Consider the following 41,522-nt stretch of genomic DNA (forward strand, 5'->3'; position numbering starts at 1 on the left):
AGTCGGCGACGAGAATCGTCGGCGTGCCGTCCTCGCTTTCGAGGTACTGGGGGTTGTGTTGCTCGTAGAGGGTGTCGTGGTCGCCGTCCTCGCCGAGTCGCAGGTCGATTTCCTTCGTGGAGCGGTTCACCGCGATTACCTGGTCGAGGTTGCGAACCGACACGAGAAACTCGCCGTCGCGGATTCGGTCGACGTCGTTGACGTGCGTCCAGTCCTTGGCTCGGACGCCTGGCCCGGCGTCGTCGGGGTAGTGGTCCGCGAAGTGCCACTCCCAAGTCGTCTCCCCGCGAGTGCGGTTGTAGACGACCACGCGGTCCCGGCTGACGCGGTCCTCGTCGTATGCGATGCCCGCGACCAGCAGTTCGTCGCCGTTCATCAGGTCCACGTCGTGGACGTCCGGCAGGTCGAGCCGCTCTGTCCAGACGCGCTCGCCCCGCTCGGGGTCGAACTCGTAGACGACCGTCGCGCCCCGGACCGGGTTCACGACCAGCAAGTTGCCGTTCGGGAGCGGGTCGACGTCGTAGAACCAGCTCTGTTGGTCCTCGGGGCCGGCGTGGGTCCAGTCGACGCGCCCGTCCGCTCCGAGCGCGGCGAGTCGCGCGGGGCGACCCGGCAGCGACTCGCCGCTCGCGTGCCACCCCTGACTCGTGACGACCGTCGTGCCGTTCGCGGGCGACTCGACGGTGCCGGCTCCGAGTCGCGGCGGGTCGTACGAGAGGGTCAGCGCACCGCTCGACGCGACGAGCGCGAGGACGAGCGCGCCGAGCAGGCCCCGAGCCAGTCGGCGGCGGGCGAGTCGGGCGACCATGGCGAACAGACCATAAATAGTCGGTTAACGGTTTCGGGGGGCGCTGTCGAGACCGTATCGCTTTTGCCACCCCGTTGCGAACGGCTACCCGTGCTATCGGTCGAGCTTCACGCCCACTCGTCGCTCTCGTACGACGGCCGCGACCCAGTGGAGCTGTTGCTGGAGCAGGCGGCCGCCGTCGGCCTCGACGCGCTGGCGGTCACCGACCACGACGAGATCGACGCCAGCCTCGCGGCGGCCGAGCAGGCCGACGAGTACGGACTGGTCGGCATTCCCGGCATGGAGGTGAGTTCGGCCGCGGGCCACGTCCTCGCGCTGGGCGTCCGCGAGCGCGTGCCGGCCGGACTCCCCTTCCACGAGACGCTCGACCGCATCCGCGAACAGGGCGGCGTGGCGGTGGTTCCCCACCCGTTCCAGAAGTCCAGAAGCGGCGTGATGGCGAAGATAGGCGAGTCCGACCTCGCGGCCGCCGACGCCATCGAGGTGTACAACTCCCGGCTGCTGACCGGCCGGGGCAACCGGAAGGCCAGACGGTTCGCCGAGCGCCACGACCTGCCCCGGACCGCCGGCAGCGACGCCCACATCAGCGAGATGGTCGGGCAGGCGGTCACCTGCATCGACGCCGACGAGCCGACGGTCGACGCCGTCCTCGCCGCCATCGTCGACGGTCGTACCAGCGTCGAGGGCAAGCGCACCCCGTGGCGCATCAGCTTCCAGCAGGCGGCCGGCGGGGCCAAGCGCCGCGTGAAGAACCGCATCGCCGACCTGCTGGAATGACCGACCCCGAGCGGTCCGACGACGGTGCGACCGAGTGCGCGACGATTCGAGGCGTCCCGGCCGACCTCGCCGCGCGGGCCGTCGCGGACGCCGACCCGTTTCCGGGCGCGGAAACCGACGACGTTTCTGACGCACGACCCGACGACGCGCCGGCGGTTCGGGGCTTCGCCGGCCGGCTTCCCGACGGCCGACTCGTGCGGGACCCGCTGGGCCGCCAGCCGGTCTTCGCGGACGCCGCGCGGCCGGGCGCGTGGTCGTTCTCGCCCGGCGACCTCGACGAACCGGAATCGCTCGCCGCCGGCCACGTCCGGGACCTCGACGAGGGAGCGTCCGAGCGGGCCGTTTCGCTCCCCGACCCGGAACCGACCGGCGACGACCGCGCCGCGGTGCGAGCAGTCCGGGACGCCGTCGGCGCGAGCCTCGATTCGGTCGCCGACGACGGGCTCGCGGTCGCGTTCTCCGGGGGCGTCGACTCGGCGCTGGTGGCGAGCGCGCTCGACGCGCCCCTCTACGTCGTCGGCTTCCCCGGCAGTCACGACGTGGAAGCGGCCCGGACTGCGGCCCGACTGCTCGACCGCGAGGCCGACCTCCGGGTCGTGGAACTCGACCCCGCCGACGTCGAGCGCGCGGTGCCAGCGGTCGCGGGCGCGACGGGCCGGACGAACGCGATGGACGTCCAGATAGCGATACCGCTCTTTCTCGCGGCCGAGCGCGCGGCCGAGGACGGGTACGACCGGCTCGCGGTCGGTCAGGGCGCGGACGAACTGTTCGGCGGCTACGCCAAGGTGGCCCGAGCGCCCGACGACCCCCGCGTCGAGGCCGACACGGTTCGCGGGGCCGCCCGCGAGCTGGTCCGAACGCTGCCCGACCAACTGGAGCGGGACGTGCTGGCGCTGCGCGAGGCCGGGGGCGAACCGGTCGCGCCGCTGCTCGACGACCGGGTGGTCGACGCCGCGCTCCGACTGCCGGGCGAGTTGCTGGTCGACGCGCGGGGCGAGCGCAAGAAGGCGCTCCGGCTCGCGGCCCGCGAGTTCGTGCCCGACGCGGTGGCGTTCCGCGAGAAGAAGGCGGTCCAGTACGGGAGTCTGGTCGCGCGCGAGCTCGACCGGCTGGCCCGGCAGGCCGGCTTCAAGCGTCGGATGGACGACCACGTATCGCAGTACGTCGGGTCGCGGCTGGCGTGAGGAGACCCTACCCCGACGCAGGTGCGTCGTCCAGTCACTACGAGTCGTCGCCGACGTTCGGACACCGTTCCTCCCTGTCGGCGGCGCGGTCGCACCCGGCCCGGACATAGAACGCCAGTTCGCCGGAGTCGAGGTCGTCGTAGACGGCCCGAGCGGTCGCGCAGTCGGGCGTGCCGTCGAGGGCGGCGTCGACCGACCGCTCGACCCACTGCCCGCCGTCGATTCGGCCCATGAGGTGGTAGGAGCCGTCGCCCTCGTCCCAGGTGCATTCGATTCCCTCACCGGGGGCGACGGTCTCGGTTCCCCCGCGGATTCGGCGCGTCGAGTCGTGGACGAGGTCGCCGTCGCGCCGGACCTGAATACGGAACCGATGGGGGTCCGAGTCGTAGTTGGTGACGCCGAGCCAGCCGAGCCGGACCGAGTGGAGTGCGTCCCGGACAGTCCCCAGACAGCCGCCGCTCAGCGCGGCCATCGAGGCTCCGGCGGACGCGAGGAACGCGCGGCGTCGCACGACCGGGCCTTCGGACGCCCCGTAAAACGGTCTTCCGGTCTCGCTCACCGCGAGGCGACCGCGTCGATGGCCTCGGTACTCAGTGACACGACCACCGACTCCAGTTCGTCGCTGGCCCGCAGGTCTGCCGGAGCGAACCACTCCCACGCGTCGGAATCGGCCTCGTCGTCGCCCGCCGGCGAAATATCGCGGCTCTCGACCGCGCCGAAGTAGACGAAGTCGACGTGCTGGTGGCCCACCTCGCCGTCCGGGTGGACGTTCACGTCGAACAGCATCACGTGCTCGGCGGGCGGGAGTTCCCGGCCCGCCTCGGCGACGACCGTGGTCTCGGGTTCGAGCAGGTCCACCGCGAGACCGGTCTCCTCGCGGACCTCCCGGCGGGCCGCTTCCCGGGGGAGTTCGTCGCGGTCGACGTGCCCGCCGGGCGCGACCCACTTGCCGAGGCGGTCGTGGTGGTGCAGCGCGACCGCGCCCTCGTGGACGGCGTAGACGGTGGCGGTGAAGTGACGGGTAGTCTCCATGCGCGTCCGGAGACGGCCCCGTCTCTTGGGCGTTACGAGAGCACACGTCCGCCAGCAAAAGACGGTCAGGGTGCGATAGCGTCCTCCTCGGCTTCGAGGAGTTCGTGGTAGCGGTTGCGGATGGTGACCTCGCTGATGTCCGAGACGTCGCTGACCTCGCTCTGGGTCACCTTCTCGTTGCTGAGCAGGGCGGCGGCGTAGACGGCGGCGGCCGCCAGCCCCACGGGCGACTTGCCGCTGTGGATGCCCTTCTCGGTCGCGGTGTCGAGCAGGTCGCGGGCGCGGCGCTCGACCTCCTCGCTCACGCCGAGGTCCGAGACGAATCGAGGGACGTAGCTCTTGGGGTCGGCGGGCCGGATTTCGAGGTTGAGCTCGCGGACCACGTAGCGGTAGGTCCGGGCGATCTCGTCCTTCTCCACCCGGGAGACGTTGGTGAGTTCGTCGAGACTCCGGGGCGTGCCGGCCTGTCGGGCGGCGGCGTACAGCGCGCTGGTGGCGACGCCCTCGATGGAGCGTCCGGGGAGGAGGTCCTCGTCGAGGGCGCGGCGGTAGATGACGCTGGCGGTCTCCCGAACGTTGTCGGGGAGGCCGAGCGCGGAGGCCATGCGGTCGATTTCACCGAGCGCCTGCTTGAGGTTGCGCTCCTTGGAGTCGCGGGTGCGGAACCGCTCGTTCCACTTGCGCAGGCGCTGCATCTTCTCGCGCTGGCGGCTTCCGAGGGAGTTGCCGTACGCGTCCTTGTCCTGCCAGCCGATGTTGGTCGACAGCCCCTTGTCGTGCATCGTGTTCGTGGTCGGCGCGCCCACGCGGGACTTCTGGTCTTTCTCCGTGGCGTCGAACGCCCGCCACTCCGGGCCGGGGTCGATCTGGTCCTCGTCGACGACGAGGCCACACTCCGCACAGACGGTCTCGCCCCGCTCGTCGTCGGTGACGAGGTTCCCACCGCACTCCGGACAGCGCTCGCGCTCGTCGGCGCGCTCGCGTTCCTCGGGTCGGTCGTGCTCGCGCTCCGTTTCCTCGGTGGCTCGGTCGTCGGTCCTGTTTCGGGTGCGTGTGTCGGTCATGGTGGGCGTTCGTCGGGTTAGAGAGACGGTTCACCGCAGGGTCGGAACCGGGGTCAGAAGACGTTGCGTTCTAGCGGCCGAGTCAACTTAAAGACTGTGGCGACGTCGGCCGGGCGGCTCCCGTCGTTCGGCGCGGTCGGCGTCTCTCGCCGCCGATACACTCCGAATCGTGACATCCGGTACGGGCCGCGATTCGCCAATCTTTAATACGAGCGTTCGAGGGGTCGGTAATCGAAACCCTTACCGCCGGTCCACGGGTTATGGCGCGTATGAGCGACACGTCACCCGGACCCGACGAGGTCCGCCGCGTCGCCGACCTCGCGCGGGTCGGGCTCGACGACGACGAGGTCGAGCGGTTCACCGACCAGTTCGCGGACATCCTCGACTACTTCGAGACCCTAGACGAGGTGCCGGCGGTCGACCGCGAGGCCGACCTCGCGAACGTGATGCGGGCCGACGAGGTCCGCGAGTCGCTGGACCAGTCGGAGGCGCTGGCCAACGCGCCCGAGACCGAGGACGGTTACTTCAAGGGACCGAACGTCTCGTAACTTCAGACCGACCACTACCAATCTATGAGCGCAGACTACAACATCTTCGTGACCGAGGAGACCGTCGAGGGTGCCGACGACGGCCCGCTCGCGGGCCGCACCGTCGCGGTCAAGGACAACATCAGCACCGAGGGCGTGCGGACGACCTGCGGCTCCGAGATGCTCGACGACTACGTCCCGCCCTACGACGCCACGGTGGTCGAGCGACTCAAAGACGCCGGGGCGACCATCGTCGGCAAGGCCAACATGGACGAGTTCGGGATGGGGTCGACCACCGAGACCTCGGCGTTCGGCCCGGTCGAGAACCCCGCCGCGCCGGGTCGCGTTCCCGGCGGGTCGTCAGGCGGGTCGGCGGCCGCGGTCGCCGCCGGCGAGGCCGACCTCGCGCTCGGGAGCGACACCGGCGGGTCGGTCCGCAACCCCGCGGCGTTCTGCGGCGTCGTCGGCATCAAGCCGACCTACGGGCTGGTCTCGCGGTACGGACTCGTCGCGTACGCCAACAGCCTCGAACAGATCGGCCCGCTCGCACCCACCGTCGCGGAGGCCGCCGAACTGCTGGACGTCATCAGCGGCCCGGACGAGCGCGACGCGACCACGAGAGACGAGGCCGCCGACAGCGACTACGCCAGCGCCGCGACCGGCGAGGTGGACGGCCTCACCGTGGGCGTCCCGACCGAACTCGTCGAGGGCGCACACGAGGGCGTCCGCGAGCGCTTCGAGGCGACGCTGGACGACCTGCGCGCGCAGGGCGCGACCGTCGAGGAAGTCTCGCTGCCCTCGGTCGAACACGCCGTGGAGGCCTACTACGTGATTGCGATGTCCGAAGCCTCCTCGAACCTCGCGCGCTTCGACGGCGTGCGCTACGGCCAGTCGGGCGGCTTCGAGGGCAACTGGAACGAGGCGTTCAGCGAGTCCCGCGAGGCGTTCGGCGAGGAGGTCAAGCGCCGCATCCTGCTTGGCACCTACGCGCTCTCGGCGGGCTACCACGACAAGTACTACAAGCAGGCCCAGGACGCCCGGGCGTGGGTCAAGCAGGACTTCGACGAGGCGTTCGCGTCGGTCGACGTGCTGGCGAGTCCCACGATGCCCACCCCGCCGTTCGAGGTCGGCGAGAGCCTCGACGACCCGCTCCAGATGTACCTCGCGGACGCCAACACCGTGCCGGTGAACCTCGCGGACCTGCCCGCGATCTCGGTGCCTGCGGGCGAGGTCGAGGGCGGGCTTCCGGTGGGCATCCAGTTCGTCGGTCCCGCCTTCGGGGAAGCCGAGATTATTCGGGTCGGGAGCGCGGTGGAGAACTGAGTCGTTGCTTTCCCCTCGTTTCGACCACTGACAGCGGCCACCGCAACAAGTAAAACCCCGTCAGTCCAGGGAAGCCGGTCATCTCGCGGCGTTTCGCTCCCCTGGGTCGACTCACTCGTCCCGACGAACGACGACCACTGGCCCGACCGTTTCGGCGGCGACCCGTTCGGTCTCCTCGCCGAACACCAGCGAGCGGAGCGACGGTGCCTGCTCGCCCATGACCACCGCATCGTGGCCCGCCACGGCTTCGACGAGTGCGTCGAACGGGGCGGTCTCGACCGCGAGTTCGGTGCTGACGTCGATTCCGTCCTCGGAGAGAACGGCGGCGGCCTGGTCGAGACGGTCCCGTCCCTCCTGCTCCGAGTCGTTGGCGAGAAACAGCGTGACGCCGATGTCCTGGTCGCCGACGAGTTCGGCGACGAACGAGAGGATTTCGTCGACAGCGACGCCGCCAGTGAGTGGCACGAGCAGTCGCTCGACCGGGCCGGTCATTCCGGTGATGGCGTACGCCCGCGAGTCGGTCTCGTCGGCGACCCGGACGACGGTCTGCTCCCGGTCGTGGGTGAACACGAGTCGGTGGTCGGCGCGACTGCCGGCCTGCTGGAACTCCGCGACGAGGTCGTCGAGCGCCTCGTTGGCGCGGTCCTCGTACTGGAGGCGCGCCTGGTCCGGCGGCGTCTGCTCGGGGAGGACGTGGTAGCCGAGTACCGTCACGTCCATCGGAGCGAGCAGCTGGGTCAGTCCGGTCGAGACCGACTCGCCTTCGAGTACCGCCACGGGAACGAGTACGCGAGTCATCACAGGGCTCCTTTCAGTGTTACGTCCCGAGCGTAATAGTAGTACCACCCGGCGGTCGTGAGCAGGATGGCCGTTCCGACGATTTGAGACGCGGGTTGCATGAACCCGACGAGCCCGAAACTGGCGACCGCGCCGAGTATCGGGACGACGGGGTAGCCCGGCACCCGGAAGTCCGGGTCGTACCACTCGGGTTCGTCCCGGCGGAGCGCGACGAGGGCGACACAGATGAGTCCGTACATCAGGAGGTGGAGGAACGACGCGACCTCAGCGAGAATCTCGACGCGCCCCGTCGCAACCAACACGAGTATCGGCCCACCGGCGAGCCCCAGCGCGACGTGTGGCGTCCCGTATTTGAGGTTGATGCGGCTCGCCCACTGCGGCAGGAGGGCGTCCTTCGAGACGGCGTAGATGGCCCGGGAGGTACTGAGGACCGACGCGTTGGCGCTCGACATCGTGGCGAGCAGTCCGCCGACGACGATGGCGAGCGCACCGCCCGCCCCGAGGAAGTGGCGGCCGACCTCGACCATCGCGGTCTCGCCGAGCGCCTCGAGCCGGGCGCTCCCGAACGCGCTGGTCGCAACGAAGATGGTGAGGACGTACATGACGCTGACCACGAGGACGGAGCCGACCATCGCCAGCGGGAGGTTCCGACCCGGGCGTTTCATCTCCCCGGCGACGGTTGCCACCTGCGCGAAGCCGAGATAGGAGGTGAACACGAGCGCCGCCGTCGTCAGGATGGGGACCGAGCCGAACGGCGCGAACGTCTCGGGTGCGCTCGGTTGGCCGACGATGCCGAGCGCGTCGAGACCGCCGTAGACCAGAAAGACGCTCAGAATCGACAGCAGAAGCGCGACGATTCCGTTCTGTAGCTTCGCCGCGTTCTCGGTCCCCGTGACGTTCAGCACGGTGAAGCCAGCACCGAACAACAGCGCGAGCGGGATGGCGAGTCCATCGCCGACGGCGACACCGAGCTCCGCGAGCGTGTCCACGGCGTAGAAGCCGAACCCGACGAGGTAGAAGGCGGTCGCGAACACGAGTCCGAACCAGAGCGAGAGACCGACGACAGCACCCGCGAGCGCGCCGAGACCGCGCGAGATGAAGTAGTAGCCACCGCCGCTTTTGGGCATCGCCGTGGCGAGTTCGGACGCCGGCAGGGCGACCAACAGCGCGACGACGCCCCCGATGGCGAACGACGCCGCGGCCGCCGGGCCGGCCCGACCGGCCGCCAGTCCCGGAAAGACGAAGATGCCCGCACCTATCATCGTCCCGATTCCGATGGCGAGTCCGCCCGAGAGGCCCAGCGTCCGTTCGAGTTCGGCGTCGTCGGTGATGGTTGCCTCGTCGGTCTCGACGGTGGATTCACCCTCGGGCGCGTCCCCTGCGATGTTGGTCCCGCTTCCGGATGGTGGCAACTCGTTTTCCATGCCAACCCGTTTTCACGGGAGACGTATAGTTCTCCTGTCGAAAATCCGTTATGAGACGGCAAGAGAACTAGTCACAATCGCCGGTGGCGACCCGGTCGATACCCGATAAATACCCGGAAATCGACCGAATCCGTGCTACTCTTCGTCGTAAAAGCCGCCGTCCGCCAAAAAATAATATAGTCTACCATTGTCAAGGTTCAAGACCCCCGAATGAATAGGAATTAGTAGATGTCAACGAAAACCGGAGACAGCGCTCTGATTCGAATCTACTCCGAGCGATTCGGAGAGCCACTGACGAGCGACGAAGTGTACGGATACTGGCTGTTCGTGGTCAGCGTACTGGCCGGCGGGCTGGGAGTGCTCGCACTCCTGGCGACCGACGGCATCAGCACGATGCGCCAGACCGCCATCATGCTCACCGCGCTGGGACTGACAGGCGCAGTGACCGGTCTCGTCGTCGGCCAGTCGTTCGACCGCCGCGCGAAGTGGCTGGTCTACGTCGGTGCCGCACTGTCGGTGCTGGCGGTCGCGTGGTTCACCACGGTCTACCCGAGCCAGTGGGAACTCGGGCGCTCGGCGACGACGAACGTCGTCGGACTGTACATCCTCGGAATCGGCATCGTCGCGCTGTCCGGCGTCATCGCACCGGTCATCGTGGGACAGAGCCGCGCACGCGAGGCCGCCGAGGAAGCACTCGTCACCGCCCAGGAGCAGGCGTCCGACCGGAGCGAGGAGGCCTCGGAACTGCGCGACCGACTCGCCGAGCGCGAGGACGAGATAGCCGACCTCGAAGCCGAACTCGACGACCTGCGTGGGGCCCGCGACGACGCCGAGGCCGAAGCCCGGACGAGCACCGAATCGGCCGCCGCGGAGCGAGCGCGAGCAGACGACGCCGAAGCCCACCTCGACCGGCTCCACGACAGCAGCGCGACGTTCGAGATGTACAAGGACAAGGCCGACGAGTGGCGGTGGCGACTGGTCCACCAGAACGGCAACATCGTGGCCACCGGCGGCGAGGGCTACGCCAGCGACCGCAACGCCCGGCGCGGGATGCGCAGCGTCAAGCGCAACGCGCTGGGGGCCGAGGTCATCTGGCACCGCGAGGCGGAGGACCCCGACCCCGAGCCCGACCCGGTGCTCGAGGACCCGCAGGCGACCTTCGAGCTGTACCGTGACGACGCCGACGAGTACCGCTGGCGGCTCCGCCACGACAACGGCGAGATCATCGCGGCGGCCGCGCGCGGGTTCTCCTCGAAGTCGGCGGCCCGCGACGGACTCGACGCGGTCCGCACGTACGTCGGCCCGGCCGACTACCTCGAGTTCGACCCGACGGCGTTCGAGGTGTACGAGGACGCGGCGGGCGAGTACCGCTGGCGGTTGGTCCACCGCAACGGCCGGATTCTGGCCGACTCGGGCGAGGGCTACGCCTCGCGCTCGAACGCTCGGCGCGCGGTCGAGACCGTCACCGCGACCGCCGACTCGGCCGCGGTCGGAGCCGACGACGGCGCTCGCTTCGAGGTGTACGAGGACGCGGCCGACGAGCACCGCTGGCGGCTCGTGAGCGCCAACGACGAGATCATCGCGGACTCGGGACAGGGGTACGGCGACCGGTCGAGCGCGACCGACGCGGTCGAGCGCGTGCGAGACTACGTCCCCGACGCCGACACCCTCACGGTCGGCGAGGCCGCCGTCGAGGTGTACGAGGACGCGGCGGGCGAGTTCCGCTGGCGGCTCCGCCACCGGAACGGCACCATCCTCGCGACCGGCGGCGAGGGGTACAGCGACCGCTCGGGCGCGGTCGACGGCGTCAACAGCGTCAAGCGCAACGCGCCCAACACGCCGGTCGTCGAGGACGGCGAGCAAAACGAGGCCTGAAACGTCCGCGCGGTCCGAACCGCTCTTTCTCTACTCGCTGTACGCCAGGTTCATTATCCACTGCGAGAAGGCGTCGCTCTCGGCGTCGACCTCCTCCTCGCCGATAAAGGGCGAGAGCATGTCGCCGGCCATCAGCAGCGAGAAATCGAGGTCGCGGGCCGCCGGCGTGATGAGGTAGGTGTTGTGGCCGTCGTAGACGGTCTCCTCGCGCTGGACCAGTCCCTTCTCGTCGAGCGAGTCCACGATGCGACTTCCCTTCCGGGAGTCGACGCCGAGTTCCTTCCAGAAGTCGCTCTGGTGGATGCCGCCGCTCTCGCGCACCAGTTCGAGGCCAGCGCGTTCGTCCTCGCTGAGGTCCGCCTCGGATGCTGACATACTCGACACAGGGGCCCCGAGCGGTTTAAAGGTGACCGTCCGACCCGTCGCTGGGGCCGTGCTCGGAGTTCGCGGGTTCGCCGGCCCCCTCGACGAGTTCGTAGTCGGTCTCGCAGGGCCTACCGTCGGCGAACCAGTAGCGCGCGTCCCCGTCGGCGTCGAGGCCGACCAGCGACGACGACCGCGTGCCGAACGTTCGGCCGTGGACGCAGACGCCGAGGTCGTGGTCGGCCATCACCTCGCCGGCGCGGTCGAACCACGCCCCGGCGGTCGTCTCCGGGGCGGGCGCGAGTCGCGTCCGCACGCCGCCGGCCTTCGGGGCGCTCGCGTCGGAGCCGGCCTCGACCACGACGTGGACGCCCGGCTCGAAGTGGGTGGTCCGGAGCACGCCGTCCCACTCGAACAGCGCGGCCTCCGAGGCGTCGGCGACCACGAGGTTGAACCCCGCGTAGCTCCGGTCGCCGAGTTCGTTCCGGACGAACGAACCCGCCTCGGCCGCGCTCGCGCGGTCGAGTGCGTCCCGGACCAACAGTCCCCGCGAGCGCTCCCCGTCGAGACTCGTCGGGCGGTTCGTGACCGCGACGAACAGCCCGGCGTCGTTGTAGCCGAGCCACGTCCCGCCCGCCGCCTCGTCGCGGGGCGCGACGACCGTCGGGTCGCCGTCGAACACGCGGGGCGGCCGCGACGGCCGGTCGCGGGCCTCGTCGCGGTTCGCCGCGACGGCTATCGGCGTCTCGTCGAACACCCGCCACGCGAGCGCCAGCGTGCACACGACTCACGGTAGGCGTTCGGTGCGCTAAAAAGTTCGCGGCCCCGCGTCGCCGCCCGGTCGTCCACACTGCCGCCTCGGCCTACTCCAGCAGGCTCTCGCCGGTCATCGCGGCCGGCCGGTCGAGTCCGACCAGCGAGAGGAGAGTGGGCGCGACGTCGCACAGCGACCCGCCTTCGCGGACGCGTCTTCCCCCGTCGTCGCCCGCCGGCGAGCGGTAGACGACGGGCACGGGGTTGGTGGTGTGGGCGGTGTGTGGGTCGTCGGGCGTCCCCATGTCGTCGGCGTTGCCGTGGTCGGCCGTGACGAGGACGTGGCCGCCGGCCGACTCGACCGCCGCGACGAGCCTGCCGAGTTGTTCGTCCACGGCCTCGACCGCCGCGACGGCGGCGTCGAAGTCGCCCGTGTGACCCACCATGTCGGGGTTGGCGTAGTTGAGGACCAGCACGTCCGGGTCCTCGGACTCGATGCGGCGGATGGCGGCGTCGGTGACCCCGCGGGCGCTCATCTCGGGCCGCAGGTCGTAGGTCGGCACGTCGGGCGACTCGACTATCTCGCGGCGCTCGCCCTCGAACTCGACCTCCCGGCCGCCGTTGAGGAAGTAGGTGACGTGGGCGTACTTCTCGGACTCGGCGATGCGGAGCTGGGTCAGCCCGTGGTCGGCCAGGACCTCGCCCAGCACGTCCTCGGGGCGGTCGGGCGGGAACGCCACGGGGAGGTCGAACGTCTCGTCGTACTGGGTCATCGTGACCAGTCGGACCTCGGGCGGGGCGGTGTCGATTCCCGCCGACTCCCACTCGCCGGGCCGAACGTCCGCGAGCATCCGGGTCAGTTGGCGGGCGCGGTCGGCCCGGAAGTTGAAGAAGACGGCCGAATCGTCATCGGTCAGGGCAGCGCCGTCCGCCACCAGCGTCGGCTCCACGAACTCGTCGGTGTCGCCGCGCTCGTAGCTCGCCGCCACGGCGTCGACCGCCGACCCGGCCTCGTGGTCGGCCTCGCGGTTCACGATGGCGTCGTAGGCCCGCTTGGTGCGCTCCCAGTTTTGGTCGCGGTCCATCGCGTAGTAGCGCCCGGAGACGGTCGCCACCTCGCCGGTGCCCGCGCGGTCTGTGACTTTCTGTAGCTCCGCGAGGAAGTCCGCGCCGCTCTTCGGCGCGGTGTCCCGGCCGTCGGTGAACGCGTGGGTGACGGCGTCGACGTCGCGCTCGGCCGCCAACTCCACGAGCGCGTGGAGGTGGCGCTGGTCGGAGTGGACGCCGCCCTCGCTGACGAGTCCGAGGAAGTGGACTTGGCCGTCGCGGTCGCGGGCGTGCTCGAACGCCGACGCGATGGCTTCGTTGTCGCCCAGTTCGCCCTCGGCGATGGCGTCGGTGATGCGGGTGTACTCCTGTTTGACCACCCGGCCCGCGCCGACGTTGAGATGACCGACCTCGCTGTTGCCCATCTGGCCTTCGGGCAGGCCGACGCGGCGGCCCGAGACGGTGAGCGTGCCGTACGCGCCGGCCTCGGCGAAGCGGTCGAAGTTGGGCGTGTCGGCAGCCTCGATGGCGTCTCGGCCTCCGTCTTCGCTCCCTAACCCCCACCCGTCGAGGATTATCAGCGCGGCCTTCATGGGCGGAGGGTTGGTTTCGTGGCGTAACTACTCTTCGGCTTTCGGGAGTGAGGTGTCCCGTTCCCAGCCGGTTCGACTGCTGGAGCGTATCCTCGAAAGCCCTCGGACCGTTCGGCTCCCGCGACTCGTTGCGCTCCTCGGCTTCGCCTGCGGTGCTTCCGTCGTCGGGGTTCGCCGAACGGTCCTCGCCCTTTCAGTCCGCCGAGGAGGCAGTCGCGTCACCGGCCGAAATCGAGGTTTGCACCAGCACCTTCGACAGCCCCGACCAGTCGCGTTGAGGTACAGTTTTACGCCGGGCGGCCCACGTTGCGGGCATGAAGGCCGTCCAGTTCCGCGACCACGGGGACAGGAGCGTCATCGAGTACGGCGACTTCCCGGACGCCTCGCCCGACCGCGACGAGGTGCTGGTCGACGTCAAGGCCGGGGCGCTCAACCACCTCGACGTGTGGACTCGCAAGGGGATGCCCGGCGTCGACCTCGACATGCCCCACGTGCCGGGCAGCGACGCCGCCGGGACCGTGGTCGAGGTCGGCGAGGACGTGACCCGGTTCGAGCCGGGCGACCGCGTGGCGGTGTCGGCCGGCGTCTACTGCGGCGAGTGCGAGTACTGCCGCCACGGCGAGTACTCGATGTGCGTGAACTACCACATCATCGGCGAGCACGTCCGGGGCGTCCACAGCGAGCGCGCGGCGGTCCCCGAGGACAACCTCGTCGAAGTTCCCACGGGCGTCGACTGGGAGACGGCGGCGGCCGCGCCGCTGGTCTTCCAGACCGCGTGGCGGATGCTCCTCACGCGGGGCGAACTCGAAGCGGGCGAGTCCGTGCTGGTGCTGGGCGCGTCGGGCGGCGTGGGTCACGCCGCCGTCCAGATAGCCGACTACGCCGGCGCGGAGGTGTACGCCACCGCCTCCTCCGAGGAGAAACTCGGCTACGCCGAGGCGGTCGGAGCCGACCACGTCATCGACTACGAGGCCGAGGACTTCGCCGCCCGCGTCCGCGAGTTGACCGACAAGCGCGGGGTGGATATGGTCGTCGACCACGTCGGCGAGGCCACGTATCCCGACTCGCTCAAGAGCCTCGCCAAGGGCGGACGCGTGGTCACCTGCGGCGCGACCACCGGTCCGAACCCCGGCGCGGGGCTAAATCGCATCTTCTGGAACCAGCTGTCGGTCGTCGGCTCCACGATGGCGACGCCCGGCGAGGTCGACGACGTGCTCGAACTCGTGTGGGACGGCACGTTCGAGCCCCGAATCCGGGAGGTCCTGCCGATGAGCGAGACCGCCCGCGCCCACGAACTGCTCGAATCCCGCGAGGGGTTCGGCAAGGTCGTGGTCGTGCCCGACAGCGAGTACGAGAGCCGGTGAGATGGCCGACGACACCTACACGCACCGGCCGGGCGAGGTCGCCGAGGAGCGCGGCGGGCGCGCGGACGAGGACGCGACGGACGGGGAGATAGCCGACGGGGACGCGCCGAACCAACGGGAGCCGGAAGCGACCGTCGACCCCGCCGCGCCGGTCGAGCGCGGCCGCGAGGAGTGGAGTTGGCGCGACTGGATACTGGTCGGCGTCGTGGTGCTGTGCTTTCTCGTAGTGCCCGCCGCGATTCTGATACTCCCGCCGGTCCGGCCGTTCCGGTTCGCGTACCTCGTCCTGCCGCTGATTCCGGCGTTCCTGCTGGGCGCTGTCGCGGTCTGGTCGGCCCAGCGTTCGACCTGAGCGTCTCGCGGTCGGCCCACTCGCCGTCTCGCGGGCGGTGTTCGGATAAGCGGGGCCGACATCCGGTTGCGCTCGATGAATCAATCCACGTCCCCGGCGGACTGAAAGGGCGAGGCCAGTTCGGCGAACCCCGACGACGCAAGCACTGCAGGCCCGAACGGGCCGAAGCGCGCAGCGAGTCGCGGGAGTCGAACTGGCCGAGGGCTTTCGAAGACCTTTCGCTACGGAAACTACCTTATCTGAACACGACCTCTCGCGGAACGTGGCGCTTATCAGCGCCCGACGAGAACCCACGGTCATGCAGTTTTGCGACGAATGCGGCTCCATGATGAAGTCGATGGGGTCGAAGATGCGCTGTTCGAACGACGACTGCCAGCACACCGTCGCCAAGGACGAGGAGAAGGCGGCCCAGTTCGTCTCGACCGAAGCCCAGTCGGACGACGACGTCATCGAGTCCTCGGAGGACGCCAACTTCGAGGGCAAGCCGACCGCCGACGACGTGACCTGCGAGGAGTGTGGCCACGGGAAGGCGTGGTACACCATCAAGCAGACCGGCGCGGCCGACGAACCGCCGACGCGCTTCTTCAAGTGTCGGGAGTGTGGCTATCGCTGGCGCGAGTACAACTGAGCGCGAATCGCACGCCGCCGACCTCGCCCCCTGCTTATTCCTGTCTGAGATAAAACAGAAAATATGGGCAGGAATGCGTTCAATCATTCCAGAGTGTGGTAAAATACCGTCCGAGAAAACTTCCTTTATCGATATATGTGTGATTCTCACCGGTAATAATATGCTCCGGGCTTGTTCAAGATTCGATACGTAACAGTGTCGTGGTACTCGGTAACGCGTCGTGCGTTCGCAAGCGAGCGGCCGTCTGCTCGACCGCGGGGTCGATAACGTGCCGGGAGGCCGACCTTCGGGCGGGGGCCGCATCCCGGACGAGGAGCTACTGGCCGACCTTCGGCGGGTCGCCGACGAACTCGACGGCAGTCCGAGCATGGCGGACGTGGACGAGCGCGGGGCTTACTCGCCGAGTACCTACCAGTCGCGGTTCGGCTCGTGGACCGCCGCGAAAGAGCGAGCGGGCGTGGCAGACGACGCGGGCGGCGTGACCTACTCCGACGACGAACTCCTCGACGCGCTCCGCGAGTTCGCCGACGAACTGGGGACGACGCCGACCCGCGACCGGATGCGCGCGGACGGCCCACACTCCCCGTCGACGTACGCCGCCCGGTTCGGCTCCTGGACCGCCGCGCTCGACGAGGCGGGATTCGAGGGCCGGAGCGACGCCACCGGCGTCCCCGAATCCGACCTGCTCGCGGACATCCGACGCGTGGCCGAGGAACTGGAGCGGCGTCCCACCTGCGAGGAGTTCGACGACCGGGGAAGTTACAGCTCCTCGACCTGCTTCCGGCGGTTCGACTCGTGGGCCGACGCCCTCGACGCCGCCGGCGTGGCCGACGAGTACCCATCGCCGTCCCGGCGGCGCGTGAGCGACGACGACCTCGCGGCCGAACTTCGACGGCTCGCGGACGCGCTCGGCCACCCTCCCACCGAGAGCGAGATGTCGAAGCTGGGCGACCACAGCCCGGAGACGTACCGAGAACGATACGGCTCGTGGGCCGACGCCCTCGACGAAGCGGGACTCGACCCGCGACTCCGGCCGACCGCTGGTGGCAAGAGCCGGATTCCGACCGCGAAGTTGGTCGCCGAACTCCAGCGGGTCGCGGGCGAGTGCGGTCGCGCACCGACAGTCGCGGAGATGCGCGAGCGCGGCGACCACGGCGTGGCGACCTACCTCGACCGGTTCGGGTCGTGGAACCGGGCGCTGGAGGTCGCCGGACTCGACTGTCGTCGCCCCCGACGCGAGGCCATCCCGACGCGGGAACTCGTGCGCGAACTCCGGTCGCTCGCGCTCGAACTCGACAGACGCCCGCGTCGGGCCGAGATGGACGAGCAGGGCCCGTTCGCCGGGATGACCTACTACAACCGGTTCGGCGGTTGGACGGACGCGCTCGAGGCCGCCGGCCTCCGGGTCGAGGCCGGAGTCGGCTACCTCTCGGGCTACTGCGACGCCTGTGGCGGCGGGGTGTCCGAGAGGTAGCCGACCTCCCCGACGCCGACGGGCTGTTCTGCGACGAGGCGTGTCGCGAACTCGGTGCCCAATCGTGCGTCCGGTTCGAGTCGGACGTGCTCGCCGGCGACGACCACCTCGGGCGACTCGCGACCGCGCTCGCGGAGACGGGTCCCGACGTGCCCTCGCGGCTCCTGTTCTGTCTCGGCCGGGCGGTCGAACTGTTCGACACGGGATTCGAGTCGGCCGAGACCGACGGCTACGAGTTCGCCGTGGCCGACGGGACGGTGACCGTCGAGTGGGAGGCCGGGGGCGAGCGGCGCGAACTCCGGGCCGAGACCGAGACGCTCGTCGCGCTCCGGTGGCGGCTCGACGCGGTCGAGACCCGCCGCGCCGAGTCCGTCACGGACCCCTCGGGCGAGCCGGCGGCCGACGACTGACCCGCGGCTCCAACCCGGTTCGACTCGGGAGCCTGCCGACCGGCGACCACTGTCAGCGGTCGTCCGACTCCCGCGCTGGCGGCGTCTTCCAGACGATGCGACCGAACTCCGTTCGGTTGTCGGCGACGGTCCGGTAGACCCGCTCGCGGAGTCCCCGGTAGTCCTCGAAGTTCCGGAGGAACTCGACCAGCGGCCGGGCGTCCTCGCCGAGGTCCGACCGGACGAACGCCTCCTCCAGCGACTGCCCGCACGAGTACACCTCGTCGTCGGTCACGACGTGCGAACACTCCTCGTAGTCGTCGGGCAGGCGCTCGCGCAGGTCGTCGGACAGGTCCGAAAAGCCCACGAGTCGGAGGTCCGACCGGTACGCGAAGAAGTCGGCCCACCACGTGCAGAACCCGCAGTCGTCGTCGTAGACGAGCGTTGCGTCGCTCATGTTTACCCCTGTGGAGTCCGGCGACTAATTCTTGCCGGAGTCGAACGGGTGACCGTCCGGCTGGCGGGTTTCAGTATTTGCCACGTCCCGACGTTTTAGCGGCTGCACCCCGTACGATGTGGTATGGAATTGCACGCCAGAGACGTTCGCCGCGACGTGCGCGAACTCGGCGCGCTGCTCGGCGACGTCCTCGAAGCCCAGACCTCGGCGGCGGCGTTCGAGGTGGTCGAGTCCGTCCGGACCGAAGCCATCGACTACCGGCGGGGCGACGCCGAGGAACGGGACGCGCTCCGAGCCGCGCTCGCTGACCTGCCGGCCGAGCGCGCCGGGGTCGTGGCTCGCGCGTTCGCGACCTACTTCGAACTCGTCAATCTCGCCGAGGAGCGCGAGCGCGTCCGGGCCGTCAGGCGAGGGTCCCAGGGCGGGACGCTGGCCGACAGCGTGGCCGAGACCGCCCAGCGACTCGCCGAGGAAGACGCGGACGCCGGGACCGTCCAGCGAGTCCTCGACGACGTGCTGGTCGAGCCCACGTTCACCGCCCACCCGACCGAGGCCCGCCGGAAGACCGTGAAGGCCAAGCTCCGAGCCGTGGCCGGCGACCTCGAAGCGCTGGACGAGCGCCGGCTCACCGACCGCGAACGCGGGCAGGTCGAGCGCGACCTCGACGCCGAGGTGACGAGCCTCTGGCAGACCCCGCAGGTCCGGAGTCGCCGCCCCGAGGTGCGCGACGAGGCGCTCAACGTCCAGTGGTACCTCGAAAACACCCTGTTCGACGTCGTGGGCGAGGTGTACGACGAACTGGAGCGCGAACTGGGCGGGCGATTCGAGTCGGTCGACGTGCCAAAGCTGTTCGAGTTCCGGTCGTGGGCGGGCAGCGACCGCGACGGCAACCCCTACGTCACGCCCGAGGTGACCGCCGAGACGCTGGCGCGCCAGCGGTCGGTCGTGGTCGAGCGCTACCGCGAGGAGTGCAAGCGCCTGTCGGGCGTCCTGAGTCAGGACGAGACTACCGTCGCAATCGGCGAGGACCTGCGCGAACGCCTCGACGCCGACCGCGAGCGCCTGCCGACGGTCGCGAGCGAGGCCGCCGAGCGATACCCCGACGAACCCTACCGCCAGAAGCTGAAGCTGATGCGCGAGCGCCTCGACCGCGTGGGCGACGTTCGGCCCGGCGGCTACCGCGACCCCGAGGAACTCCGCGCGGACGTGGACGCCATCGCCGCGAGCCTGCGAGCCAACGGCGCGGGGACCGTCGCGGACGCGACGGTCGACCCCTTCCGGCGTCGGGTCGAGACGTTCGGCCTCTCGCTGGCGAGCCTCGACCTGCGCGACCATCGGGAGAACCACACGACCGCAGTCGCGGAGGCGCTGGCCCGCGAGGGAATCGCGTACGACGACCGCGACGAGGGCGAACGCGTCGCGGTGCTGACCGAGGCTATCCTGCAGGACGACCCCGTGGTCGACCTCGCGGACTCCGACGACCTCTCGGAGACGGCGACCCGCGTGCTGACGCGGTTCGACCGGCTGGCCGACTGGCAGGCCGAGTACGGCCAGCAGGCCATCGACACCTACTGCATCAGCATGACCGAGGAGCCGAGCCACGTCCTCGAAGTCCTGTTTCTGGCCGACCAGGCCGGGGTCGTGGACCTGCCGGGCCACTCGGGGCTCGACGTGGTCCCGCTGCTCGAAACCGAGTCGGCGCTGTCGGGCGCGCGCCGCATCATGGGCACGCTGTTCGACAACGAGGCGTACGCCGCCCAAGTCGCGGCCCGGAGCGACGTCCAGGAGGTCATGTTGGGCTACTCGGACTCGAACAAGGAGAACGGCTTTCTGGCGGCCAACTGGAGCCTCTATCGCAACCAGAAGCGGCTCGCGGCCATCTGTGGCGACCACGACGTCCGGCTCCGGCTGTTCCACGGTCGGGGCGGCTCCATCTCGCGGGGCGGCGGCCCGATGAACGACGCCCTGCTCGCGTTGCCCAACGAGACGGTCACGGGCGAGGTCAAGTTCACCGAGCAGGGCGAGGCCATCGCCGAGAAGTACGCCAACCCCCGCATCGCCGAGCGCAACCTCGAACAGATGCTCGACGCCCAGTTGCGGGCTCGCCACGAGGCCATCCGCGAACCCGTCGAGGACGTGCCCGACGAGTGGGCCGAGGCGATGGCGACGGCGGCCGACGCCGCCCGCGAGGCGTACCGCGACCTGCTGGAAAGCGAGGGATTCGTGACCTACTTCGGCGAGGCGACGCCCATCTCGGTCATCGAGGAGCTGAATCTGGGCTCGCGCCCGGCCTCGCGGTCGGGCGAGCGAACCGTCGAGGACCTCCGGGCGATTCCGTGGGTGTTCTCGTGGACGCAGGCCCGGTGCATCCTGCCGGGGTGGTACTCGCTGGCGACCGGGCTCGACGCCTACCTCGCGGACGGCGACCTCGACACGCTCCGGGAGATGTACGAGGAGTGGCCGTTCTTCCGCACGACGCTGGACAACGCCGCGCTCGCGCTGGCCCGGACCGACCTCGAAATCGCGGCCGAGTACGCCCAACTGGCCGAGGACGACCGCCGCGAGCGGTTCTTCCCGCGCATCGAGTCGGAGTACGACCGGGCGGTCGAACTCGTGACCGAGATAACCGGCCGCGAGGGCCTGCTGGCCCGCGACTGGCTCGAAGAGAGCCTGGAGCGCCGGAACCCGTACGTCGACCCGCTCAACCTGCTACAGGTCGGGCTGCTCGGCCAGTCGGACCTGACCAGCGAGGAGGAGCGTACGCTCCGGCTGACGGTCAAGGGCATCGCCGCCGGGATGAAGAACACGGGGTAGCGGTCGGGGCCGAGTGCGACTTCGCGCGGCGACAACGACTACGGACGTCGGGGGCGTGCCATCCCCGGAGCCATGACCGACACCGACCGACCACTCGGCAGGCGGGCCTTCCTGAAGAGGAGCGCCGTGGGACCGCTGGGGCTGGCGGGCTGGTTCGCGCAGGACGAGCCCGACCGGTCGCGGTCGACCCGGCGACTGGCGCTGCGCTACCCCGAGCGACTCGACGGCGGGCCGCGCGGCAAAATCCTGCTCCTCACCGACCGGACGAACGACGACCCCGACGCGAGCGAGGTCGACGGCTGCGCGCTCTCGAACTGGCCGCCCGACCGACTCACCGTCTGGGAGGGGATACTCGTCGACTGGACGAACGCCGCCGGCGACCTCGGAGCCAGTTCGGTCCGGGGCCTGCCGGCGGTTCGCGCGAACAGACTCGTCGAACGCAATACGATATTCGTCGACGAGCAGAGGACGCCCGTCGAACTCGGGACCGCGTACATCGTCGACGGCGTGGCGTCGTGTCCGGGAGAGTATCGGGGCTTGACCGCCACCCAGCTTCCGGGGGTGCAGATACGAACCGGTCAGGGCGTCAGTACCTCCGGCTGACGCGGAGCGCCGGGACGTCTACCTGCGCATCTCGCGGCGCAACCGGCGTAGCTGTCGCTCCACCCGTCGGGCCTGCTTCTCGGCGTTCGGGTCGAGGTCGGCGAGGTCCGTCCCGTCGTCGTCCTCGCTCTCGGCGTTCCCGTCGTCGCTCTCCGCGCCAGTTCCGTCGGCGTCCGCGTCCATGCCGCCGGCTGCTCGCGGCGTCGGTATAAATTCGAGCCAAGCGGAGCGGAAGTGAAACCGGCTACGCCGTGGTGGTCCCCAGTTCCGAGACCCACGTCGACACCTCGCCGCCGTCCAAAATCCGGACCTCGTACCGATACGGCGTCCCCGGACTGACGCCGTCGTCCAGCCGGAACGCCGTCCGAGGGCCGCCGTCGACGCGGACCGCGGCCCTGAACGCTCCCCGCGGCGAGTCCCACGCGTCGTCGACGCCGGCGAGGTGGTCCGACCCGTCGCCCTCGAAGTCGCGGGCCGCGAGTTCGTACGTCGCGTCGTGGACGCGCTCGCCCTCGCGGTCCAGCGCGAACGCGACCGCGTGGGGCTGGTCGTCGGCGTTCCGGACGGTCACGTCCCGGAGTATCGGGTCGGGCGGCGAGTCGAGCGCGCCGAGACAGCCAGCACCGCCGCCGAACAGGCCGGCGACGCTGCCGGCCAGCACCGACCGTCTGGAGCGCACGGCGACTCACTCCACCGTGGGAACCGGCACCTCGTCGAGCACCCTGTCGACGATGTTGGCCTTGTCGACGTTGTTGATCTGTGCGTCCGGGGTCAACACGACCCGGTGGGCCAACACCGGCTGGGCGACCCGCTTGACGTCGTCCGGAGTGACGAACGCCCGGCCCTGCATGGCGGCGTAGGCCCGCGCGGCCTCGAACAGCCGCTGGGTCCCCCGCGGGGAGACGCCGACCTCGACCCGGCGGTCCTCGCGGGTCTCGCGGGCGACGTCGGCGACGTACTCCAGCAGGTCGTCGTCCACGCGGACGGACTCGGGCACCTCGCGGAGGTCGGCCACCAGGTCCGGGTCGAGCGCGGTCCCGACCGAGGGGCTCTGTGCGGAGCGGCCCGCCCGCCGGCGGAGGAGTTCGTACTCGCCGTCGACGTCGGGGTAGCCGATGGAGGACTTGACCGCGAACCGGTCGACCTGCGCCTCGGGCAGCGGGAAGGTGCCCTCCTGCTCGACGGGGTTCTGGGTCGCGATGACGAAGAACGGTTGGGGGAGGTCGTGGGTGTCGCCGTCGACCGTGACCTGCGTCTCCTCCATGGCTTCGAGCAGCGCGGCCTGGGTCTTTGGCGGCGCGCGATTTATCTCGTCGGCCAGCACCACGTTGGCGAAGATGGGGCCCTCGCTGAACTCGAAGGACCCGTCCTGCTCGTTGAAGACGTGGGTCCCGGTCACGTCGGCGGGCAGCAGGTCGGGGGTGAACTGCACCCGCGAAAACGAGAGGCCGAGCGCCGACGCGAAGTTCCGGGCGGTCAGCGTCTTGCCCGTGCCCGGTACGTCCTCGAGGAGGGCGTGCCCGCTCGCCATGACGGCCAGCAGTACGGTTTCGAGGAACTCGCGGTCGGCGACGACCGCGTTGCCGATGGCGTCGAGGACGGCCTCACACTGCTCGTTCGCCTCGCGTACGTCCATGTCCAACCGGCGGGAGTGAATCCGCTTGAATGTGACGGTCGGCCGACTACTGTCGGGGGCGAGCGCTTCGGTGGACCGGGCCGGCGTCCGAATCGAAATCCCTAAGACGCGGAGGGGAATACGTCGAGGTGAGCCGAGGTAGCCTAGCCTGGCCAAGGCGGTTGCTTCGAGAGCAACTGTCCTTACGGACTCGGGCGTTCAAATCGCCCCCTCGGCGTTCTCCCGATTTCAGTTGGTTTCGGCAATGATTTCTGCAACTCCACCTCTGCAATTTTACAGTAATTAGTCGAAATAGTCAAATAGGCCCGGGAAGAACGATGATTCGTGGCTGAAGGCTACGAGCATCGGACTGCCATTACACGTCTCCAAGTTGACGACGGGGACCAACAACTTCTAGAGGAGACGGTTAACAACTGGCGTCAGGGGTGTCAAATAGCTGTAAACGAAGCATGGGATTCGTGTGACGGGAAACGAGAAGTTCAATCGTTGGCCTACGACGAGGTTCGCAGTCGGACCTCCCTCGGTAGTCAGCACGCAATTTTAGCTACGCATCAAGCTGCGACCGCGATATCTAGCTGCCTCGAACAACGGAGGACAGGCAAGAATCCCACGAAGCCGGAATTTACAGCACCTACTGTGAAGTATGATGCCCGGACTATGACTCTATTTGACGACTACTCGGTATCACTATCGACTATCAAAAATCGCGTTCGATGTGATCTATCTCTTCCTGAAGACCCAGATGGTTATCAATTCGAATATCTCGCCGACAAAGACTGGGAATTGACGGAGAGTACTCTGACAATTCGTGATGGAAAATTCTTTCTCCACCTAGGCTTTCGGCAACCGACTACCAGTTGCGGGCAATCAACCGCCGAGAACGGAACGGTTCTCGGGGTTGACCTTGGAGTCGAGAATCTCGCAGTAACGAGTACTGCACGGTTCTTCTCGGGAAAGGAACTCAACCACGAACGTCGTGAATTCGAAAAGCGGCGTGGAGAACTCCAACAAACTGGAACGCGGAGTGCACATAGAACTTTGAAACAGGTTGCCGAACGTGAAAAGCGATACGTCAGGGACTACCTCCATCGGATTTCCAAACAAGTAGTTGACGAAGCACGTCAGTGTGACTGTACAACAATTGTGTTCGAGGATTTATCCGACATCCGTGAATCAATTCCCGAGGCTGACTGGTTCCATATCTGGGCGTTCCGACGGTTGTTCGAGTACACTCGCTACAAAGCCAAAGAGAACGGTATCAAAACGGTGCAGATCGACCCCACCCACACGTCTCAGAAGTGTTCTGAATGTGATCATGTTGCAAGGACGAATCGTCCTCGACGAAATCACTTCCATTGTGAGAGATGTGGGACTCAAGCCAATGCGGATTACAACGCAGCAAAAAATATCGGATTGCGGTTCGTCCGTCGCGGCCAACAGTCGTCACGGCGGACGGGCACCGGTCAATGTGCCCTGAAGTCCGGAACGCTAGCGCCGGATGGGACCTTCAGTCCCTATCCAACTAACTCGTAAGCTGCGTTCACGGACAAGTCCGACATGGACAGCTGATATCTCCTCCTCGTCGTTTCCAAATTTTCGACGGTTAGAATCGCTCTGCGCCGATAGCGACAGTTGAGCGCCGCGACCACAGAGAGCAGTTACGCGGTTTCCAGCCGATTTCAGGCCGTCTTTATCGGTCGTCGGGCGGGGCGAAGCCGACGCATAACAAAACCGCAGGCGGCCGTGCGTAGCCGCATGCCCCGCGCTCGCACGCATCGAACGAACGACCGCCCACGACTCGCCGAGCGATGGAGTTGACGTGGGTCGCCGCCGGCTCGGCCCTCGTCGTGGGCCTCGGGTACGTCTCCGTCCGGGCGGCCCACCGCCTGCGGCCGGTCTGCTGGCTGGTGCTGTGTGCGTCGCTGTTCGCGCTCGCGACCCGGGACCTGTTCCGACCCCGCGAGCGCGGCCATCCCGCCTCCGGAGCGAACGAGGCGGCCTCCGAGTCGCCGACCGACCAACGCCGGACCGCCGACGGGCGTCGAACCGAACTGATTTCGTGGCTCCGGCGACGGGTCGCCGACTGGCTCGGCTGACCGCCCGGGGTACGACTCGCTTTCCGCCAGCACATCGATTAAGCACCTCGACCACCTTGACGGAGGCGTGACCGAGCAACGCTACCTCCCCGACGCCGACGACGTGACCGAGTTCGAGGCGACCGCGACCGAGGTCGGCGACGACTACCTCGTCCTCGACGGCACCTACTTCTACCCCGAGGGCGGCGGCCAACCGGCCGACCACGGCGACCTCTCGTGGGACGGCGGGCGCGCACGGGTGACCAAGGTCCGGAAGAACCACGGCGACGTCCGCCACTACGTCGACGAGGTCGAGGGCGACCTCCCCGAGGACGGCGAGACGGTCGCGGGCGAGATCGACGCCGAGCGCCGCGCGGCCCATCGCCGGATGCACACCGCCCAGCACGTGGTCTCGCGGGTGGTACTCGACGAGTACGGCGCGGCGACCGCCGGCAACCAGATTCACGCCGACCGGTCGCGCATCGACTTCGAGCCGGCCGATTTCGACGACGAGGACCTCGAGCGCATCGAGCGCCTGTCGAACGAGGCCATCGAGCGAGACCCCGACGTCGTCAAGGCCGAGCGCTCGCGCGACGAAGTCGAGGACCGCGTCGACGACGGGCGGTCGATGCTCGACATGATTCCCGACCACGTCGACCCGCTCCGAGTGGTCGAGATACCGGAGTTCGACTACTGTCCGTGCGGTGGCACCCACGTCGACAGCCTCGGCGACGTCGGGCGCGTCCGGCTCACGAACAGGGAATCGAAGGGCGAGGACGCCGAGCGCATCGAGTTCGAGCTGGAGTCGAGGTGAGCGACCGGCCCAGCGCGCAGATATTTAGGCTCGAATCAAAATCGGAATAATCAGTCCGCGGGGAAAACCGGGATGGGGCGGTCCGGTCGACCACGGAAAACGCGGGAGACGACGCAGTTCCTGCGTCGTAAGCCTAAAGAGTCATTCATACGTTTATACGAGTAACAATGAGTACGGACAGCGAGCAATCCGGGGGGTTCTATGGGCGTCGAGATTAAGGAGTCGCCCGTCTCCGACCCCGAATTCGAGGAGATGAAGGACTTCGTCTACGAGTATCTGGCGGCCAGCGTCGAGAACGAGGACGGCGGCGGCCGGATGCGGTGGTATCCGTGGCACTCGGCCGAGTACCGATTCAACCACATCCTCAACGTGGTCGACCTCGCGGGAACCATCGCCGAGGAGGAGGGCGCGAACGTCGACGTGGCGCAGGTGGCGGCACTGTTCCACGACATCGCCAAGCTGGACGCCGACCAGGACGTCCACGCCGAGGAGGGCGCGCGCATCGCCCGGAAGTACCTCGAGACCCACGGCGACTTCCCGGAGTCGTTCGTCGAGGAGGTGTGCAAGGCGGTCGAGAACCACTCGTACCAGGGCGAACTGACCGACCTGCCCAAGGAGACCCAGTGTCTGGTCGAGGCCGACCTGCTCGACAAGGTGGGCGCGAACGGGACGGCGCTGATGTTGCTCCGGATGGGCTACGAGGCCCGCACGCACATGGACGCCGCCGAGATGGTCGACCGGGTGATGGAGCGGGGCAAGGACGCGGTCGAGCGCGTCCGGACCGACACCGCCGAGGGTATCGCTCACCGCCGACTCAAGCGCGTCAAGTGGTTCCGCGAGTGGCTCGAGACCGAGGTCCCCGAGATGGACGCCGGAGACTCGCCCGACCGGCGGACCCAGCGGCGGCCGTGACCGCGACCGGAGGTCCGACGCCTTCGAAGTCGCGTCGCGGAGGCTGACGGTCCGGGATTGCGGTCGCCTGCGGGTATCGAACCGCCGCCAAGCGCCGCGCGCCGATTACGTAAACATTCCGGCAGCCTCCGAGAGGAACGAAACGCCCGCGAGCGCCAGCACGACCGCGCTGACCACGGCGACGGCCGGCGCGAAGGCGTCGACGCGTCGCCCCACGGTCACCAGCGCGGCGGGGAAGCCGGAAATCCAGACCGCGATGCCCGCGAAGAACCCCACCACGATGACGGGGCTCCCGGTCGAGATGGCGAGGCCGCCGAGCGCGTCGAGGGTGAACGTGCCGGGGTCGAGCAGGGTGACGCCGACCGTGAGCCACCAGAGTATCTGATACGGGTTGGTGAGCGCCAGCACGAACGCCTTCCGGAAGCCGTTGCTATCTGCCCCGGTGGCGTCGACCGTCTCGTCCGACGCCACGTCGCTTCCGAACGCCTCGTTCGCGTCGCTCGCCGCGCCGTAGGCGAAGTACAGCATCAGGACGCCGCCGAGGCCGAACAGCACCCCCTGAACGACCGGCGCGTCCTGCACGACCGTCACCACGCCGGCCAGCGCCAGCACGAAGAAGCAGGCGTCGGCCGACATCGCGCCCAGTCCGGCCCGAAAGCCCGACCACCACCCACGGAGCACGCTCTCCTCGGCGATGATGGCGTTCATCGGACCCGGTGGGGCCGCCAGCGAGAGGCCGAGCGCGACCCCGGCCAGTAGCGAGAACGCTCCCTCCAGCATCAGGAGGGAGTTGTCCGTCCCGGACTAAAAGCGCTACTACAACAGCAAAACGCGACGAGTCGCGCGCCGTGACGACTGCCACGCGCGAGACTTTAAGTACGAAGACGGGACGAAACCGGCCCGTGACCTGAGCGCCGCCGTGAGGGCGTCGGGGCGGGAGTGCGGTGCGCCCCTCACGGAGACCGAACTCGCCACGCACCGCCTGCTCGCTTCACGACCTCACACCAGCGCCAGCAACGCGTCCGAGACGCCGGTGACGACCTGCTCCCAGACCGAGAACCCGGTCGCGATGGCGAGAACTGTGTCGGCGGCGAAGAAGCCGAAGAGGCCGGCCGCGCCGTAGTGGGCCTTCCGGGCGTCGAACCTGTCGGCGAACCGGTGGAAGAAGTACGCGTTCGCGAGGCTCACGGGGACGATGGCCGCCATCTCGCCGGCCCAGATGGCCGGATTCGCACCGTACTGGGCCGCCAGGCCGATGGTGACCAGTTGGGTCTTGTCGCCGAACTCGCCGGCCGCCATCAGCGCGAAGATGGGGACGAATCCGCCGTAACTATCCGAGAGGTCCCGCCCGAACACCGTCGGCAGGTCGACGTCCGCGACGCCCGTCAGCCCGCCGTCGGACTCGACTGCTCCTTGCACCCCCTCGCTCTCGCGGTCCGGAGCCGAGCGCCACAGCAGGACGGCGAACGCGAAGAACAGCGTGGCGGTGAACGCGTCCAGAACCACCGGCGGAAGCGCCGACTGGAGCGCCTGTCCGAACAGGATTTCGAGCGCAGTCCAGCCCGCGAACGCGGCACCAGCCGCGCTCACGACGACCAGCGGCGAGTACCGGGTCGACAGTCCCGCGATGATGAACTGGACCTTCTCGCCCGGCAGCACCGCCAGCTGGGCGACGAACGCCACGACAGCGATCTCGACCCAGCCCGTCACGCGCCGCCCACCTCGGTTTCCGGGGACATCCGGTTCGCCTCGACCCTGCGCACCCGAATCGACTGGGCGACGTTCTCGGGCAGGCTCTGTTCGCTCCCGTCACCGACGACCACGGTCACCATTCCGAACGGAGCTACGTCCATGACTTCGAGGTCGGTCCCCGGCTCGACGCCCGCGTCGGCGAGGTACTGGAGTTCGTCCTCGTCGCGGTCGCTCACCCGTGCGACCACGAGTTCGTCGCCCGGGCCGAACGCCGAGAGGGGTTCGGTGTCGTCGGCCGCCGGCGGCGTCAGGTCCTCGCTCGGAATCGGGTCACCGTGTGGGTCCACCGTGGGGTCGTCGAGCGCCTCGGCGACCCGGCGCTCGAACTCCTCGCTGATGTGGTGTTCGAGCGCGTCGGCCTCGTCGTGGACCTCGCTCCACGAGTAGTCGAGGTGTTCGGTCAGATACGCCTCCAGCAGGCGGTGGTGTCGGACCACTTCGAGCGCGACCGTCCGACCCTCGTCGGTGAGCTCGACGCCCTTGTACTTCTCGCGCTCGACCAGTTCGCGCTCTTCGAGCTTCTCGACCATGCTGGTCACCGTCGGCGGCGTCACGTCGAGGTAGTCGGCCAGCGCCGAGGTCGAGACCGGTTCGGCGTCGTCGGTCTGCAGGGAGTAGATGGACTTGAGATAGTCCTCCATCACGTCGCTCAACATCTCGTGTCGGAGTTAGACGCGTCTAAACTATATATTTGTCGCACCCTCTACTCTGGGTTCGCCGGAAACAACTCTCGGACTCCTGGGCTACCGGGTCGCGTGTCGGGGAGTACCGACCAATGGGGTCCGTCGGCGTAGACTGCGTATAACTAACCCTCAAGCCGAATTACGACTGACGCATGTCGCGTGCAGAACTGAGCATCGGGTGTCCGAACTGCGAGGACAGGGCCGTCGAGGTTCGCGCGGGCGGTCGCGACCCGGACTTCCGGGACGCCGACCGGCTGACGGGGACGACCGTCGACTGCACCAACTGCGGCGACGAGTTCGAAGTATACTTCTACTGACGCTCGGCAGGTTCGGATTCGTCCGGTTTGGTGACGCGTGCAGCGACGTAGTCCGCACGTGTGATTCGACAGGCGTCACGTTGTCGGGGATAGCTCGACGCTACCGTCCACGTAGCCGGTCAATAGTAATGAGCCGGTCGGACGTAGCGAGCGTCGTGATGTCCGAGTCCCGCCAACGGGTCACCGCTCACTTCCACGAGGGGAGCCTCGAACTCCGATGCGAGGAGTCGCCCGACGAGTGGATTATCTCCCACGACCCCGTGTCGGTCGAACCGTAGTCAGACGCCCTTGCTCATCAGGTGACTCCGGAGGACGTCGTCGTCCTTGTTGCCCGCGCCGGTGTTGAGCAGGACCACGGTGTCGTCCTCGCCGAACTCCCCGCGTCGGGCGAGTTCCCACGCGCCGCTGGCGGCCGCCGCGCAGGTCGCGCCCATCTCCAGGCCCTCGTGCTGGGCGACCGCGACGGCGCTGTCGAGGATGTCCTCGTCGCTGGTGGCGACCGCGCCGCCGTCGCTCTCGCGCAGGGCGTCCAGAATCAGGGGGCTCGCGCCGGGGTCGGGAATCTCGATGCCGCCACAGATGGTGTCTGGGACCTCCCAGACCTCGTGGACGTCCTTCCCCTCCTCGAAGGCCTCGACCACGGGCGCACAGCCCGACGACTGGGCCGCGTACATCGACGGGAGGTCGTCGGTCAGCCCGAGGTCCCGGAGTTCCTTCGCGGCCTTGTGCATCCCGACGAGGCCGACGCCGCCGCCGGTGGGGTAGACAACCGCGTCCGGAACGTCCCAGTCGTTCTGCTCGACGACCTCGTACAGCATGGTCTTCTTGCCCTCGTGGCGGTACGGCGTCACGAACGTCTTGACCGAGTACCAGTCGTCGTGTTCGGCCATCGCGTCGGCGTAGGCCGCGCCAGCGTCGCCGATGCGACCCTCCACGACCGTCAGGTCGCCGCCGTGGACGTTCACCATCGCTTTGTTGGTGAACCCGGCCCGCGAGGGCAGGAAGACGTGCGAGTCCAGCCCCGCCCGCGCGGCGTAGGCTGCGGCGGCCTGTCCGGCGTTGCCGGCGGAGTTGAGCGCCACGTCGGTCGCGCCGTGTTGGACGGCCGCGGTGATCGCGGCGGTCTGACCCCGGTCCTTGAACGTGCCCGTGGGGTTGCGGCCCTCGTCCTTGAACAGGACTCGCCCCACGCCCAGCTCGTCGGCGAGGCTCGGACACTCCACGAGTTGCGTCGCACCCTCGTCCATCGACACCGCCGCACGCTTCGGGAACGGCAGCAGTTCCTCGTAGCGCCACATCGACTCGAAGGGTCTGTCGGCGAGGTCCTCGCGCGAGAGGTCGATGCGGTCGTAGTCGTAGTCGGGGTCCAGAATCCCGTCGCAGTCGGGACAGCGATGCGTCGCGCTTTCAGGGTCGAACGTCTCCCCGCAGTCGACGCACGTCAGTCCGACGAACGCCTCGGTGGTCTCCATGCGCTGGGGTTCGGAATCGAGGGACAAATCCCTGCTCATTTTCGCTCCGGGACTACACTCGCCCGGACCTGCGGCCGGCGCGCAACCACAACCGTCTTGCTGGCGGCTCCCCTCGGTCCCGCCGATGGGAATACTGGCGACCGACCGACGAGTGTTGACCCTCGCCTTCGCCCGGATGATAGACTCGGTCGCCAACTCCTTTCTAGTCGTGGTCCTGCCGCAGTTCCTCGACGAGGTGGTCCTCGACGTGCCCGGCGGTGGCGGCGAGCTGTTCGGAATCGCGGTGACCCAGTCCGTACTCATCGGGGTCGCGCTCTCGCTGTTCGGCTTCCTCAACAGCTTCGGCCAGCCGTTCGCCGGGCGGCTCTCGGACCGCACCGGCAGGCGCAGGGCGTTCATCCTCTCGGGGCTCGCGCTGCTGGGGGTCGCCAGCGGAGCCTACGCGTTCGTCGAGAGCTACCCCGCGATACTGTTCCTTCGGCTGTTGCAGGGCGCGGGCGCGGCGCTGACCATCCCGGCGACGGTCGCGCTGGTGAACGAACTCGCCACCGACGCGACGCGCGGGGGCAACTTCGGCGTGTTCAACACGTTCCGGCTCGCCGGCTTCGGGTTCGGCCCGCTGGCGGCGGGCGTCCTGCTGGCGTACGGTCCCTACGCCACCCCGGTCGGCTCCATCACGGGCTTTACGGCGGCGTTCGGGGTCGCGTTGCTCGGCGCGGCGGTCAGCTTCGGCCTCGTGGCGGCGTTCGTCTCCGACCCGGAGCGCACGGCCGCGAGCGCTGGCGAGGACCTCGCGGTGTCGGTCACCGACTCCGAGGACGCCGGCCTCGACCCCGTGTTCACGCTCGGCGTGGCGACGCTGTTCATGGCCATCGGCATCGGACTGTTCGCCACGCTCGAACCCCAGCTTTCGAGTCGGCTCTCGCAGGGGTCGGTCCTCTTCAGCCTCGAATTCGCGGCGGTCGTCATCGCCAACGTCGTCTTTCAGGCACCCATCGGCCGGGCCAGCGACCGGTACGGCCGGCGGCCGTTCATCGTCGCGGGGTTCGTCCTGCTCGGTCCCGCCCTGCTCGCGCAGGGGTTCGTGACCACGCCCGCGTGGATGGTCGCCATGCGATTCGTCCAGGGGCTCGCGGTGGCGGCGGTGTTCGCCCCCTCGCTGGCGCTCGCGGGCGACCTGGCGACGGAGGGACAATCCGGCACCACGTTGTCGATTCTGACCATGGCGTTCGGCCTGGGGACGGCCATCGGACCGCTTGCGTCGGGCTTTCTGGTCGCGTACGGGTTCGTCTGGCCGTTCGCGTTCGGCGCGGCGCTGGCCGTCGCCGGACTCGTGTTAGTGTACACGCAGGTCGAGGAGACCGTCGCGGACCCGGACGTTCCGGGGGTCGTGGCCGGGGACTGACGGCTCGTTGTCGCTCGCTTCGAGCGGTCGGGACTCTCGGTCCCGCTCGAACGGTCCGCGTTCGACGGGGCTCACCGCGGCGCGCGAGGAACCCATCCGGCGGGACGGGCGGGTTCTCGGACCCGAGACGTTTAGTTTTGCGTCGAGAAACGGTCAGGTATGCAAGCCGAGAAAATCGACCCGCAGGCCAGAGCGGCCGTCGAACGCCAGCAGCGGATTCCGATGCCACACAGCCGCCGGGGGCTCAAGCTCCTGCGGCTCGTCAGTCGCGCGACGGCGTGGGTCCAGAACCGGAACGCCCCGAGCGTCGGGGCGACGGTCGACGGGACGATTCCGGGGCCGGCAGGCGACCTCGACGCCCGACTCTACGTCCCGGACGCGGACGGCCCGTTCCCCACGGTCGTCTTCTTCCACGGCGGCGGGTACGTTCTGGGGAGCATCGGCACGCACGACTGGCTCTGCCGACACCTCACCCGCGAGAGCGGCTGTGCGGTCCTCTCGGTCGACTACCGGCTCGCGCCCGAACACCCCTTCCCCGCAGCGGTCGAGGACGCCCGCGCCGCCGTCGAGTGGGCGGCCGCGAACCCCGATTCCGTCGCCGGAAACGGGCAGGTCGCGGTCGCGGGCGATTCCGCCGGCGGGACGCTGGCCGCCGTCGCCGCGCTCGCGGCCGCCGAGCGCGACGGGCCGGAAATCGACTATCAGGCGCTCCTCTACCCGGGCGTCGGCGTCGAGGAGAGCCAGCAGTCGGTCCGGGACCACGCCGGCATCGTCCTCGACGAGGCCGACCTCCGGTGGTTCCGGGACTGCTACTACGGGAGCGAGATTCACGAGCGCAACCCCTACGCCGACCCGACGAACGCCGGCGACGTCTCGGGGGTCGCGCCCGCGACGGTCGTCACCGCCGGCTTCGACCCGCTTCGGGACGGCGGGAAAGCCTACGCCGAACAGCTCGTCCGCGACGGCGTCCCCACGCGCTACCGGAACTACGAGGACATGGTCCACGGCTTCATGACGCTCCGAGACGTCGACCGCGCCCGCGAGGCCATCGCGGACGTTGCGGACGATTTGGTCGACGCGCTGGCGGTTCGGTAGTCACGGGGAACGACTCGGTGGGGCCGTTCGTCGGCTTCGAACGCTGCCCTACTCGAACTCCGGTTCCCTGTCCTCGACGAACGCGTCCATCCCCTCGCGCTGGTCGTGGGTCCCGAAGAGTCCGCTCCACAGCCGGCGCTCGTAGCGCAGGCCCGACTCCAGACTGGTCTCGTGGGCCTGATTCAGCGCCTCCTTGGCGGCCGCGAGCGCGGTGCGGGGCTTGGCTGCCAGTTCTTCGGCGAGGTCGGCGACATGGTCGTCGAGTTGGTCGTCCGCGACGACCGCCCCGACCAGTCCGTGTTCGTGGGCGTCCTGGGCGTCGATGCGCTCGCCGAAGAAGATGAGCCGGCGGGCGATTTCGTCGCCGACCAGTCGGGGGAGTCGCTGGGTGCCGCCCCAGCCGGGCACGATACCGAGGTCGATTTCGGTCTGGCCGATGACCGCGTCCTCGCTGGCCACCCGGAGGTCACACGCCAGCGCGAGTTCGCAGCCGCCGCCGAAGGCGTAGCCGTTGATGGCGGCGACGACGGGCGCGGGGAACGCCTCTATCTCGTTGGCGACGCGGTGGCCCAACTCGGCGTACGCTTGTGCCTCGGGCGTCGAGAGGTCTTTCATGTAACCGATGTCCGCGCCCGCGACGAAGGCGTCCTCGCCCGCGCCGGTGAGAATCAGCGCGCGAGCGCCCTCGGATTCGGCCTCGTCGAGGGCCTCCTCGATGGCTTCCAGCGTGTCGACGTTGAGGGCGTTGAGCCGGTCGGGTCGGTCGACGGTCAGGGTCGCCACGTCGTCGGCAAACGACAGCCGGATGGTCTCCCAGTCGGACATACGTGAGCCGTGGCTCGCCGGCCGAATAATCCTTCCGAGATTCGGATACGACCGGACGGGGTCCGGCGCGGCCCGAACCCAGCGACGCCGGACGCTACCCTCCGAACTCCTCGAGGCCGCGCGCGGGGTAGCCGACCACGAGGTCGGCCCCCGCGGCTTTCAGGTCGGCCACGCGCTCGCCCACCTCGGCGGGTCGGCCGACCAGCGCGTAGTCCCGGACCGCCTTCGAGAGGACCTCTCGCGCGCGCCCTGACGCGGTCGCGTCGGTCGCCGCGTCCTCGGGGAGCGCACGCGCCACGGGGCCGCGTCGGGCCGCGTACGCCCCGACTGCGTCCAACACTGCGTCCTCGTCGTCGGTCAGCACCGTGGGCGCGTACACCGCGAGTTCGCCGTCGAACCCGGCAGCCCGGAGCGCCTTCAGGTCGCGCTCGGTCGACCGCGAGAGAAGTTCGAACTGGGTGGCACCCGTCGCGAGCGCGGCGCGCTCGACGCCCTCGGTGCCGACCCACGCGGTGGGGTCGCGCTCGACTGCCGCCCGGAGTCGGGGCGCGACCGCCTTTCCGCGCTCGTCGTCGGTGAGATACGCGGGGTGGCCCGCGACCGCGACCCGGCGCACGTCTTCGGGGAGGTCGGCGTCGAGCGCGTCGTCGCCGAGGGGGTCGAACCCCGCGGCGCGGACGGGCGTGGTCAGCCGAAGCTCCTTCTCCCGGGCGAGGCGGGCCAGCGTGTCGTCGTCGGGCAGGTGCTCGCGGCCCTCGTAGTCGACGGTTATCGTCTCGAACGGCAGGTCGAGCGCGCGCGAGACGTCGCACTCGGCGGGCTTGAGCGCGGCGGCGTCCAGTCCGGTCTCCGCGGCGCTCCGGCCGGTGGTCAGCACGCGCGGACACCTCCAGTAACAGTCACTCGTGATACTCGTCTACTGCTCGTGCGGAACTCGATCCATCGTCTCTGCGACCATGTACCCGAAGGTACCCCCGGAACCAATAAAAGCGTGTCGGCGTCGCGGATTCTTACCGGGCGCTCGCTGTTCGTGTTCGTCGGCGGGGGCTGTTACGGGCTGGTCGCGCTCGCGGTCCCGTTCACCCCCGAGATCGGCGCGGCGTTCGGCCTGCCCGGGACCGTCCCGCTGGTGGGAGACCTCTCGCCCGCCTTCGTGCCGCTGGTGGCGTGTAACGCCTTGCTCGGCGTCGCCGACAGCGTCCGCGAGCCCGCGAGCATGGCGCTGTTCGCCGACGAGGGCACCGACGACGGGAGCGTGGCGTCGAGTTTCGGCATCCGGGAGCTCGTCTGGCGGCCCGGCAGCGTCGCCGCGCCGATGCTGGGCGGCGTCCTGATGGACGTGGGAATGCAGTGGGTGTTCTTCGTGGGGGCGGCGGCCGCGTTCAGCGGCGTCCTCACCTTCCTCGGCGTGCTCTCGCGCAACTACGGGGTCGACGCGCTGACGCAGTGGTAATATCCACTCATTGAGTATAAGGAGCATTATTTGGCATTAACAAACCCTGAGTGATTCAGGGGTAGCCTCTTGTAATCCGTCACTCACTGTCCGCGTATGCACGAGTACCCTAATCCATCCGACTCCGGAGACCGAGCACACTCGGACGGCCGGCACGGTCGCGGCGAGGCGGAAGAACGTGACCTGCTCGCCGACCCCGACGACGACCGCGCCAACTGCGGCGTGGGGGTCGTGATGGACCTCGACGGGGAGGGCGGCCACGACGTCCTCGCCGACGGTCTCGACCTGCTGGAGAACCTCGAACACCGCGGCACGACCGGTGCCGAGGAGAACACCGGCGACGGCGCGGGCGTCCTCGTCCAGACGCCCCACGAGTTCTTCGCCGACGAGGTCGGCCCCGAACTCGACGGCGCGTTTCCGGCCCCCGGCGAGTACGCGGTCGGCACGGCCTTCTTTCCGCGCGAGGAGGCGGCCCGCGCCGACCTCGAATCGCTCGCCGAGGACGTGCTGGCCGACGAGGGCGTCGAGGTGTTCCACTGGCGGGAGGTCCCCACGGGCGAGGCCGACCTCGGGGCGACCGCCCGGGAGTCCGAGCCCGCGATTCGGCAGTTCTTCGTCCGGCCCGTCGAAGCCACCGGCGACGGTGCGGACGGTCCCACCGACGCTGCGGGCGACGACTCGTCGCCGGTCGACCCCGAGGCGTTCGACCGCCGGCTCTACGTCGCCCGTCGCGCGCTGGAGCGGGCGGTCGACTCGGCCGAACTGGCGGGAGCCGAACGCTTCTACGTCGTCTCGCTCGACCGCCGGACCGTCGTCTACAAGGGACTGCTGACCGGCCCGCAGTTGGCCGACTACTTCCCGGACCTCCGGGACGAGCGCATCGAAACCGGGTTCGCGATGGTCCACGCCCGGTTCTCGACCAACACGCTCGGCGCGTGGCACCTCGCGCACCCGTACCGCAACGTCGTCCACAACGGCGAGTTCAACACGATTCGGGGCAACGTCAACTGGATGCGCGCTCGCGAGGACGACCTCGAGAGCGACCGCTTCCCGGCCGACCGGGTGACGCCCGTGGTCACCGACCCGGAGGGCAGCGACACCGCCGCCGTCGACGACGCGCTCGGCCTGCTCGTACAGGGCGGTCGCGACCTCCCGCACGCGCTCCGGATGATGGTGCCCGAAGCGTGGCGGAAGGACGACCGGATGAGCGACGCCCGCAGGGCGTTCTACGATTTCCACGCCTCGCTGCTCGAACCGTGGGACGGCCCCGCGCTGGTGGCCGCCACCGACGGCGAGCGCGTCGGCGCAGTGCTGGACCGCAACGGCCTCCGGCCCTGCCGGTACGACGTGACCACCGACGGCCGGCTCGTGATGGCCAGCGAGGCCGGCGCGCTCGACACGCCGGAGAGCGACATCCGCGAGCGCGGCCGGCTCGAACCGGGTCAGCTCTTCCTGGCCGACCCCGAGGAGGGCCGCGTGATTCCGGACGAGGAGGTGTTCGCGGAGTTGACCGACGAGAAGTACGGGGAGTGGGTCGACGCCGAGCAGGTCGAGCTCGACGCGTCCGACGGCGGCGTCCCCGCCCGCGTGGACGATTCGGACGTCGGTCTCCGCGCGCGCCAGACCGCCTTCGGCTACACCCACGACGAACTCGACGAACTGCTCGAACCCATGGCGACCGCCGGCAAGGACCCGGTGGGGTCCATGGGCGACGACGCACCCCTGTCGGTCCTCTCGGAGTTCGACCGGCCGCTGTTCTCGTACTTCAGGCAACTGTTCGCGCAGGTGTCGAACCCGCCAATCGACTACCTCCGCGAGGACTGCGTCACCAGCCTCGAAACCCGGCTGGGCCGCCAGCGCAACCTGCTCGACGAGTCGCCGGCCCACGCCCGCCAGCTCGTCCTCGACTCGCCGGTGCTGACCGACGGCGAGATGGGCGCGGTCCGGGACTGCGAGCTCCCGGTCGAGACGGTCGACCTGACGTATCCCGAGAGCGACGACCTCGAAACCGCGGTCGAGCGCGTGCGCCGCGAGGCCCGCGAGGCGGTCGAGTCAGGCGCGGAAATCGTCGTCCTCTCGGACCGGCGGGTCGGTCCGGACCGGCTCGCGGTGCCGAGCCTGCTCGCGACGGGCGCGGTCCACCACCACCTCGTGCGCGAGGGCCTGCGGACCCACGCCGGACTCGTGGTCGAGTCGGGCGACCCCCGGACGGTCCACCACCTCGCGTGTCTGGTGGGCTACGGCGCGGGCGCGGTCAACCCCCGGCTGGCGTTCGAGTCCATCGCGGACCTCGTGGCCGGCCCTGACGGCGCGGAGGAGGCCGACGCAATCGACGCCTACGTCGGGGCGCTCGAAGACGGCCTCCAGAAGACGATGGCCAAGATGGGCATCTCGACGGTCGAGAGCTACCGGGGCGCGCAGATCTTCGAGGCCGTGGGACTCGACTCGGACTTCGTCGCCGAGTACTTCGAGGGCACGGCCGCGCGCACGGAGGGCGTCGGCGTCGAGGGCATCGAGCGCGACCTGCGCGAGCGCCACGCGACCGCGTTCGGGAGCGACGACGCCGAGGAGGCCGACGACTGGACGCCCGAACCCGAGCGCCAGGGGGAGTTCGAGCACCGCTCGTCGGGCCGCAAACACCAGTGGAACCCCGAGACGGTGGGCACGCTCCAGCGCGCGGTCCGGCAGGGCGACTACGACACGTTCGGCGAATTCTCGGAAGCCATCGACGACCAGAACGGCGACCTCCAGACGCTCCGGGGCCTGCTCGAGTTCGACGCCGACGACCGCGAGTCGGTTCCGCTCTCGGACGTGGAGCCGGTCGAGAGCATCGTCGAGCGGTTCTCCACGGCCGCGATGAGCCTCGGGTCGCTCTCGCCGGAGGCCCACGAGAACAACGCCGTGGCGATGAATCGCCTGGGCGCGAAGTCCAACACCGGCGAGGGCGGCGAACCGCCCGAGCGGTTCGACACCGAGCGCGAGTGTTCGGTCAAGCAGGTCGCTTCGGGGCGGTTCGGCGTCACCAGCGCCTACCTCGACAGCGCCGACGAGATTCAGATAAAGATGGCACAGGGGTCCAAGCCCGGCGAGGGCGGCCACCTGCCGGGCCGGAAGGTCAACGAGATGATAGCCCACGTCCGATACGCCACGCCCGGCGTGGGTCTCATCTCGCCGCCGCCCCAGCACGACATCTACTCCATCGAGGACCTCAAGCAACTGGTGTACGACCTCAAGTGCGCCAACCCCGACGCCGACGTGAACGTCAAGCTGGTGTCGGAGGACGGCATCGGCACCATCGCGGCGGGCGTCGCCAAGGCCAACGCCGACGTGGTCCACGTCTCGGGCCACTCGGGCGGGACGGGTGCGAGCCCCAAGACCTCCATCAAGCACGCGGGCCTGCCGTGGGAACTCGGCCTCGCGGAGGCAAACCAGATGCTCCGGGAGACCGGCCTCCGGTCGCGCATTCGCGTGGCGGTCGACGGCGGCCTCAAGACCGGCCGGGACGTGGCGGTCGCGGCCCTGCTCGGTGCGGAGGAGTACGTCTTCGGCACGGCCAGCCTCGTGAGTTCGGGGTGCGTGATGGCCCGCCAGTGCCACCAGAACACCTGTCCCGTGGGCGTGGCGACCCAGCGCGAGGACCTCCGCAAGCGGTTCCCCGGCGAACCCGACCACGTCGTGAACTACGTCACCTTCATCGCACGGGAGCTTCGGGAGATAATGGCCGAACTGGGCTTCGAGACGGTCGAGGAGATGGTCGGGCGAGTGGACTGTCTCGACCAGCGCGACACCGACCACCCGAAGGCCCGAGACCTCGACCTCTCGGGAATCCTCGCGGAGCCGGCGGACCACGACCCCGCGAGCGGGCCCCACCGCACTAAGACCCGCGAGCAGACCCACGACATCGGCGACCACCTCGACCGCGACCTGCTCGCGACCGGTGCGTGGAAGGCCATCGACGAGGGCGAACCCGTCGAACTCGAATCCGAGGTCGGCAACGAGGACCGCGCGGTCGGCGCGCTGCTCTCGGGCCGCGTCTCCGAGGCGTGGGGCGAGTCGGGCCTGCCCGACGACACGCTGACCTGCTCGTTCCGGGGCACTGCGGGCCAGAGCTTCGGTGCCTTCCTCCAGTCGGGCGTCGACTTCCGGCTCTCGGGCGCGGCCAACGACTACCTCGGCAAGGGGCTGTCGGGCGGTCGACTCGCGGTCTCGACGCCCGACGACGCCGCGTACGACCCGACCGAGAACGTCGTGGTCGGCAACGTCGCCCTCTACGGCGCGACCGACGGCGAGGCCTACGTCAACGGCGTCGCGGGCGAGCGATTCGGCGTCCGCAACTCCGGCGTGCAGGCGGTCGTCGAGGGCGTCGGCGACCACGGCTGCGAGTACATGACCGGCGGCGTCGTCGCGGTGCTTGGCGACACCGGGAAGAACTTCGCGGCCGGGATGAGCGGCGGCGTGGCGTACGTCCTCGACGAGGAGGGTGACTTCGGCGAGAGAGTCAATCGCGGGATGGTCCGGCTCGACTCGGACCTCTCGGAGCGCGACCAACAGGTGCTCCGCCGGCTGGTCGAGAACCACGCGGCCTACACCGACAGCGAGCGCGCGCAGGAACTGCTGGCCGACTGGGAAGCGGCGCTGGCGTCGTTCGTGAAGGTGATGCCCGAGGCCTACGAGCGCGCGGTGACCGAGGAGGGCCGCGAGGACGTGCGCAACTCGCCGCCGCCGAAAGCGAGGGTCCGGGAGGAGCGGGGTGTCGCAGCACGCGGCGGCGCGGACTGACTGTTCTTGTTTATAATACCATACCGAACTTAGATAATTATGTCCATAAATAGTATTTAATTATTAACTTGGCAATATAATATATTATTTTCTATATTTAGTTATGATTAATTATAAGTATTCAGGTCGGTTTAGGAAGTGCATGGTGAACGACTATGGCGTACAATTTTTATTTGTTAACTAACAGTTAATGACCATCCGAGTATAATCAGAAGTAGTCCCGCGAATCTGGCAGCGTACACTGGCGACCGCGATGCTGGTTCCGGGTCACGGGACCCTGCGTGGCGGAATTGAATGACAGTTCGAGGTCGAAGCAGAAAGAACAATCCGAGGAGGATAGCAGCGAACCCCCACACATCGTACGCTCCGATTGCTAGTGGAATAAATGGCTGTCCAATCATAGTTCACCCAGTAGTTTACGTGTTTAATACATAACTCCTAAATAAGAAAGGTCTTCGGTTGGTCGTCAACTACGAAACTCAAATAACGAGTCGCAGGGGTCGAACGCACCACGGGTTTTCGTAGTCAGTACGTGTTTAGCCCCGTCTGATTTCGTCACTGTCTCGTAGGTGGTGGCCTGTGACAGATACATGGTCTGTCAGCAGGGAGTCAGTCTACATTCTCAGGGATGGTCTCCGCTGCCCGGAGACCATCC

General features: G+C 68.8%; 40 protein-coding genes, 1 tRNA gene and 1 pseudogene (1 of these 42 only partly in view). 23 read left to right on the forward strand and 19 right to left on the reverse strand.

What is annotated here, in order from left to right:
- Window positions 1-808: the 5' portion of an aryl-sulfate sulfotransferase gene (locus EPL03_RS17095; RefSeq protein WP_135830554.1), read on the reverse strand. The gene continues 608 nt to the left of window position 1, outside the view; the window shows 808 of its 1,416 coding nt (coding positions 1-808); the start codon lies at window positions 806-808; the stop codon falls past the left edge of the window.
- 90 nt (window positions 809-898) lie between these two features.
- Here EPL03_RS17095 and EPL03_RS17100 point away from each other — a divergent pair, with 90 nt between their 5' ends.
- On the forward strand, window positions 899-1,585 hold the full coding sequence (locus tag EPL03_RS17100; RefSeq protein ID WP_135830555.1) for a PHP domain-containing protein: 687 nt from the start codon (window positions 899-901) through the stop codon (window positions 1,583-1,585).
- 44 nt (window positions 1,586-1,629) lie between these two features.
- A complete protein-coding gene (locus tag EPL03_RS17105; protein WP_368277093.1) occupies window positions 1,630-2,769 on the forward strand; it encodes an asparagine synthase C-terminal domain-containing protein in 1,140 nt (379 codons plus the stop codon).
- 37 nt (window positions 2,770-2,806) lie between these two features.
- Here the strand turns inward: EPL03_RS17105 and EPL03_RS17110 are convergent, their stop codons facing one another.
- The 3 genes from EPL03_RS17110 to EPL03_RS17120 all read right to left on the reverse strand — a co-directional run bounded on the left by EPL03_RS17110 (window position 2,807) and on the right by EPL03_RS17120 (window position 4,865).
- Entirely contained in the window at window positions 2,807-3,280 is a 474-nt protein-coding gene (locus EPL03_RS17110) for a hypothetical protein (protein ID WP_135830557.1), read from the reverse strand.
- Window positions 3,281-3,324: 44 nt separating this feature from the next.
- On the reverse strand, window positions 3,325-3,801 hold the full coding sequence (locus EPL03_RS17115) for an NUDIX hydrolase (protein WP_135830558.1): 477 nt from the start codon (window positions 3,799-3,801) through the stop codon (window positions 3,325-3,327).
- A 65-nt stretch (window positions 3,802-3,866) separates the two neighbouring features.
- Window positions 3,867-4,865, reverse strand: coding sequence for a transcription initiation factor IIB (locus EPL03_RS17120; protein ID WP_135830559.1), 999 nt, complete (start codon window positions 4,863-4,865; stop codon window positions 3,867-3,869).
- A gap of 269 nt (window positions 4,866-5,134) precedes the next feature.
- Between EPL03_RS17120 and gatC the strand changes: the two genes are divergently transcribed.
- Both gatC and gatA read left to right on the forward strand, forming a co-directional pair.
- Window positions 5,135-5,413, forward strand: coding sequence for an Asp-tRNA(Asn)/Glu-tRNA(Gln) amidotransferase subunit GatC (gene gatC, locus EPL03_RS17125; protein WP_135830560.1), 279 nt, complete (start codon window positions 5,135-5,137; stop codon window positions 5,411-5,413).
- Window positions 5,414-5,437: 24 nt separating this feature from the next.
- Window positions 5,438-6,715, forward strand: a complete 1,278-nt coding sequence (gene gatA / locus EPL03_RS17130) for an Asp-tRNA(Asn)/Glu-tRNA(Gln) amidotransferase subunit GatA (protein WP_135830561.1) — start codon at window positions 5,438-5,440, stop codon at window positions 6,713-6,715.
- Between the two features lie 111 nt (window positions 6,716-6,826).
- Here the strand turns inward: gatA and EPL03_RS17135 are convergent, their stop codons facing one another.
- Both EPL03_RS17135 and EPL03_RS17140 read right to left on the reverse strand, forming a co-directional pair.
- The gene (locus EPL03_RS17135) at window positions 6,827-7,513 is read right to left on the reverse strand and encodes a universal stress protein (protein WP_135830562.1); all 687 of its coding nucleotides are present in this window, start codon (window positions 7,511-7,513) and stop codon (window positions 6,827-6,829) included.
- The gene (locus EPL03_RS17140; protein ID WP_135830563.1) at window positions 7,513-8,937 is read right to left on the reverse strand and encodes an APC family permease; all 1,425 of its coding nucleotides are present in this window, start codon (window positions 8,935-8,937) and stop codon (window positions 7,513-7,515) included. The genes EPL03_RS17135 and EPL03_RS17140 overlap by 1 nt, the downstream gene beginning before the upstream one ends.
- Window positions 8,938-9,165: 228 nt before the next feature.
- Between EPL03_RS17140 and EPL03_RS17145 the strand changes: the two genes are divergently transcribed.
- Entirely contained in the window at window positions 9,166-10,812 is a 1,647-nt protein-coding gene (locus EPL03_RS17145; RefSeq protein ID WP_244605299.1) for an HVO_2922 family protein, read from the forward strand.
- 30 nt (window positions 10,813-10,842) lie between these two features.
- Here EPL03_RS17145 and EPL03_RS17150 read toward each other — a convergent pair whose 3' ends face one another.
- The 3 genes from EPL03_RS17150 to gpmI form a co-directional block, all read right to left on the reverse strand.
- Window positions 10,843-11,187 (reverse strand): helix-turn-helix transcriptional regulator, encoded by a 345-nt coding sequence (locus EPL03_RS17150; protein ID WP_135830564.1) that lies wholly within the window; start codon window positions 11,185-11,187, stop codon window positions 10,843-10,845.
- A 25-nt stretch (window positions 11,188-11,212) separates the two neighbouring features.
- A complete protein-coding gene (locus tag EPL03_RS17155; RefSeq protein ID WP_135830565.1) occupies window positions 11,213-11,959 on the reverse strand; it encodes an NRDE family protein in 747 nt (248 codons plus the stop codon).
- Window positions 11,960-12,038: 79 nt separating this feature from the next.
- On the reverse strand, window positions 12,039-13,568 hold the full coding sequence (gene gpmI / locus EPL03_RS17160) for a 2,3-bisphosphoglycerate-independent phosphoglycerate mutase (protein WP_135830566.1): 1,530 nt from the start codon (window positions 13,566-13,568) through the stop codon (window positions 12,039-12,041).
- Between the two features lie 314 nt (window positions 13,569-13,882).
- Between gpmI and EPL03_RS17165 the strand changes: the two genes are divergently transcribed.
- The 5 genes from EPL03_RS17165 to EPL03_RS17185 all read left to right on the forward strand — a co-directional run bounded on the left by EPL03_RS17165 (window position 13,883) and on the right by EPL03_RS17185 (window position 17,796).
- Window positions 13,883-14,932, forward strand: a complete 1,050-nt coding sequence (locus tag EPL03_RS17165; RefSeq protein WP_135830567.1) for a zinc-binding dehydrogenase — start codon at window positions 13,883-13,885, stop codon at window positions 14,930-14,932.
- Window position 14,933: 1 nt separating this feature from the next.
- Complete coding sequence (locus EPL03_RS17170) at window positions 14,934-15,284, forward strand: hypothetical protein (RefSeq protein WP_135830568.1); 351 nt, start codon at window positions 14,934-14,936, stop codon at window positions 15,282-15,284.
- A gap of 298 nt (window positions 15,285-15,582) precedes the next feature.
- The gene (locus EPL03_RS17175; protein ID WP_135830569.1) at window positions 15,583-15,912 is read left to right on the forward strand and encodes a transcription factor S; all 330 of its coding nucleotides are present in this window, start codon (window positions 15,583-15,585) and stop codon (window positions 15,910-15,912) included.
- Window positions 15,913-16,180: 268 nt separating this feature from the next.
- Window positions 16,181-17,386, forward strand: a complete 1,206-nt coding sequence (locus tag EPL03_RS17180; RefSeq protein WP_135830570.1) for a homing endonuclease associated repeat-containing protein — start codon at window positions 16,181-16,183, stop codon at window positions 17,384-17,386.
- 86 nt (window positions 17,387-17,472) lie between these two features.
- On the forward strand, window positions 17,473-17,796 hold the full coding sequence (locus EPL03_RS17185; protein WP_135830571.1) for a hypothetical protein: 324 nt from the start codon (window positions 17,473-17,475) through the stop codon (window positions 17,794-17,796).
- A 52-nt stretch (window positions 17,797-17,848) separates the two neighbouring features.
- Here EPL03_RS17185 and EPL03_RS17190 read toward each other — a convergent pair whose 3' ends face one another.
- Entirely contained in the window at window positions 17,849-18,232 is a 384-nt protein-coding gene (locus tag EPL03_RS17190) for a DCC1-like thiol-disulfide oxidoreductase family protein (RefSeq protein WP_135830572.1), read from the reverse strand.
- Window positions 18,233-18,355: 123 nt separating this feature from the next.
- Between EPL03_RS17190 and ppc the strand changes: the two genes are divergently transcribed.
- On the forward strand, window positions 18,356-21,046 hold the full coding sequence (gene ppc, locus EPL03_RS17195) for a phosphoenolpyruvate carboxylase (RefSeq protein ID WP_135830573.1): 2,691 nt from the start codon (window positions 18,356-18,358) through the stop codon (window positions 21,044-21,046).
- A 72-nt stretch (window positions 21,047-21,118) separates the two neighbouring features.
- Window positions 21,119-21,649, forward strand: coding sequence for a hypothetical protein (locus EPL03_RS17200; RefSeq protein WP_135830574.1), 531 nt, complete (start codon window positions 21,119-21,121; stop codon window positions 21,647-21,649).
- An 18-nt stretch (window positions 21,650-21,667) separates the two neighbouring features.
- Here EPL03_RS17200 and EPL03_RS20210 read toward each other — a convergent pair whose 3' ends face one another.
- The 3 genes from EPL03_RS20210 to EPL03_RS17210 all read right to left on the reverse strand — a co-directional run bounded on the left by EPL03_RS20210 (window position 21,668) and on the right by EPL03_RS17210 (window position 23,285).
- Window positions 21,668-21,832 carry a hypothetical protein gene (locus EPL03_RS20210; RefSeq protein ID WP_168216301.1) on the reverse strand — a complete coding sequence of 55 codons (165 nt, stop codon included), beginning with the start codon at window positions 21,830-21,832 and terminating at the stop codon, window positions 21,668-21,670.
- A 61-nt stretch (window positions 21,833-21,893) separates the two neighbouring features.
- Window positions 21,894-22,328 carry a hypothetical protein gene (locus tag EPL03_RS17205; RefSeq protein ID WP_135830575.1) on the reverse strand — a complete coding sequence of 145 codons (435 nt, stop codon included), beginning with the start codon at window positions 22,326-22,328 and terminating at the stop codon, window positions 21,894-21,896.
- A gap of 6 nt (window positions 22,329-22,334) precedes the next feature.
- The gene (locus tag EPL03_RS17210) at window positions 22,335-23,285 is read right to left on the reverse strand and encodes an AAA family ATPase (protein ID WP_135830576.1); all 951 of its coding nucleotides are present in this window, start codon (window positions 23,283-23,285) and stop codon (window positions 22,335-22,337) included.
- A 132-nt stretch (window positions 23,286-23,417) separates the two neighbouring features.
- Here EPL03_RS17210 and EPL03_RS17215 point away from each other — a divergent pair.
- The 5 genes from EPL03_RS17215 to EPL03_RS17235 all read left to right on the forward strand — a co-directional run bounded on the left by EPL03_RS17215 (window position 23,418) and on the right by EPL03_RS17235 (window position 27,086).
- Window positions 23,418-23,502 (forward strand) — tRNA-Ser (locus EPL03_RS17215).
- A gap of 107 nt (window positions 23,503-23,609) precedes the next feature.
- Entirely contained in the window at window positions 23,610-24,818 is a 1,209-nt protein-coding gene (locus EPL03_RS17220; RefSeq protein WP_135830577.1) for an RNA-guided endonuclease InsQ/TnpB family protein, read from the forward strand.
- Between the two features lie 275 nt (window positions 24,819-25,093).
- Complete coding sequence (locus EPL03_RS17225) at window positions 25,094-25,381, forward strand: hypothetical protein (protein WP_135830578.1); 288 nt, start codon at window positions 25,094-25,096, stop codon at window positions 25,379-25,381.
- Between the two features lie 67 nt (window positions 25,382-25,448).
- Entirely contained in the window at window positions 25,449-26,174 is a 726-nt protein-coding gene (locus EPL03_RS17230; protein ID WP_135830579.1) for an alanyl-tRNA editing protein, read from the forward strand.
- Between the two features lie 201 nt (window positions 26,175-26,375).
- Entirely contained in the window at window positions 26,376-27,086 is a 711-nt protein-coding gene (locus EPL03_RS17235; RefSeq protein ID WP_135830580.1) for an HD domain-containing protein, read from the forward strand.
- Window positions 27,087-27,191: 105 nt separating this feature from the next.
- Here EPL03_RS17235 and EPL03_RS17240 read toward each other — a convergent pair whose 3' ends face one another.
- The 3 genes from EPL03_RS17240 to EPL03_RS17250 all read right to left on the reverse strand — a co-directional run bounded on the left by EPL03_RS17240 (window position 27,192) and on the right by EPL03_RS17250 (window position 29,494).
- Window positions 27,192-27,866, reverse strand: a complete 675-nt coding sequence (locus EPL03_RS17240) for a LysE family translocator (RefSeq protein ID WP_135830581.1) — start codon at window positions 27,864-27,866, stop codon at window positions 27,192-27,194.
- A gap of 219 nt (window positions 27,867-28,085) precedes the next feature.
- Window positions 28,086-28,796, reverse strand: coding sequence for a TMEM165/GDT1 family protein (locus EPL03_RS17245; protein WP_135830582.1), 711 nt, complete (start codon window positions 28,794-28,796; stop codon window positions 28,086-28,088).
- Window positions 28,793-29,494: a metal-dependent transcriptional regulator gene (locus tag EPL03_RS17250; RefSeq protein WP_135830583.1), complete on the reverse strand. Its 702-nt coding sequence runs from the start codon at window positions 29,492-29,494 to the stop codon at window positions 28,793-28,795. The genes EPL03_RS17245 and EPL03_RS17250 overlap by 4 nt, the downstream gene beginning before the upstream one ends.
- A gap of 179 nt (window positions 29,495-29,673) precedes the next feature.
- Between EPL03_RS17250 and EPL03_RS20215 the strand changes: the two genes are divergently transcribed.
- Both EPL03_RS20215 and EPL03_RS20220 read left to right on the forward strand, forming a co-directional pair.
- Window positions 29,674-29,838 carry a hypothetical protein gene (locus EPL03_RS20215; protein WP_168216302.1) on the forward strand — a complete coding sequence of 55 codons (165 nt, stop codon included), beginning with the start codon at window positions 29,674-29,676 and terminating at the stop codon, window positions 29,836-29,838.
- A 128-nt stretch (window positions 29,839-29,966) separates the two neighbouring features.
- Window positions 29,967-30,116: a hypothetical protein gene (locus EPL03_RS20220; RefSeq protein ID WP_168216303.1), complete on the forward strand. Its 150-nt coding sequence runs from the start codon at window positions 29,967-29,969 to the stop codon at window positions 30,114-30,116.
- Here the strand turns inward: EPL03_RS20220 and EPL03_RS17255 are convergent, their stop codons facing one another.
- A complete protein-coding gene (locus tag EPL03_RS17255) occupies window positions 30,117-31,310 on the reverse strand; it encodes a threonine synthase (RefSeq protein ID WP_135830584.1) in 1,194 nt (397 codons plus the stop codon).
- Window positions 31,311-31,434: 124 nt separating this feature from the next.
- Between EPL03_RS17255 and EPL03_RS17260 the strand changes: the two genes are divergently transcribed.
- Both EPL03_RS17260 and EPL03_RS17265 read left to right on the forward strand, forming a co-directional pair.
- Window positions 31,435-32,715: an MFS transporter gene (locus tag EPL03_RS17260; RefSeq protein ID WP_135830585.1), complete on the forward strand. Its 1,281-nt coding sequence runs from the start codon at window positions 31,435-31,437 to the stop codon at window positions 32,713-32,715.
- A gap of 159 nt (window positions 32,716-32,874) precedes the next feature.
- A complete protein-coding gene (locus tag EPL03_RS17265) occupies window positions 32,875-33,810 on the forward strand; it encodes an alpha/beta hydrolase (RefSeq protein ID WP_135830586.1) in 936 nt (311 codons plus the stop codon).
- A 48-nt stretch (window positions 33,811-33,858) separates the two neighbouring features.
- Here EPL03_RS17265 and EPL03_RS17270 read toward each other — a convergent pair whose 3' ends face one another.
- Both EPL03_RS17270 and EPL03_RS17275 read right to left on the reverse strand, forming a co-directional pair.
- A complete protein-coding gene (locus tag EPL03_RS17270; RefSeq protein WP_135830587.1) occupies window positions 33,859-34,635 on the reverse strand; it encodes an enoyl-CoA hydratase/isomerase family protein in 777 nt (258 codons plus the stop codon).
- 94 nt (window positions 34,636-34,729) lie between these two features.
- The gene (locus tag EPL03_RS17275) at window positions 34,730-35,512 is read right to left on the reverse strand and encodes a DUF7388 family protein (RefSeq protein ID WP_135830588.1); all 783 of its coding nucleotides are present in this window, start codon (window positions 35,510-35,512) and stop codon (window positions 34,730-34,732) included.
- 138 nt (window positions 35,513-35,650) lie between these two features.
- Between EPL03_RS17275 and EPL03_RS17280 the strand changes: the two are divergent.
- Window positions 35,651-36,088 (forward strand): annotated as a pseudogene (locus tag EPL03_RS17280) (MFS transporter); the annotation flags it as partial.
- Between the two features lie 96 nt (window positions 36,089-36,184).
- On the forward strand, window positions 36,185-40,867 hold the full coding sequence (gltB, locus tag EPL03_RS17285; RefSeq protein ID WP_135830589.1) for a glutamate synthase large subunit: 4,683 nt from the start codon (window positions 36,185-36,187) through the stop codon (window positions 40,865-40,867).
- The last annotated feature ends 655 nt before the right edge of the window (window positions 40,868-41,522 follow it).

The sequence above is a fragment of the Halorussus halobius genome (genome assembly GCF_004765805.1).
Taxonomy (GTDB): domain Archaea; phylum Halobacteriota; class Halobacteria; order Halobacteriales; family Haladaptataceae; genus Halorussus; species Halorussus halobius.

Bases quoted from the DNA above. Each gene is read 5' to 3' on its own strand.
- EPL03_RS17115 (WP_135830558.1), bottom strand. From the start codon at position 3,801: ATGGAGACTACCCGTCACTTCACCGCCACCGTCTACGCCGTCCACGAG.
- EPL03_RS17120 (WP_135830559.1), bottom strand. From the start codon at position 4,865: ATGACCGACACACGCACCCGAAACAGGACCGACGACCGAGCCACCGAG.
- gatC (WP_135830560.1), top strand. From the start codon at position 5,135: ATGAGCGACACGTCACCCGGACCCGACGAGGTCCGCCGCGTCGCCGAC.
- gatA (WP_135830561.1), top strand. From the start codon at position 5,438: ATGAGCGCAGACTACAACATCTTCGTGACCGAGGAGACCGTCGAGGGT.
- EPL03_RS17135 (WP_135830562.1), bottom strand. From the start codon at position 7,513: ATGACTCGCGTACTCGTTCCCGTGGCGGTACTCGAAGGCGAGTCGGTC.
- EPL03_RS17140 (WP_135830563.1), bottom strand. From the start codon at position 8,937: ATGGAAAACGAGTTGCCACCATCCGGAAGCGGGACCAACATCGCAGGG.
- EPL03_RS17145 (WP_244605299.1), top strand. From the start codon at position 9,166: ATGTCAACGAAAACCGGAGACAGCGCTCTGATTCGAATCTACTCCGAG.
- EPL03_RS17150 (WP_135830564.1), bottom strand. From the start codon at position 11,187: ATGTCAGCATCCGAGGCGGACCTCAGCGAGGACGAACGCGCTGGCCTC.
- gpmI (WP_135830566.1), bottom strand. From the start codon at position 13,568: ATGAAGGCCGCGCTGATAATCCTCGACGGGTGGGGGTTAGGGAGCGAA.
- EPL03_RS17165 (WP_135830567.1), top strand. From the start codon at position 13,883: ATGAAGGCCGTCCAGTTCCGCGACCACGGGGACAGGAGCGTCATCGAG.
- EPL03_RS17170 (WP_135830568.1), top strand. From the start codon at position 14,934: ATGGCCGACGACACCTACACGCACCGGCCGGGCGAGGTCGCCGAGGAG.
- EPL03_RS17175 (WP_135830569.1), top strand. From the start codon at position 15,583: ATGCAGTTTTGCGACGAATGCGGCTCCATGATGAAGTCGATGGGGTCG.
- EPL03_RS17190 (WP_135830572.1), bottom strand. From the start codon at position 18,232: ATGAGCGACGCAACGCTCGTCTACGACGACGACTGCGGGTTCTGCACG.
- ppc (WP_135830573.1), top strand. From the start codon at position 18,356: ATGGAATTGCACGCCAGAGACGTTCGCCGCGACGTGCGCGAACTCGGC.
- EPL03_RS17200 (WP_135830574.1), top strand. From the start codon at position 21,119: ATGACCGACACCGACCGACCACTCGGCAGGCGGGCCTTCCTGAAGAGG.
- EPL03_RS20210 (WP_168216301.1), bottom strand. From the start codon at position 21,832: ATGGACGCGGACGCCGACGGAACTGGCGCGGAGAGCGACGACGGGAAC.
- EPL03_RS17210 (WP_135830576.1), bottom strand. From the start codon at position 23,285: ATGGACGTACGCGAGGCGAACGAGCAGTGTGAGGCCGTCCTCGACGCC.
- EPL03_RS17225 (WP_135830578.1), top strand. From the start codon at position 25,094: ATGGAGTTGACGTGGGTCGCCGCCGGCTCGGCCCTCGTCGTGGGCCTC.
- EPL03_RS17235 (WP_135830580.1), top strand. From the start codon at position 26,376: ATGGGCGTCGAGATTAAGGAGTCGCCCGTCTCCGACCCCGAATTCGAG.
- EPL03_RS17240 (WP_135830581.1), bottom strand. From the start codon at position 27,866: ATGCTGGAGGGAGCGTTCTCGCTACTGGCCGGGGTCGCGCTCGGCCTC.
- EPL03_RS17250 (WP_135830583.1), bottom strand. From the start codon at position 29,494: ATGTTGAGCGACGTGATGGAGGACTATCTCAAGTCCATCTACTCCCTG.
- EPL03_RS20215 (WP_168216302.1), top strand. From the start codon at position 29,674: ATGTCGCGTGCAGAACTGAGCATCGGGTGTCCGAACTGCGAGGACAGG.
- EPL03_RS20220 (WP_168216303.1), top strand. From the start codon at position 29,967: ATGAGCCGGTCGGACGTAGCGAGCGTCGTGATGTCCGAGTCCCGCCAA.
- EPL03_RS17255 (WP_135830584.1), bottom strand. From the start codon at position 31,310: ATGGAGACCACCGAGGCGTTCGTCGGACTGACGTGCGTCGACTGCGGG.
- EPL03_RS17260 (WP_135830585.1), top strand. From the start codon at position 31,435: ATGGGAATACTGGCGACCGACCGACGAGTGTTGACCCTCGCCTTCGCC.
- EPL03_RS17265 (WP_135830586.1), top strand. From the start codon at position 32,875: ATGCAAGCCGAGAAAATCGACCCGCAGGCCAGAGCGGCCGTCGAACGC.
- EPL03_RS17270 (WP_135830587.1), bottom strand. From the start codon at position 34,635: ATGTCCGACTGGGAGACCATCCGGCTGTCGTTTGCCGACGACGTGGCG.
- gltB (WP_135830589.1), top strand. From the start codon at position 36,185: ATGCACGAGTACCCTAATCCATCCGACTCCGGAGACCGAGCACACTCG.